The sequence below is a fragment of the Streptomyces sp. NPDC044704 genome, from assembly GCF_056433525.1.
Genome location: NZ_JBWKGY010000016.1, coordinates 115,344 through 171,177, shown reverse-complemented (window position 1 = coordinate 171,177; position 55,834 = coordinate 115,344). Strand labels below are relative to the sequence as shown.

Below are 55,834 nucleotides of genomic sequence, written 5' to 3'. Positions count from 1 at the left end.
ACGACCGGCCGGAGAATCTGCTGGCGCTGGAGGCCATCCTCTCCGCGCTCGATCAGACACTGGTCAGGGCGTCGTCGGGGGAGGAAGCGCTCAAGGCGCTGCTGACGGACGATTTCGCGGTCATCCTGCTGGATGTCCAGATGCCGGGCATGGACGGATTCGAAACCGCCGCGCACATCAAGCGGCGGGAGCGGACCCGGGACATCCCGATCATCTTCCTCACCGCGATCAACCACGGTCCGCACCACACCTTCCGCGGTTACGCGGCGGGCGCGGTGGACTACATCTCGAAGCCGTTCGACCCGTGGGTGCTGCGCGCCAAGGTCTCGGTGTTCGTGGAGCTCTACACGAAGAACTGCCAACTGCGGGAACAGGCGGCGCTGCTGCGGCTCCAGCTGGAAGGCGGCGGCTCCAACGGCGCGGACGGCAGCAAGGAGACCGCGGGCCTGCTGGCCGAGCTCTCCGCGCGGCTCGCGGCGGTCGAGGAGCAGGCGGAGGCGCTGACCAAGCAGCTCGGCGAGGACTCGGCCGATGCCGCGGTCGTGGCCACCGCCGCCCATCTGGAACGCAAGCTCACCGGACTGCGGCGCGCGCTCGACGCGCTGGAGCCGGGCACCGGCGGGCCGACCGCCGTCCTTCCCGCGCAGGGCTGAGCCGCCGCCGCGGGTGAGCCGCCCCGTCCCGTACGGGGCGGCCGCCTGCCGTGCCTCGTGCGCGGCTCGGCGCACCGTTGCGCGGAACCTGCGCCTCCGGCGGGCGGAGTGGGGACCTGTCAGGTCTGCCGGGGCGTCAAAGCACGTACAGAACGGGCGACACGAACGGGTGAAGGGGTGGGCACGCGTGTCCACCGGCGCGCGCACCGGTAACCTCGCCCCCATGGCCTCACGTACGTCCGGCAAGGGTTCCCAGAGCAGCGCGGGCACCGCGAAGGGCCGCACCGGCCGGACGACGGCGCCGGCGAAGAAGTCGGCTCCCGCGGGCAAGCCCCCCGCGAAGAAGGCCGCGGCGGCCCGGCGCGCCCCGGTGAAGAAGGTCGCCGCCAAGCCCGCTCCGTCCCCGACCGGGGGCGTGGTGCGGCTGGTGCGCGCCTGCTGGCTCGGTCTCGCGCACGCGGTCGGAGCCGTCTTCCGCGGGGTCGGCCGGGGTGCCAAGAACCTCGATCCGGCCCACCGCAAGGACGGGGTGGCGCTGCTGCTGCTCGCCCTGGCGCTGATCGTGGCCGCCGGGACCTGGTCGAACCTGAGCGGGCCCGTCGGGGACCTCGTCACGATGCTGGTCACCGGCGCCTTCGGACGCCTGGACCTGCTCGTCCCGATCCTGCTCGGCGTCATGGCGGTACGTTTCATCCGCCATCCGGAACAGACCGATGCCAACGGGCGCATCGGCGTCGGCCTGTCCGCCCTCGTCGTCGGCGTGCTCGGGCTCGTGCACATCGCCTGCGGGGCGCCCGGCCGGGACGAGGGCACCACCGCCATGCAGAACGCGGGCGGGCTCGTCGGCTGGGCCGCCTCGAAGCCGCTCATCTTCACCATGGGCGCGCCGCTGGCCGTCCCCATGCTGGTGCTGCTCACCGTCTTCGGGCTGCTGGTGGTCACCGCGACCCCGGTCAACGCGATCCCGCAGCGGCTGCGCCGCCTCGGCATCCGGCTGGGCGTCATCGCGCCGAACGAGTACGACGAGGGGTACGGGGAGCCGGAGGGCGCGGGCCGCCAGGACCGGCACGATCCCGAGCAGTGGCAGGCCCGCGCCGGGGAGCCGGCGGATCCGGCGGGGTCCGCCGAGGAGGCAGCGCTGGCCCGGCGGCGCCGGCCGCGGCGGAGCACCGCCCGGCCGGGGGAGCGGGAGATGGACGCCGTCGACGTGGCCGCGGCGGCCGCCGCCGCGCTGGACGGGGTCGTCTACGGGGGACTGCCGCCCTCGCCGGTCGTCGCCGACCTCACCCACGGCATCACCACCGAGCGCGCGGGCGTCGAGGTCACCGCACCGGTGCCGCCCGCCCGGGAGCAGGCTCCCGCCGCCCCGGCGGCGCCGGCAGCCGGGGACCCGCCGCACGAGCGCACCGCCGCGGCCTCCGGGACGCTGTCGGTGCCGGACCTGACGAAGGCCCCGCCCGAGGCCCAGCCGCTGCCGCCGCGCGCCGAGCAGCTCCAGCTGCGCGGGGACATCACGTACGCCCTGCCCTCCCTGGACCTGCTGGAACGCGGCGGGCCCGGCAAGACCCGCAGCGCCGCGAACGACGCGGTGGTGGCCTCGCTGACGAACGTCTTCACCGAGTTCAAGGTCGACGCGCAGGTCACGGGCTTCACCCGGGGGCCGACGGTCACCCGCTACGAGGTGACGCTCGGCGCCGCCGTGAAGGTCGAGCGGATCACGGCGCTCGCGAAGAACATCGCCTACGCCGTGGCCTCCCCGGACGTACGGATCATCAGCCCGATCCCGGGCAAGTCGGCGGTCGGCATCGAGATCCCGAACACCGACCGGGAGATGGTCAACCTGGGCGACGTCCTGCGCCTCGCGGACGCCGCCGAGGACGACCACCCGATGCTGGTGGCGCTCGGCAAGGACGTCGAGGGCGGCTACGTCATGGCCAACCTCGCCAAGATGCCGCACGTGCTCGTCGCGGGCGCGACGGGCTCCGGCAAGTCCTCCTGCATCAACTGCCTGATCACCTCGGTCATGGTCCGGGCCACCCCGGAGGACGTCCGGATGGTGCTCGTCGACCCCAAGCGGGTGGAGCTGACCGCGTACGAGGGCATCCCGCACCTGATCACGCCGATCATCACCAACCCCAAGCGGGCCGCCGAGGCCCTCCAGTGGGTCGTGCGCGAGATGGACCTGCGCTACGACGACCTGGCCGCCTTCGGCTTCCGGCACATCGACGACTTCAACCAGGCGATCCGGGACGGCAAGATCCAGCTGCCGCCTGGCAGCGAGCGGGAGCTCAGCCCGTACCCGTACCTGCTGGTGATCGTCGACGAGCTCGCCGACCTGATGATGGTGGCCCCGCGCGACGTCGAGGACTCCATCGTCCGCATCACCCAGTTGGCCCGCGCGGCCGGCATCCACCTCGTGCTCGCCACCCAGCGGCCCTCCGTGGACGTGGTGACCGGCCTGATCAAGGCCAACGTGCCCTCGCGGCTCGCCTTCGCCACCTCCTCCCTCGCCGACAGCCGGGTCATCCTGGACCAGCCGGGCGCGGAGAAGCTGATCGGCAAGGGTGACGGACTGTTCCTGCCGATGGGCGCGAACAAGCCGGTCCGCCTCCAGGGCGCCTTCGTCACCGAGGACGAGATCCACGGGATCGTGCAGCACTGCAAGGACCAGATGGCGCCCGTCTTCCGGGACGACGTCACGGTCGGGCAGAAGCAGAAGAAGGAGATCGACGAGGAGATCGGCGACGACCTGGACCTGCTGTGCCAGGCCGCGGAGCTGGTGGTCTCCACCCAGTTCGGCTCCACCTCGATGCTCCAGCGCAAGCTGCGGGTCGGCTTCGCCAAGGCCGGCCGGCTCATGGACCTGATGGAGTCGCGGGGGATCGTCGGCCCGAGCGAGGGCTCGAAGGCCAGGGACGTGCTCCTCAAACCCGACGAACTGGACGGGGTCCTCGCCGTGATCCGGGGCGAAGACCCCGCCTAGTCCCGTGACCGGGAGCGCCCGGAACGCCGCCCGTCCGGCTCACTCGACCGTATGGGATCGGCGGGCAACCGTTTCCCTTGGGCGTGCGTCAAGTTGAGGAGACAGCGGTGGGTCCTCCCGAAGCCATTCGGATGGCGTAGGAAGAGGACCCTCCGGTTGCCCCACCCTTTCGTCACCCCCCTAGACTGGTAATCCAGCAGGTGGCTACACGCTCGAAAGGCGCCCTCGTGTCCATCGGCAACGCCAACTCCCCCGAAGAAGAGCGGCCTTCGACCGACGACCGGTCCGAGGACCGCATCGTCGAACGTTCCGTCGAAGGACCGTCCATCGGGACGGCCCTCAAGAAGGCCCGGATCGCCGCCGGGCTCACCGTCGACGAGGTCAGTTCCACCACCCGTGTGCGCATCCCGATCGTGCACGCGATCGAAGAGGACGACTTCACGCGGTGCGGCGGCGACGTCTACGCCCGCGGTCACATCCGTACCCTGGCCCGCGCCGTGCACATCGATCCGGCACCCCTGGTCGAGAGCTACGACGCGGCCCACGGCGGCCGGCCGGCACCCACCCCCGCCGCGCCGATGTTCGAAGCCGAGCGCATCCGCCCCGAACGGCAGCGGCCCAACTGGACCGCCGCCATGGTCGCCGCCATCGTCGCCGTGATCGGCTTCGTCGGCTTCACCGCCTTCAGCGGCGGTGACGCCCAGAGCAAGCGTCCGGTGGCGGAAGGTTCCGCCTCCCCCAAGCCCGCACCCAAGCAGCCGGCGGGCAAGCCCGCCGCACAGCCCCAGCAGACCCCGCAGGCACCCAAGCCGGAGCCGTCCGACAGCGCCATCGCCGCGGCCCCCAAGGACCTCGTCACCGTGGTCCTCACGGCCAGCGACGGTCAGAGCTGGATCTCCGCGAAGGACCACAGCGGGCGACTGCTGTTCGACGGAACCCTCGCGCAGGGCGAGTCGAAGACCTTCACGGACAAGGAGTCCATCGACCTCGTGCTCGGGGACGCCGGAGCCGTGAACCTGTTCGTGAACGGCAAGGAGATCAAGGAGAGCTTCCAGCCGGGGCAGGTCGCACGTCTCACCTACACCAAGAACGACCCGCCCCAGGACGAGGCCCAGGCGGGCTGACCAGCACGGAATAGGAAATTCCAGATCCCCGGGACGTCGCGCGGCATCCGCCGCCGGCCCCGGGGATCTTCTCGTGCCGGGACGTGAGGCGGGGGCCGGCGCCGGGACGAAGTAGTCTTGAGTCCATGCCCGAACGCCGTACCGTCGCCCTTGTCACTCTTGGCTGCGCCCGTAACGAGGTGGACTCGGAGGAGCTCGCAGGCCGCTTGGCGGCGGATGGCTGGGAGCTCGTCGAGGACGCCGCCGACGCGGACGTAGCCGTCGTCAACACCTGCGGCTTCGTCGAAGCCGCCAAGAAGGACTCCGTAGACGCCCTGCTGGAAGCCAACGATCTCAAGGATCACGGCAAGACCCAGGCCGTCGTCGCCGTCGGCTGTATGGCCGAGCGCTACGGCAAGGAACTCGCCGAAGCGCTCCCCGAGGCCGACGGAGTCCTCGGTTTCGACGACTACGCCGACATCTCCGACCGCCTCCAGACCATTCTGAACGGCGGCATCCACGCCTCCCACACCCCGCGCGACCGGCGCAAGCTGCTGCCGATCAGCCCGGCCGCCCGTCAGGAAGCCGAGGTGGCCCTGCCCGGCCACGCGCAGGAGCCGGTCGCCGAGGCGCCCGCCGACCTGCCCGAGGGGCTCGCCCCCGCCTCCGGACCGCGCGCACCCCTGCGCCGCCGGCTCGACAAGAGCCCCGTCGCCTCGGTCAAGCTGGCCTCCGGCTGCGACCGCCGCTGCTCCTTCTGCGCCATCCCGTCCTTCCGCGGCTCCTTCATCTCCCGCCGCCCCAGCGACGTGCTGGGCGAGACGCGCTGGCTCGCCGAGCAGGGCGTCAAGGAGATCATGCTGGTCTCCGAGAACAACACGTCCTACGGCAAGGACCTCGGCGACATCCGGCTGCTGGAGACCCTGCTGCCGGAGCTCGCCGCCGTCGACGGCATCGAGCGCGTCCGCGTCAGCTACCTCCAGCCCGCCGAGATGCGGCCCGGCCTGATCGAGGTACTGACCTCGACCCCCAAGGTCGTCCCGTACTTCGACCTGTCCTTCCAGCACTCGGCCCCCGACGTGCTGCGCGCCATGCGCCGCTTCGGGGACACCGACCGCTTCCTGGAGCTGCTGGACACCATCCGCTCCAAGGCCCCGCAGGCCGGCGTCCGGTCCAACTTCATCGTCGGCTTCCCCGGCGAGAAGGAGTCGGACTTCGCCGAGCTGGAGCGTTTCCTCACCCACGCCCGCCTCGACGCCATCGGCGTCTTCGGCTACTCCGACGAGGACGGCACCGAGGCCGTCACGTACGACGGCAAGCTGGACGAGGAGACCATCGCCGAGCGGCTCGCGCACATGCAGCGGCTCGCCGAGGAGCTCACCTCGCAGCGCGCGGAGGAGCGGATCGGGGAGACCCTGGAGGTGCTCGTCGAGACGGTCGTGCCGCTGGACGAGGCCGAGGAGGGCGAGGGCGCCTACGGGCGCGCCGCCCACCAGGCTCCCGAGACCGACGGCCAGGTCGTCTTCACCGACGGCACGGGCCTGGTCCCCGGGCGTATCGTCACGGCAAAGGTGGTCGGCACCCTCGGCGTCGACCTGGTGGCCGAGCCCCTGGGCATGGAATTTGAGGAGGCGGCCGGATGACCGGAGTCCCGGCATCGGCGGCGGGCGGGACCGGCCGCCGGCCCGCGCCCGGCACCAAGCTCGGGACTGCGGCCGTCAACCAGGCCAGCCTGTGGAACATCGCCAACATCCTGACGATGATCCGGCTCGTCCTCGTGCCGGGATTCGTCATGCTGCTGCTCGCCGACGGGGGATACGACCCCGTCTGGCGGGCCTGGGCGTGGGCGGCCTTCGCGGTCGCCATGATCACGGACATCTTCGACGGCCACCTCGCACGGACCTACAACCTGGTCACGGACTTCGGGAAGATCGCCGACCCCATCGCCGACAAGGCGATCATGGGCTCGGCGCTCATCTGTCTCTCCTGGCTCGGTGACCTGCCCTGGTGGGTGACCGGGGTGATCCTCGGACGGGAACTCGGGATCACGCTCATGCGTTTCTGGGTCATCCGCTACGGAGTGATCCCGGCGAGCCGCGGCGGCAAGCTGAAGACCCTCGCCCAGGGCACGGCCGTGGGGATGTACGTCCTCGCGCTCACCGGGCCGCTGGCGACCCTGCGGTTCTGGGTGATGGCGGTCGCCGTCGTGCTGACCGTCGTCACCGGTTTGGATTACATCCGGCAGGCCGTCGTCCTGCGCCGCGCTGGACTGGCCGCGGAGCGGGCCTCGAAGTGACGAACGGGGCGGGGGACGTGCCGGAGGCCGCGCGCGCGGCGGAAGGCACCGCCGGTGTGGCCGAGGACGTACTGCGGCTGCTCGCGGAGAGTGACCAGACGGTCGCCGTCGCCGAGTCCCTGACCGGAGGGATGGTGGCCGCCGAGCTCACGGCGGTGCCCGGCGCCTCCCGCTCCTTCCGCGGCTCGGTCACGGCCTACGCCACGGAACTCAAACATCTGCTCCTCGGAGTGGACGCGGGGCTGCTCGCGGCCGAAGGCGCGGTTAACGCGCAGGTCGCGCAGGAGATGGCCGACGGGGTACGGCGCGTCCTGGGCGCTTCGTGGGGGATCGCGACCACCGGAGTGGCCGGTCCGGACCCTCAGGACGGGCAGCCCGTGGGCACCGTCTTCATCGCCGTGGCGGGTCCGGGGGGCAGGAAAACGGCCCGGCTGCGGTTGAACGGCTCCCGTGAGGAAATTCGTAGGGAGAGTGCACGGACAGTGCTCGAACTCCTCTCGAGCGAACTCCGCGAGAATCTGCGGGGGCAGGATACGGAACAGAACGGGGGGATTTGATGTTTGCAGCCCTGAGTGAACACGACATCGCTCCCCGCACGGCCGCGGCGCGAGGCGGTACGGTGGGGCGTGAAGGTTACGGCTACACGGTCAGAGGAGGGAGCCACCGATGATTCTGCTCCGTCGCCTGCTGGGTGACGTGCTGCGTCGGCAGCGCCAGCGCCAGGGCCGTACTCTGCGCGAAGTCTCCTCGTCCGCCCGAGTTTCGCTCGGCTATCTCTCCGAGGTGGAGCGGGGGCAGAAGGAGGCATCCTCCGAGCTGCTCTCCGCGATCTGCGACGCGCTGGACGTACGGATGTCCGAGCTGATGCGCGAAGTCAGCGACGAGCTGTCGCTGGCCGAGCTTGCGCAGTCGGCAGCTGCAAGCGAACCGGTGCCGGCACCGGTGCGCCCGATGCTCAATTCCGTCTCCGTGGCCTCGGTCACGGGCCCGGAGCGGGTGACCATCAAGGCACCCGTGGAAGCGGTGAACGTCGTAGCCGCTTGAGCCTGTACAGCATGTGAGCGTGGCGGGAGCCCCGGGTGGTGCGTGAAGCACCGGCCGGGGCTCCTTGCCGTTCGGGGGGCGTGGCGGTGGGGTCCGTGACGGGGTGTTCTGGGTGCGGGCGGCGGGGCGGTGCGGGAGGATGGGCCCGTCCGGGACCCGGCCCGCTGGGAGGTGGCCGTGCGGCGGTTGCTCATACCCCTCGCCCTGGCGATGGGCGTGCTGTGGTGGTGGGCCGTCCTGCGGCTGGCGCTGGCGCCGTCCGAGTCCGGGCCCGTGGAGGGCGCGGTGGCGGTGGGCGGCTGGGGGCTGGGGCTGCTGCCGGTGCACTGCGCGCGCGGTCCGGTACCGAGGCGGGACCGGACGGCGGGGGCCGCCGCCGGGGCTACCAGGGCATCGACACTCCACCGTTCGGGCGAAGGATCTGGCCCGTCATGAAGGACGAGGCGTCGCAGGCCAGGTAGAGCACGGCCTGGGCGATGTCCTCGGGCTCGCCGACCCGGCCGAGCGGGGACATCCGCACCATCGCCGCCTCGGTCCGCTCCAGGACCTCGGCGCTGTGCCGGCCGGTCATGGGGGTGCGGATCCAGCCGGGGGCGACGGCGTTGACGCGGATGCCGTGCGGGCCGCTCTCGGTGGCGAGGGTCTTCGTCAGCTGGACCACGGCCGCCTTGGCCGCGCTGTAGCAGAGGAGCCCGGGCTGGGCCGCGTCCACGGCCCCGGAGGCCATGGTGATCACCGACCCGGGCCGGCCGGCGGCGATCATGGCCCGGACGCCCTCCTGGCAGGTGCGCAGGACGCCCTTGAAATTGACGTCCAGGACCCGGTCGAGGTCCTCGTCGGTGGTCTCCAGGACGCTGCTGGTGTGCATGACCCCGGCGATCGCGGCGACGACGTCGAGCGGCCCGGCCGCGGTGACGGCGGCCCGCAGGGCGGCGCGGTCGGTGACGTCGAGGGGGTGCGCACGGGCGCATCCGCCGGCCGCGGCTATCAGGGCCGTCGTCGCGGCGAGGCCGTGCGCGTCGCGGTCCGCGCAGTGCACGGCCGCGCCCGCCCGGGCGAGGAGCACGGCGGTGGCGCGGCCGATGCCGCTGGCGGCCCCCGTGACGAAGGCGGTGCGGCCGGTGAGGTCGTGCGCGATGGCGGGTGTGGGCATGCAGGGACCGTACGAGTGGATCTGACGGGGCGTCAACCAGTGGGGGCGTGCGGCCGTGGACGGGCCCCGGCGGACGGGGCGGGTCCGGGCTGGCAGCGGGGGCACCAGTACGTGGGGCGGTCGTCCTGCGGGGCCTCGCGGACGGGCGTGCCGCAGCGCAGGCAGGGGCGGCGGGCGCGGCCGTAGACGAACAGCTCCCGGCCCCGGAGGCGGCTGCCGGTGGTGCTGCGGCGTCCGTGCTCCCCGGTGTTGGCGGCCAGCAGGCGGTGCGCGGCGGCCGCGAGGCGGGGGAGGGTGGTCTCGGGGTCGGGGAGCGCGCCGACCGGGGTCCAGGGACTGACCTGGGCCAGGAAGCAGAGCTCGGCCTTGTAGATGTTGCCGATGCCCGCCAGGTTGCGCTGGTCGAGCAGGGCCTCGCCCAGGGGGCGGGCGGGGTCCGCCAGGAGGTTGGCGGCGGCGACGGCGGCGTCCCAGCCGGGACCGAGGAGGTCCGGGCCGAGGTGGCCCACGACGCGGTCCTCGTCGGCGGTGCGGAGCAGTTCCAGGACGGGCAGGCGGTAGCCCACGGCGGTGGCGTCGGCGGTGCCGAGGACCGCGCGGATCTCGTACGCGGGGCCGCCGCGCCACTTCTCGCCGGGGGCGAAGACGTGCCAGGCGCCGTCCATGCGGAGGTGGCTGTGCAGGGTGAGGCCGCCTTCGAGGCGGGTGAGGAGGTGCTTGCCGCGCGGGGTGACGTCCAGGGTGGTGCGGCCGGTGAGGTCGGCGGTGGCGAAGCGGGGCACGCGCAGGTCGCTGACGGTCAGCGGCTTCCCGGCGAGGGCGGCGTGGAGGCGGCTCGCCGCGCGGTGGACGCTGTCTCCTTCGGGCATGGGGCCATTGTCGCGCGGGTCGGCTGCCGCGGGGTCGGCTGCCGGGGCGGGTGGGGTGCGTGGTGCAGGCCGGCGGGCGCATGCCGATTCGCGTGGGTGGGCCGGCCGGACTGAGGTGTTCTTCGGGGCCGTGGGTTCCGCCGGGCGGGGGCCGGGGACCGGGCGCGGTGCGGGTGGGTGGCGGGGAGGTGGGCGGACGCGGGAACCCCCTGGGGCGCAGGGCCGCGCAGGGGGTTTCCGTGAGGCGTGGTGCCTACTTCCAGACGAGTTCCTTGTTCTTGCTCAGGATGTTGTAGGGCTCGCCCCAGTACTGGGCGGCGGTGACCTTCGTCTGGGCCGACGGGGCGAGGGCCAGGGCGCAGCTGGTCTGCGTCTGGCCGTTGGTGAAGCCCTTCGGCAGGGACTCGTTCGGGCACTTCTCGAACTTGCCGATGATCGACACGCCCTGCGCCTCGCTGCCGTCCGCGAGCAGGCCCTTGATGTGGCCCACGGAGGTGTGCGACAGGTCGACCGTGCCGGTGTTCTTGACCGAGTAGCGGACGTAGTAGGGGATCATCCCCTTCACCTTGTCGCCGAGCTTCAGCGGTTCCAGGTCGGCCGGGTTGCCCTGCTCGATCGCGGTGACGGTGATGGCGATCTGGCCGCCCTTGGTGCTGCCGTAGTTGAACGGGACCTGCGCGGCCTCGCCGATCTTGAAGACCTGGCCCGACTTGGCCGTGCCGTTCGCTCCCGGGGCGGGGGCGTCGCCGGCGGCGGCCGAGGAGCTCGGGGCGCTCGGGGTGCTGGGCTGGGCCGAGGGCTCGGACGGCTGCGAGGACTGGGCGGCCGGAGCGCTCGGCTGCGCCGCGGGAAGCTCCTCGTTGCCGTTCTTGCAGCCGGTCAGGGCCAGGGTGCCGGCGACCGCCAGACCGACCGCGCCCAGGGTGGTTCCGCGCATGCTGATGGTGCTCACTGTTCATGTCCCCCATGACGGTGCACCGCCCGTGCGGTGCTGTGATCATCTTGATAAAGCACGGATAAGTGCCCGTGCCAGCTCAGCGGCGGTCGGCAGCAGTTTCGTGACATGGCCAGAACATGGGCGGCACAGTCGAGACCGGACCGAGTCCTCAGGTGCGCAGGCGCAGCCCCCTCGGGGTGGCGTGGAAGCCGGCCGTTTCCAGGTCCCGGCCCAGGAGGGAGGTCAGGGCGGGTGCGGCATTGACGCGCTCCACCGTGAGCGCCGGAAGGGTGCCCGCGCGGGACGCCGCCACCAGCGCCGCCGTGGCCGCCGCGAGCCGCGGGTCACCGGCCTCGGGCCACGCCAGCAGGGTCTTGCCGCCGCGCTCCAGGTACAGGACGAGCTCCCCGTCGACCAGGACCACCAGGGAACCCGCCTTGCGGCCCGGCTTGTGCGTGGCGCCGGCCGGCGGCTCGGGCCAGGGCAGGGCCGCCCCGTACGCGTTCGCCGGATCGGCGGCGGCCAGGACCACCGCCGCCAGCGGGGGCGGGGTGCGCTCGGCGGCCCGGAGCCGGTCCACGGCTCCGTCCATCGCGAACTGGGCCGCGCCCAGCCCCTCCACCACGTACCCCCGGCGGGCCTGGCCGCTGTCCTCGAACGCGGACAGGACACGGTAGACCGCGCTGAAGCCGCCCTCGACGCCCTCCGCCGCCACCGCGCCCCGGGTGACGACCCCGTGCCGGTCCAGCAGGGTGCGGGCCAGGGCGTGGGCCCGGTGGGTCGGGTCGGGGGCGGCCGCGGGCAGCAGCGACCAGCGGCCCGAGACCGTCGGCGGGCCCGTACGGGAGACGGTGGCGCCGAGCGTGCCGTAGCGGCCGCGCGGGACGGTGCGGCGGGCCCGGTGCGCGGTCGCGCCGGCCGTCCGGCCGGAGCCGAGCAGGGCGCGCAGCGGGGCCAGGGTGTCGTTCGTGAGCCGGCCCGACCAGGCCAGGTCCCAGACGGCCGCGGCGAGCTCCGGGTCGGAGGCCTCGGGGTGGCGGGCCCGGACGGACTGGCCGAGCTGGCGGAAGAAGAGGCCGTAGCCCCCCGAGAGGGCGTCGAGGACGGCCTGGTGGAGCTCGCCGAGTTCCAGCGGGTGCGGTGCGGGGAGCAGGAGCGGAGCCGCGTCCGCCAGGTAGAGGGAAACCCAGCCGTCCTTGCCGGGCAGGGCTCCCGCGCCGGCCCAGACCACCTCCCCGGTCGTGGTGAGCTCGTCGAGCAGGGTGGGGGAGTACCCGGTGACGCGGGAGGGCAGGATCAGCCGCTCCAGCGCCGAGGCCGGGACCGAGGCCCCCTGCAGCTGCTCGACGGCGCGGGCGAGGCCGTCGATGCCGCGCAGGGCCCCGCCCAGGTGCTGCCACTGGGGGAGGAAGGTGGCCAGCGAGGTGGGCGGGACCGGTTCCAGTTCCTGGCGGAGCGCCGCGAGGGAGCGGCGGCGCAGCCGGCGCAGCACGGTCGCGTCGCACCACTCCTGGCCGATGCCCGCCGGATGGAACTCGCCCTGGACCAGCCGGCCCGCCGCCGCGAGCCGGTGCAGGGCGCCGTCGGTCACCGCCGTGCCCAGACCCAGCCGGGCCGCGACGGTGGCGGTGGTGAAGGGGCCGTGGGTGCGGGCGTACCGGGCGAGGAGGTCGCCGAGGGGGTCCTTGACCGGTTCCGTGAAGGCCTCGGGGACCCCGACGGGGAGGGCGGTGCCCAGGGCGTCCCGCAGCCGGCCCGCGTCCTCGATCGCCGCCCAGTGGTCCGCGCCCGCGATGCGTACGCACACCGCGCGGCGGGCGGCGCCGAGTTCGCGGGCCCAGGCCGGTTCCGCGCCGCGTTCGGCCAGTTCGGCGTCGGTCAGGGGGCCCAGCAGGCGCAGCAGGTCGGCCACCGACTCGGCGTCCTTGGCCCGCCGGTCCGGCGTCAGCCACTGGAGCTCCGCCTCCAGTTCCTCCAGTACCCGCGCGTCCAGCAGCTCGCGCAGCTCCGCCTGGCCGAGCAGCTCGGCCAGCAGCCGGGAGTCCAGCGACAGCGCCGCCGCCCTGCGTTCGGCCAGCGGCGAGTCGCCCTCGTAGAGGAACTGGGCGACGTACCCGAACAGGAGGGAACGGGCGAAGGGGGAGGGCTCGGGGGTGGTCACCTCCACCATGCGCACGCGGCGGGCCTCGATGTCACCCATCAGCTCGGTCAGGCCCGGTACGTCGAACACGTCCTGGAGGCATTCGCGCACGGCTTCCAGCACGATCGGGAAGGAGCCGAACTCCGAGGCGACCTGGAGCAGTTGCGAGGCGCGCTGACGCTGCTGCCACAGGGGGGTGCGCTTGCCCGGACTGCGGCGCGGCAGCAGCAGCGCGCGGGCCGCGCACTCGCGGAAGCGGGAGGCGAACAGGGCGGATCCGCCGACCTGGTCGGTGACGATCCCGTTGATCTCGCCCTGGTCGAAGGCGACGTCGGCGGCGCCCAGCGGGGGCTGGTCGTCGTCGAACCCGAAGGAGCCGGTGTGCGCCGGGTCGTGGTCGAGGAGGTCCATGGACAGCAGGTCGGCGTCCGGCAGGCGCAGCACGATGCCGTCGTCGGCGTGCATCACCTGGGCGTCCATGCCGTACTTCTCGGCGAGGCGGGCGCCGAGGGCCAGCGCCCACGGGGCGTGCACCTGGGCGCCGAAGGGGGAGTGGACCACGACCCGCCAGTCGCCCAGTTCGTCGCGGAAGCGTTCGACGACGATGGTCCGGTCGTCCGGTACGTGGCCGCAGGCCTCGCGCTGTTCGGCGAGGTACGCGAGGACGTTCTCCGCGGCCCAGGCGTCCAGGCCGGCCGCCAGCAGCCGCAGCCGGGCGTCCTCGTCGCTCAGGGCGCCGAGCTCGCGCAGGAACGCGCCGACCGCACGGCCCAGTTCGAGGGGGCGGCCCAGCTGGTCGCCTTTCCAGAACGGCAGCCGGCCCGGCACGCCCGGCGCGGGGGTGACCAGGACCTGGTCGCGGGTGATGTCCTCGATGCGCCAGGAGGTGGTGCCCAGGGTGAACACGTCGCCCACGCGGGACTCGTAGACCATCTCCTCGTCGAGCTCCCCGACCCGGCCGCCGCCCTTCCGGCCCTTCCCCTCGGACGCGGCGCTGCCCGCGAGGAAGACCCCGAACAGGCCCCGGTCGGGGATGGTGCCGCCGGAGGTGACCGCCAGGCGCTGGGCCCCGGGCCGGCCCGTGATCGTCCCCGCCACCCGGTCCCACACCACGCGGGGTCTCAGCTCGGCGAACGCGTCCGACGGGTAGCGGCCCGCCAGCATGTCCAGCACCGCCGTGAACGCGGACTCGGGCAGCGCGGCGAACGGCGCCGCCCGCCGCACCAGGGCCAGCAGGTCGTCCAGCTGCCAGGTGTCCATCGCGGTCATCGCGACGAGCTGCTGCGCGAGGACGTCGAGCGGGTTGGAGGGGATCCGCAGGGCCTCGATGGAGCCGGTGCGCATCCGCTCCGTCACCACGGCGGCCTGCACCAGGTCGCCCCGGTACTTGGGGAAGACCACGCCCGTGGAGACCGCGCCCACCTGGTGGCCGGCGCGGCCGACGCGCTGGAGCCCGGAGGCCACCGAGGGCGGTGACTCCACCTGGACCACCAGGTCCACCGCGCCCATGTCGATGCCCAGTTCGAGGCTGGAGGTGGCGACCACGGCGGGCAGCCGGCCCGCCTTCAGGTCCTCCTCGACCAGCGCCCGCTGCTCCTTGGACACCGAGCCGTGGTGCGCGCGGGCCAGCAGCGGCGGGGCACCGCGGGCCGCCCCCGACTGGGCCATGACCTCGGCCGGGGGAGCGCCTTCCGGCAGGGGCTCGCCGGTCGCCCGCTCGTGGGCGATCTCGTTGAGCCGGTTGCAGAGCCGCTCCGCGAGGCGGCGGGAGTTGGCGAACACGATCGTCGAGCGGTGGGCCTGCACGAGGTCCGCGATCCGCTCCTCCACATGCGGCCAGATCGACGGTTTGTCGCCGCCCTCCTTGCCGTCCGTGGCGGGGGAGCCGCCCAGCTCGCCCATGTCCTGCACCGGTACGACCACCGACAGGTCGAACTCCTTGTCGGACGGCGGCTGCACGATCTCCACCCGGCCGCGCGGCGCGAGGTACCGGGCCACCTCCTCCACCGGCCGGACCGTCGCCGACAGCCCGATGCGGCGCGCGGGGCGCGGCAGCAGCTCGTCCAGCCGCTCCAGGGACAGGGCCAGGTGGGCGCCCCGCTTGGTCCCGGCGACGGCGTGCACCTCGTCCAGGATCACCGTCTCGATGCCGGCCAGGGCCTCGCGGGCCGCCGAGGTCAGCATCAGGAACAGGGACTCGGGCGTGGTGATCAGGATGTCCGGTGGCCGGGTGGCCAGCGCCCGCCGTTCGGCCGGCGGGGTGTCCCCCGACCGGATCCCCACGCGGATCTCCGGCTCGGGCAGGCCGAGGCGGGCCGACTCCTGCCGGATCCCGGTCAGCGGGCTGCGCAGGTTCCGCTCGACGTCGACGGCGAGGGCCTTCAGCGGGGACACGTACAGGACGCGGCAGCGCTTCTTCGGCTCGGCGGGCGGCGGTGTCGAGGCCAGCTGGTCGAGGGCGGCGAGGAAGGCGGCCAGGGTCTTGCCGGAGCCGGTGGGCGCCACCACCAGCACGTCCGACCCCTCCCCGATCGCCCGCCAGGCACCTTCCTGCGCGGCGGTGGGCGTACGGAAGGCACCCGTGAACCAGGAGCGGGTCGCGGGCGAGAACGAGGCGAGCGCGGAGCCGGACATGCCCCCATCGTGCACCCCGGCACTGACATACGGCCGGACCTGCGAGAACGCCCCGGCCCGCCCGGGCGCAAAATGGGGAGATGGGGTCGGACGAGGGACGCGGGGAGTGGGCGCGGCACTGGCAGTACGCGGAACTGCCCGGGCTGGACCTGCTGCGCGCCCACTACGTGCGCCACACCTTCCCCCGCCACGCCCACGACGGCTACGTGATCGCCGCCGTCACCGGGGGCATCGAGGAGATCGGCCTGCCCGGCGGCACCCTGCGGGCCGGCCCGGGCAGCGTCGTACTGATCAACCCCGAGGTCGCGCACACCGCGCGGGCCGGGGTCCCCGAAGGCTGGGCGTACGCCACCCTCTACCCCTCCCGCGGCCTGATCACCGACGTCGCCGCCGAGATCGGCGCCCTGCGCGGAACCCCCGGCTTCACCGCCGACCTGGTCGCCGACCTCCCGGGCTCGCGGGCGATCACCGAGGTCCACCGGGCCGCCGAGGAGGGCAACGCCCTGGCCGCCGACACCCTCCTGCGCGGCGTCGTGGCCCGCATGCTCACCCGGCACGCGGGCCCGCTGCCCGCCCGTACGCCGCGCCGGGCGGGCGCCGCCGACGCCGAGCGGGCCCGGGCCGTCCTGGAGGAGCGGATGGCGGGGCCCCCGTCGCTGGAGCAGCTCGCGGCAGAGCTGGGCACCAGCCCCTTCGCCCTGCTGCGGGCCTTCCGCGCCCGCTTCGGCATGCCGCCCCACACCTGGCTGACCGACGCCCGCGTCCGGCGGGCGCGCCTGCTCCTGGACGCGGGGACGGCGCCGGCGGAGGCGGCCGTCGCCGTGGGCTTCACCGACCAGCCGCACCTGAACCGGCACTTCACCCGCATCGTGGGGGTCACGCCGGGCGCGTACCGGCGGGAGCGGGCCCCCGGATAGCGGGCGGCCGGACCGGGCCGGACGTGCAAGAACGTACAAGACCGGCCCGCTCCGGCCTGCGTACCTTCGGGGCGTGGGAGAACATCGGATGGTGATGCAGGAGACCCCCGAGGGGGTCGACGACGGACGCCCGCGCGCGGCCGTCGTACGGGACGCGCTCGGGGTCGGAGTGGCCGTCGGCCTGTCCGGGTTCGCGTTCGGGGTGACCGCCGCCGGAGCCGGGATCAGCCTGCTCCAGGCCTGCGTGCTGAGCCTGCTCGTCTTCACCGGCGCCTCGCAGTTCGCACTGGTCGGAGCCCTGGCCGCGGGCGGCAACCCCTTCACCGCGGCCGCCGGGGCCTTCTTCCTCGGGACCCGCAACGCCTTCTACGGGCTGCGGCTGTCGCAGCTCCTCGCGCTGCCCCGCGCCGTGCGCCCGTTCGCCGCGCACTGGGTGATCGACGAGACCACCGCCGTCGCGCTGGCCCAGCCCGACCGGAAGTCGGCGCGGCTCGGCTTCACCGTCACCGGGCTCACCCTGTACCTCCTGTGGAACCTCACCACCTTCCTCGGGGCGCTGGGCGCCGAGGCCATCGGGGACACCGCCGCGTGGGGGCTGGACGCCGCCGGGCCCGCCGTGTTCCTCGCCCTCCTCGCGCCGATGCTGAAGACGGGCACCGAGCGGGCCGTCGCCGCGCTCGCCGTCGTGCTCGGACTGGGCTTCCTGCCCATCCTGCCCTCCGGGGTGCCGGTACTGATCGCGGCGCTGGCCGCCCCCGCCGTACTGTGGCTGAAGGGACGCCGCTCGTGAACGTCTGGATCGCCATCGGGATCACCGTCGTCGGCTGCTACGCCGTCAAGCTCGCCGGACTGCTCGTCCCCGCCGGGGCGCTGGAGAAGCCCCTGGTGCGCCGGCTCGCCGCACTGCTGCCGGTCGCGCTGCTGGCCGCGCTCACCGCCCAGCAGACCTTCAGCACCGGGCACGAGCTCGTCCTCGACGCCCGGGCCGCCGGGCTGGCCGCCGCCGGAGCCGCGCTGCTGCTGCGCGCCCCCTTCCTCGTCGTGGTCGGCGCCGCCGTCGCGGTCACCGCGGGCGTGCGGGCCCTGGGAGGCTGACCCCGGCGACCGGCCGGCCGTACGCCCGCAGCGTCAGCAGGGCCTCCAGGGTGGCGATCGGCCGCCGCTCCAGTGAGCTGCCCGGCGCCCAGGCCCGGCGCAGCACCGGCCAGCCACCGTCCGGCCGCTGCAGCGCGGCGAGGAAGTCCAGCGAGCGCCGCATCTCCTCGTCCGTGAACCAGCTCCGGGCCAGCGACTCCGGGCGCCGCGCGTAGTCGTACGGGAACAGCCGCTCGTCCGGCGCGTACCCGGCCGCGAGCGGGTACTCCGCGCGCCGGGCCGGGTCCAGCACCACCAGCCGCTGCTCGCGCACCAGCCGGCCCAGCCGGTCCGCGGCGGCCGCCGCCCGGGCCCGGTCGGGCGCGCCGTCCAGGAAGGCCACCGCGCTCTGGACCTCGTACGGGTGCGAGTGGCGCAGGGTCTCGACCCGGTCCCAGCAGAAGTCCGTGGCCCGGAACAGCCAGGCGTGCCAGATCCGGTTGCGGTGCAGCAGCCCGACGACCGGCCCCGTGGTCAGCAGCTCGCCCGGCGGATCGTCGCGCACCGGATGGTAGGGCGCGGCGGGGTAGTCGCGCGGCGCCGGGAAGACCAGCGGGAGCGCCCCGTCCGGGGTGGAGACCCGGGTCAGGTGGCGGCAGAGCCGCTCGATGCGCTGTCCCGCGCAGCGGCCGAGGCCGTCGAGGATCCGCAGGGCGTGCGCGGTGTGCAGCGGCTGGCTCAGGGGGCCGCGCAGATCGGGGTCGAGGCCGTGCCCGTAGCCGCCGTCACCGCCCAGGTACGCGCCGAGGGCGGCGTCCACCGGGTCGGCCTCCCCGCCGAGGAAGTGGAAGGCGAACCGCCGCTGCTCCAGGACCCGGGCCGTGAGCCAGATGAACTGCTCGGCGCGGGCCAGCGGCGTCTGCGGGGAGGGCTGGATCCGCTCCGTCCCCCCGGTCCCCCCGGTCAGCTGTGTCTGCGGGGCTTGTGGGGCCTGAGCCGCGGACGGGCTCTGCGGGGCTCGTGCGGCCTGTGGGGCCGATGGGCCCGACGGGGCCGGCGTGGAAGCTTCGTCTCCAGGCATGCGTGACACCGTAGGGCGCGGGGGCGCGGCCGCAGGGCACGAACGGGGCGGGTGCACTCTCCGGAGCGGGATACTGGAGGCATGCGGTTGACGATTTTCTGGGAGCGGATGGCCGAGCACTTCGGTGCCGGCTACGCGGACTCCTTCGCACGGGACCACGTCATGACGGAACTGGGCGGGCGCACCGTCCACCAGGCGCTCGACGCGGGCTGGGAGGCCAAGGACGTGTGGCGCGCGGTGTGTTCGGCCATGGACGTGCCCGCCGCGCTGCGCTGACGGGGCGCCGCCGGGCCGCCGCTTCGTCGTACGGGTGGCCGGTGGGCCAGACTTGGCGGCGTGGCAGCCACAGACGAGACGACCGACCAGCCCGCAGACGCCCCCGAGGCGGCGCCCGTGACGGGCGCGCCGGCCGGCGGGACGCCCGGTGACCCCGGCGCGCGGCCCTGGCCGGCCGACCCGGGCGGCCCGGGCGGTCCGCCCGCCGCACCGGCGGGTGCGGACGCGCGGATGCCGCGCTGGCTGCCGCGCGCGGTGGTCCTCGTCCTGGCGCTCGTGGCTTGTTTCCAGCTGGGCAGCTGGGCCTTCCACCAGCTGATCGGGCTGCTGGTCAACGTCCTGATCGCGTTCTTCCTCGCGCTCGCGGTCGAACCGGCCGTGGCCAGGATGGCGGCGCGCGGCATGCGCCGCGGGCTCGCCACCTTCCTGGTGTTCCTCGGGGTGTTCGTCTTCTCCGCGGGCTTCCTCGCCCTGCTCGGCTCGATGCTCGCGGGGCAGATCGTCGCCATGGTGGAGGGCTTCCCGCGCTACCTCGACTCGGTGATCAAGTCGATCAACGACACCTTCCACACCGAGCTGTCCCGGCTGGAGATCCAGGACAGCCTGCTGCACTCCGACTGGCTCCAGAAGTACGTGCAGAACAGCGCGAGCGGAGTGCTCGACGTGTCCACGACGGTGATCGGCGGGCTCTTCCGTCTCCTGACGGTCGGGCTGTTCTCCTTCTACTTCGCCGCCGACGGCCCGCGGCTGCGGCGCGCGCTGTGCTCCGTACTGCCGCCCGCCAAGCAGGGGGAGGTGCTGCGCGCCTGGGAGATCGCCGTCGCCAAGACGGGCGGCTACCTGTACTCGCGCGGGCTGATGGCGCTGATCTCCGGGGTCGCGCACTACGTGCTGTTCGTGTTCCTCGACATCCCGTACGCGCCCGCCCTGGCGGTGTGGGTGGGGCTGGTCTCCCAGTTCATCCCCACCATCGGCACCTACCTGGCGGGCGCGCTGCCGATGCTGATCGCCTTCACGGTCAACCCCTGGTACGCGCTGTACGTACTCGGGTTCGTGGTGGTCTACCAGCAGTTCGAGAACTACGTCCTCCAGCCCAAGCTGACCTCGAAGACCGTCGACATCCATCCGGCGGTGGCCTTCGGGTCGGTCGTCGCGGGGACCGCCCTGCTGGGCGCGGTCGGTGCGCTCATCGCGATCCCGGCCGTCGCCACGCTGCAGGCGTTCCTCGGCGCGTACGTGAAGCGGTACGCGCTGACGGAGCACGCGGACGCGTCTACCGCCCGTTCTCGTCCGGGGCGGCGAGTACGGCTGCCAAGGCGTCGGTGACCCAGGACTCGACGGCGTCCTTGCTCACGCCGAGGCCGCTGAGCGGACCGGTGCCGTGCTCCAGTTCCAGGAGCGCGAGCAGGACGTGCTCGGTGCCGACGTAGTTGTGGCCGAGGCGCAGGGCCTCGCGGAAGGTGAGCTCCAGGGCCTTCTTCGAGGAGGCGTCGAAGGGGACGAGGTCGGGGACGGAGTCCGCGGCCGGGGGCAGGGTGGCGGTCGCCGCGGTGCGCACGTCGTCCGCCGCGATCCCCTGGGCGGTGAGCGCGTGGACCGCGAGGCCGTCGGGCTCGGACAGCAGGCCGAGGAGCAGGTGCTCGGTGCGGATCTCGGTGTTGCCGGCGGCGCGGGCCTCGTTCTGGGCGGTCACGACGACGTTGCGGGCGCGGGGGGTGAAGCGGCCGAAGCCCTCGTTGGGGTCGAGGCCGGGCTCGCCCTCCTTGTCCGCCTTGGGGACGAAACGCTTCTGGGCGGCCTGGCGGGTGACGCCCATGCTGCGGCCGATGTCGGTCCAGGAGGCGCCGGAGCGGCGGGCCTGGTCCACGAAGTGGCCGATCAGGTGGTCGGCCACGTCACCGAGGGACTCGGCGACGACGACGGCGCCGCTGAGCTGCTCCAGGGTGTCGGTGTGGACCTTCTTGATGGCCTCGATGAGGTCGTCGAGGCGTACCGGGTTGGTCATGCGAACGGGTTCCACGGGAGGGTTCGTCATGGAGGCAACCCTAGGTTGACACCCCGAAGGGTGTCAACCCGTGGTTGTCAGTCGGTGGCCCGCGTTACTGGGCGGCGGGCTGGCTCTGACCCGTCAGGAGGCCGAGCAGCTGGTCCATCTCGTTGCGCCACGTGCGGTGCACGTTCATGCGCGTCGGGGTGGCCTGGCCGGGGAGCTGGAGGCGGAAGGAGCTCCAGATGGCGTTGCGCTTGACGTCGCTGACGGCGCCGACGGCCTCGTTCGGCGGTATCGCGAAGACGATCTCCTGCGGCCGGTTGCTCATCCGGCTGGCCCGGTGGAGCACCACGGCCTGCTCCGTCACGGTGACGAAGTAGTAGGTGAGGAACGCCTGGCCGATGAGGCCGAGCATGCTCATCAGCCACACGCTCGGGCCGGCGACGGCCTGGATCGTGACGATGGGCCGGTCGGCGGGGTTGGCCTCTGCGAGGGCTTCTGCCACCTGCTGCTGGATCGTGGCCTTCTTGATGGCCATGGGTCCTCCTGAGCGGAAATTCACGTCCCCCGTCGTCGGGGGCACCGCAGGGTACCGGCCGGGCGGGGTTGCTCTCGGGGCAGGTTGGGGCGGTGGTCCAAGTGCACCGCTATGGGCACCGCCGTCCGGCTCGTGGGGGGTTGGGCAGGTAGGGGTGCGAGGGGCGCCGGCGCCTTGCGGACCGTCAGATTCCGCAACGCGCCACGCCCTCTTGTGGGTTGGCTCCCGAGGCAATGACAATGCACATGACAAGCACCACCGAAGGATCTTCGGTCGCATCGTCATCAGAGGGGAACCCCCACATGAACAAGCCTCTCGCCGCCGCCCTGCTCTCCGTCCTCCTGGCCGGAGCGGCGGCGACACCCGCCGCGGCCTCGGCGCAGGACACGGAACGGGCCGCGCCCGGGCGGGCCGTCGCGGTCACCTACGCGGGCACGGTCGCGCTCAGCAACTGCTCCGGCTCCGTCGTGCGCACCCCCGCCTCCCTGCCCGACGACCCCGCACTCGTCCTCTCCAACGGGCACTGCCTGGAGACCGGTTTCCCCGCCGCCGGCGAGGTCCTCGTGAACCGCTCCTCCTCCCGCTCGTTCTCCCTGCTCAACGCGTCCGGCTCCAAGGTCGCGACGCTCCGCGCCGGGAAGATCGCGTACGGGACGATGACCGACACGGACGTCTCCCTGTACCAACTGACCACCACGTACGCGCAGATCCAGAGCCGGTACGGCATCTCCGCGCTCACCCTCGACGACGCCCGCCCGGCGCAGGGCTCGGCGATCAAGGTGGTGTCCGGGTACTGGAAGCGGACCTACAGCTGCAACGTCGACGGGTTCGCGTACCGCCTCAAGGAGGGGGCCTGGACCTGGAAGGACTCGGTCCGCTACACCTCGTCCTGCAACACCATCGGCGGCACCTCCGGCTCGCCCGTGATCGACACCGCCACGGGCAAGGTCGTCGCCGTCAACAACACCGGCAACGAGGACGGCGGGCGCTGCACGGACAACAACCCCTGCGAAGTGGACCAGAGCGGGAACGTGACGGTCCGCCGGGGCATCAACTACGCCCAGCAGACCTACACCCTGGTGCCCTGCATCGGCGCGGGCAACCAGATCGACCTGAACCGGCCGGGCTGCGCCCTGCCGAAGCCGTGACCCTCCCTCAGGGAGTGCGGCTGAAGGAACGCCGGTAGGAGCGCGGCGGAACTCCCCGGCGGCGCACGAACTGTTCGCGCAGGACGGCCGCGCTCCCGTACCCGACCCGGCGGGCGACCTCCTCGACGGGCAGGTCCGTGGTCTCCAGCAGTTCCTCGGCGGCGCTCAGCCGCAGGCTCCGCAGCCAGGCGTGCGGGGTGGTGCCGGTCGCGGCGGCGAAGCGGCGGGCGAAGGAGCGCTTGCTCATCACGGCGCGCCGGGCCAGTTCCGCGACGGGGAGCGGCTCGTGGAGGTTCTCCCGCGCCCACGCGAGGACCTCGGCGAGCCGCTCGTCGTGGCCGTCCCCGGGGACAGGGGCGGCCAGGTACTGGGCCTGGCCGCCGTCACGGTGCGAGGGCAGCACCATGTCCCGGGCGACGGCGTTGGCGGTCGCGGCGCCGTGCTCCCGCCGCAGCAGGTGCAGGCACAGGTCGAAGCCGGCCGCGGCGCCCGCGCCCGTGACGATCCGCCCCTCGTCGACGTACAGGGCGTCGGGGTCGACGGTCACCTCCGGATGCCGGCCCGCCAGCAGTCCGGCGAACCGCCAGTGGGTGGTGGCCCGCAGGCCGTCGAGGAGCCCGGCGGCGGCGAGCGCGAACGTGCCCACGCAGTGGGCCGCGACCAGGGCGCCCCGCTCGTGGGCCGCCGCCAGCGCGTCGAGCACGGCCGGCCCGGGCGGCGTACGGAATCCGGCCCCCGGCAGGGCGATCACCAGATCGGCGGCGGCCAGCCGGTCCAGGCCGTGCGCCACCGAGAGCGGTACGCCGAGATCGGTGGGTACGGGCCCCGGGCGGTCGGCGCACAGGGCGAAGTCGAAGCCGGGGAACCCCTCCCCGTGCGGGCCGAACACCTCGGCCACGATGCCGACGGCGAGCATGCCGACTCCGGGTGGTACGTACGCGGCGACGGTCTCGAAGGGCGGCACGCGGGCAGTATCGCAGGCCCGCCGCGGGTGTGGCACGATTCCCGCGATCACTGGCAACGCTGCCACTCGTGGAGGCCCGGGCCCACCGGGATCATGGTGTGCATGACAGACGCACCGCTGGCCCGTAGCGCCACGTACACCATCCTGACCACCGGCTACACCCTCTCCACGGGGCCCGGGGTCGCCGCCACCGTCTCCTACGTCCACGACGGGGACCGCCACGTCATCGTCGACCCGGGCATGGTGGCCGGCCGCGACCGGATCCTCGGCCCCCTCGCGGACCTGGGGCTCGGTCCCGACGACATCACCGACGTCGTGCTCAGCCACCACCACCCGGACAACACCATGAACGTCGGCCTCTTCGGCGAGGCCCGCGTCCACGACCACAAGGCGGTCTACCGGCACGACCAGTGGACCGACCGCGACGCGGAGGGCCACGAGCTCACCCCGTCGCTGCGGCTGATCCGCACCCCGGGCCACAGCCGCGAGGACATCACGCTGCTGGCGGGCACGGGCGAGGGCGTCGTCGCCTTCGTGGGCGACCTGTGGTGGCGCCCCAACGGCCCCGTCGAGGACCCGGTGGCCCCGGACCACGGGCTCCTGCGCTCGTCCCGGCTCCGCGTCCTGGCCGCGGCCGACCTCATCGTCCCCGGTCACGGCGGCCCGTTCGCGGCGGACGCCACCGCGCCGCTGTAGGGGGACCGGGGGCGGGCGTGCGCCCCCGGATCCCCGCCGATGCGAAACGTGGTGGATGTCATGCTGTGTCCCCCGGAACGGGGCGGGACGCGTGCGCCGCGAGCGCGGCGTGGTGCGCTTGACACGGAATTCGAACATCCATTCTGATGGATGGGTTATCCACAGCCCCGCCGGGTGTGGGAGCGCATTGTCAGTGGCAGGCGTTAGCGTCAATGGCGTGAAGCGATCGACTCAAGCAAACCGGGTGGAACCCATGGCAGGCACCGACCGCGAGAAGGCTCTCGACGCCGCGCTCGCACAGATTGAACGGCAATTCGGCAAGGGTGCGGTCATGCGCCTCGGCGACAAGCCGAACGACCCCATCGAGGTCATCCCCACCGGGTCGACCGCGCTGGACATCGCCCTCGGCGTCGGCGGGCTGCCCCGCGGCCGCGTGATCGAGGTGTACGGACCGGAGTCCTCCGGTAAGACCACCCTGACCCTGCACGCCGTGGCCAACGCGCAGAAGGCCGGCGGCACCGTCGCCTTCGTGGACGCCGAGCACGCGCTCGACCCCGAGTACGCGAAGGCCCTCGGCGTCGACACCGACAACCTCATCCTCTCCCAGCCGGACACCGGCGAGCAGGCGCTCGAAATCGTGGACATGCTGGTCCGCTCCGGCGCCCTCGACCTGATCGTCATCGACTCCGTGGCGGCGCTCGTGCCGCGCGCGGAGATCGAGGGCGAGATGGGCGACTCTCACGTGGGTCTCCAGGCCCGTCTGATGAGCCAGGCCCTGCGCAAGATCACCGGTGCGCTCAACCAGTCCAAGACCACCGCGATCTTCATCAACCAGCTCCGCGAGAAGATCGGCGTGATGTTCGGCTCGCCCGAGACCACCACCGGTGGCCGCGCGCTGAAGTTCTACGCCTCCGTGCGTCTGGACATCCGCCGGATCGAGACCCTCAAGGACGGCACGGACGCGGTCGGCAACCGCACCCGCGTCAAGGTCGTCAAGAACAAGGTCGCGCCGCCCTTCAAGCAGGCCGAGTTCGACATCCTCTACGGCCAGGGCATCAGCCGCGAGGGCGGCCTGATCGACATGGGCGTCGAGCACGGCTTCGTGCGCAAGGCCGGCGCCTGGTACACGTACGAGGGCGACCAGCTCGGCCAGGGCAAGGAGAACGCCCGCAACTTCCTGAAGGACAACCCCGACCTCGCCAACGAGATCGAGCGGAAGATCAAGGAGAAGCTGGGCGTGGGCGTGCGCAAGGACGCCGCGGCCGCCGACGAGACGGCCGCCGCACCGGCGGACGGCGCCGCGGCCGTGCCCGCCCCGGCATCGAAGGCGAAGACGACGGCCAAGGCCGCCGTCGCCAAGAGCTGACCCGTGCGGGAGCAGGAACGGGGTGGTACGGGCGGCCGTGAAGGCCGCCAGGAACTGCCGCCCCAGACTCCCGAGGAGCAGGCGCGGGCGATCTGCCTGCGCCTGCTCACCGGGATGCCGCGTACCCGGAAGCAGCTCGCGGACGCCCTGGAGAAGCGGGGCATCCCCGAGGAGGTGGCTCAGGAGGTCCTCTCCCGGTACGAGGAGGTCGGCCTGATCGACGACGCGGCCTTCGCCGGGGCCTGGGTCGAGTCCCGGCACCGCGGCCGCGGCCTGGCCCGCCGGGCGCTCGCGCAGGAACTGCGGACCAAGGGGGTGCACACCACCCTCGTGCAGGAGGCGCTGGAACAGCTGGACTCCGACCAGGAGGAACACACGGCCCGGGAACTCGTGGAGCGCAAGCTCCGCGCGACCCGGGGCCTGGACCGGGACAAGCGGATCCGCCGCCTCGCGGGGATGCTCGCCCGCAAGGGATACCCCGAGGGCATGGCCCTGCGGGTGGTCCGCCGCGCCCTGGAGGCGGAGGGCGACGACGCCGACGACCTGGGGTACCCGGCGGGCTGAGGCGCGGGCCCGGGGCCCGGGCCGGGCGTCCGAGCCGGGGGACCGGGGTGGGGTAGCCCCCGGTCGGGGACGCCGGAGTGCTCCCATGCCAGGTACCGGGCCCGGCGGCAGAGTTGCCCGCATGATGCTGCGTTACGCCCTCCGGACCGTCCGGTACCGCAAAGCGGGTTTCCTCGGCGCCTTCGTCGCCCTCATGTGCGCCGCGGCCCTGATCACCGCCTGCGGCACGTTCCTGGAGACCGGACTGCGAGGCAGGATCGCCACCGAGTGGTACGCGGCCGCGCCGGTCGTCGTCTCCGCGGACCAGAACGTCCACCGGACCACGGTCACGGAGAAGAAGGGCAAGACCAGGCGCCAGGTGCTGCGGATGATCCGTACGGAGGCCCTCGCCGTCCTGCTGACCGGGGTGGTGCTCGGCTCCGGGATCGCGCTGGCGGTCCTCACCGCTTCAGCGTGGGCATGACCGGGTCGTTCGGCCCGGTGCTGCGGGGCCCGGCGTACGGGGTCGTCGTCGGGGTGGCCGGTCTGATCGCCCTGGCCGCCACCGGCGTGCCGGGACGGGTCGCCCTGCGGGTGCCGCCGATGGACGCGACCAGGGCGAAGTCGTAGCCCTCCGGGAGGGTACGGGGAACCGGCCGCGGGGCGGGGTCCACGGTGTGGACCCGGCCCCGGCGGCGCGGGGGCGCGTCAGGCGGGCGAGACCGGCAGCCCGGCCGACTTCCAGGCCTGGAAGCCGCCCGTCAGGTCGGTCGCCCGGTGCAGGCCCAGCGCGTGCAGGGAGACCGCGGCGAGGGAGGAGGCGTAGCCCTCGTTGCAGATCACGATCACCCGGAGGTCGTGGTCCGTGGCCTGCGGGATGCGGTGGGAGCCCCGCGGGTCGAGGCGCCACTCCAGCTCGTTGCGCTCGATGACCACCGCCCCCGGGATCAGTCCGTCCCGTTCGCGCAGCGCCTGGTAGCGGATGTCCACCAGCAGGCCCCCGGCCCCGGCGGCCTCGTGGGCGGCCCGCGCGTCGACACGGGTGTAGCCCTCGCGGATCCGCTCCAGGAGCTCGTCGATGCCGACGGGGGCGCTCACTGCCAGTCCGCCGGACGCTCGACCTGCTCCAGGGTGAGGACCGGGCCGCTGCGGCTGTACCGGCGGATCAGCGGCAGCGGCGGGTAGTACGCGTGGACGGAGACGGCGTGCTCCGCGGCGGACTCGTTGAGCACCTCGTGCACGTGGTGCTCGCCGAAGGCGCGGCCGGTCCCGGCTTCCAGGGTGCGGGTGCGGTCCACGCCGTCGGCCAGCACCAGGCTCTGCCAGCCCTCGGAGGGGAGGCGTACGGCCAGGGAGTGTTCGGTGAGCGCGCCCCGCGCGGTGGCGAACGCGCCGCGCGACTCGGCGTGGTCGTGCCAGCCGGTGCCGGTGCCCGGCGGCCACCCGATCAGCCAGGCCTCACTGCCGCCCGGTCCCTCCAGGCGGATCCAGGTGCGGCCCTGCGGATCGAGGGGCAGGGAGTCGACGACCGCGGGGTCGGCGGCGGTGCGCCGGGCGAAGGCGAGGAGTTCCGCCGCGGTCGGCGCGGCGGAGGGCGCGGGGGCGTGCGTGGGCGCAGGCGCGTGCGTCGGGGCAGACATGGGGTGATGACCGTCCTGGGAGTTCGCGAAGGTGCGCGCGGGCCCGGAAGGGCACGGGGCGCGCGGAGGGAAGGCGAATCAGCAGGAAGGGCGACACACGCAGCCCGCGTAGCGGAGCAGGTCCATGTGAACCCTCCGCCACAGGCGTACGTCGTTGCCGGTCATGTCCGCGAGTGAACCACGAGGTGCCGAGAACGGTCAATCGATCACGGCTGTAGGCGTGGTGGAGGCGGCTTCCCCGTGCGCCGGGGCGCCCCCGCGCACGGCGTCGGCGGCCTCGTACAGCTCCGCCGGGCGGACCCCCGCGAAGGTGGCCGCCAGGTGCCCGTCGGGCCGTACGAGGAGCACGGTGTGGGCGGGGGCTCCCGGGTAGGCGTCCGCGACCAGCAGCTCGGCCCGTACCGGCAGCGCGCTCACCGCCGCCGCCAGCCGGGGCATCAGCCCGGCGCCCACCCAGTGCCGCCGGTCCCAGACCCCGGTGCCCGGGGCGACGAGGAGCACCAGCAGCCGGCCCCGGCCGAGCAGGTCGCGCAGCGGCACGGTGGCGCCGTCGGGGGCGGTGACGGGGACGTTCGCCACGGGCCCGCCCGGCTCGGTCGCCGTCGGGACCTCGCGCACGGCCACCGGCGGGGCGTACACCGGCTCCCCGCCCAGCGGCCCCCGGCCGAGGTGGCCGTCGGTCAGCAGGGTCTGCGCGGAACGCGCCGACCCCGGGACCAGGGTGCGCAGGCCGCCCCCGCCGCGCAGGGCGGGCATGGCCTGGTCGGCGGCGCGCAGCCGGGCCGCGACGGCGGTGCGCCGTTCCTCCTCGTAGCTGTCGAGCAGGGCCTCGGAGGCACCCTGGTGCCAGGCCAGCGCCAGCTTCCAGGCCAGGTTCTCGGCGTCGCGCAGCCCCTCCTCGACCCCTTGGGTGCCGAGCGCGCCCAGCAGGTGCGCGGCGTCCCCGGCGAGGAAGGCCCGGCCGTCGCGCCAGCGCCGGGCGAGGCGGTGGTGCAGGGTGTGCACCCCGGTGTCGATCAGGTCGTACGGGGGAGTACTGCCGCCGCACCAGCCCGCCAGGGTGTCCCGGATCAGGGTGACGAGCGCGTCCGGCGTGACGAGGTCCCCGCGGGCCGGCAGCAGCCAGTCGAGGCGCCAGACGCCGTCGGGCAGCGGCCGGGCGGTGACCTCCTCGGGGCCGGCCGGCGGGCTGCGGTGCAGCAACGCCTCGCCGGGCCACGGCAGTTCGGCGCGCAGCGCGGCCACGGCGTACCGCTCGACGGCGGTCCGGCCGGGGAAGCGGATGCCGAGGAGCTTGCGCACGGTGGAGCGGGCGCCGTCGCAGCCGACGAGGTGGCTGCCGCGCCACCAGGTGGTCTCGGAGCCCCGGGTGTGCGCGGTGACCCCGCGGCCGTCCTGCTCCAGGGAGTCCAGCTTGCAGTCGGTGACCAGCTGGACGAGCGGGTGCGCGGTGGCGGCGTCGCGCAGCCCGCGGGCGAGGGCGTGCTGCGGCAGGTGCAGGGGGGCGGGCCGGTCCTCGAAGGTGATCCGCTGCGCTTCCTGACGGCGCCTCAGGGTGCGCCAGGCCGCGAAGTGCGCCCCCTCGTCGCGCAGCGTCGTACAGCCCAGCCGGTGCGCCATGGCCGCCGTGTCGGCGTGCAGTACGACGGAACGGGCGGGCCGGGGTTCGTCCTTGCCGGGCCCTTCGTCGAGGAGGACGCTGGGCACGCCGTGGCCGGCCAGGGCGAGGGACAGGGACAGCCCGACGGGTCCCGCGCCGACGACGATCACCGGGTCCATGGCGCGGCTCCCGATGTCCGGTATGTGATCACAGAACGTATGCAACCCACTGGAGGTGCCTGCGTCAAGTGACACCTGTCCGGAACGCCGTGTGGTGCGGCGGAAGAGTTCCGCCGCACCACACGGGCTACGCACTATGACTGACCCTACGTCAGACCCCGGGTGGGGTCGGGGTCACATGGCCCTGCCCGTGGCCATGTCGCCGACGTCGGCGACACCGACCACCGCGCCGGTGCCCTTCGTGGACTTGCGCTGGCGGCTCTCCAGCCAGGAGGCGAAGCTGGTGAGGGCGAAGTTCACGGCGATGTAGATCAGCGCGATCACCACGAAGGTCGCGATGGTGTTGCTGTAGTTCGCGGAGATCTGCCGGGCCGTCGACAGGAGCTCGGTCAGGCCGAGCAGGGTGCCGCCGAGGGCCGTGTCCTTGAGGATCACCACGAGCTGGCTGACCAGGGCCGGCAGCATCGCGGTGACGGCCTGGGGGATCAGCACGTGGACCATGGTCTGGCCCTTGCGCATGCCGATCGCCTTGGCAGCGTCGGTCTGGCCCCGGGGCAGGGACTGCACGCCCGCCCGGACGATCTCGGCGATGACCGAGGCGTTGTACAGCACCAGGCCGGCGACGACCGCGTACAGCGGGCGGATGTCGGAGGAGACCGGCGTGAACTGGACGAAGAAGGCCGAGCCGAAGATCATCAGCATCAGCACCGGGATGGCGCGGAAGAATTCGACGAACGCGCCGACGGGGACGCGCACCCAGGCGTGGTCGGACAGCCGGCCGATGCCGAGCAGGGCGCCCAGGGGCAGTGCGATCACCACGGCGATCGCGCCGGCCTTGAGGGTCTCCAGCAGGCCCGGGATCAGGAACGTGGTCCAGACCTGGCTGTCGGTGACGAAGGGGGACCACTTCTCGGCGTCGAGCTGGCCCTTCTCCGACATGAGGCCCAGCGCCCACCACACGGCGAGGCCGAGCAGGACGACGAAGACGACGGTGTAGATCCAGTTCCGGGACTTCGCCTTCGGGCCCGGGGCGTCGTACAGCACGGAGGTCATCGCTTCACCGCCACTCGCTTGGCCACCCAGCCCAGCAGCAGGCCGGTGGGCAGGGTCAGCAGGACGAAACCGAGGGCGAAGATGCCGAACACGGCGAACAGCGCCTGGGCCTCGTTCTCGACCATGGTCTTCATCAGCAGGGCCGCTTCGGCCACGCCGATGGCCGCAGCCACCGTGGTGTTCTTGGTGAGTGCGATCAGTACGTTGGTGAGCGGCGCGATGACCGCCCGGAAGGCCTGGGGGAGCACGATCAGCGTGAGCACCTGGAAGAAGCTCAGGCCCAGTGCACGTGCGGCCTCCGCCTGGCCCACGGGCACGGTGTTGATGCCCGATCGCAGCGCCTCGCAGACGAAGGTGCCGGTGTAGGCCGAGAGTCCGAGGACCGCGAGCCGGAAGCCGGTCTCCTTGAACGTCTCGCCGCCCAGTGAGATACCCAGGGTCTCGCTGAGGCCCAGCGAGCAGGCGATGATCAGCAGGGTCAGCGGGGTGTTGCGGACCACGTTGACGTACGTGGTGCCGAAGCCGCGCATCAGCGGGACCGGGCTGACCCGCATCCCGGCCAGGACGGTTCCCCATATGAGGGAGCCGACCGCCGAATAGAGGGTGAGCTGAACCGTCACCCAGAAGGCTCCGAGCACGTCGTACTGCCCGGAATCAAGAAAGTCGAACACGTTGCCCTGCGCTCTCCCCAGAGTGGCCGGTGAGGGGCGCCGCCGCCCGCGGCAGGCGGGCGGCGACGCCCCTCACCGGGGAATCAGCTGCCTTCGGTGATCTGCGGGGCAGGCTCGTTCTTGTAGTTGGCGGGGCCGAAGTTCTTCTTTACGGCCGCTTCCCAGGAACCGTCCGAGACCATCTTCTTCAGCGCGGCGTTGATCTTGGTCTGGAGGTCCTTGTCGCCCTTCTTCAGACCGATGCCGTAGTTCTCGTTGCTCATGCTCAGCCCGACGAGCTTGAACTTGCCCTTGTTCTTCTCCTGCGCGGCGTAGCCGGCCAGGATCGAGTTGTCCGTGGTCAGCGCGTCGATCGACTTGCTCTCCAGGCCGGTGAGGCACTCGGAGTAGCCCGCGGACTCCTTGAGGTCGGCCTCGGGGGCCAGCTTGGTCTTGACGTTCTGCGCGGAGGTGGAGCCGGTGACCGAGCAGAGCTTCTTCTTGTTCAGGTCCTCGGGCTTGGTGATGCTGGTGTCGTCGGCGCGGACCAGCAGGTCCTGGTGGGCGAGGAGGTACGGACCCGCGAAGTCCACCCGCTCCTTGCGCTTGTCGTTGATCGAGTAGCTGGCGACGATGAACTTCACGTCGCCGTTCGAGATGAGGTTCTCGCGCTCGGCGCTGATGGCCTGCTTGAACTCGATCTGGTCGGGCTGGTAGCCGAGTTCCTTGGCCACGTAGGTCGCCACGTCGACGTCGAAGCCCGTGTACTTGCCGTCCGGGGTCTTCAGGCCCACGCCCGGCTGGTCGAACTTGATGCCGATGACGACCTTGTCCTTGCCGCCGCCACCGGACGGACCGGCGTCACTGGAGCCCTTGTCGCTGCCGCCGCCACAGGCGGTCGCAGTCATGGCGAGCGCGACGGCGACGGCCGCGGCCGCACCGACCTTGGAGATCTTCATGGTGAACTTCCCTCGGGTGAGACGTGGTTGAGCGACGAGCGAGATGTGTGCTCCGTCGAACGGATCACTACCAGACGAGAACCGTCAGTGGTGCAGGATCTTCGACAGGAAGTCCTTGGCGCGGTCGCTGCGCGGGTTGCTGAAGAACTGCTCGGGCGTGGCCTCTTCGACGATCTTTCCGTCGGCCATGAAGACGACCCGGTTCGCGGCCGAGCGGGCGAAGCCCATCTCGTGCGTGACGACGACCATCGTCATTCCCTCCCGGGCGAGCTGCTGCATGACTTCCAGCACCTCGTTGATCATTTCCGGGTCGAGGGCCGAGGTCGGCTCGTCGAACAGCATGACCTTCGGTTCCATCGCCAGCGCCCTGGCGATCGCCACGCGCTGCTGCTGGCCTCCGGACAGCTGCGCCGGGTACTTGTCGGCCTGCGAGCCGACACCCACCCGGTCCAGCAGCGACTGCGCCTTCTCGCGGGCGGCCGCCTGGTCCGTCTTGCGGACCTTGATCTGACCCAGCATGACGTTCTGCAGCACGGTCTTGTGCGCGAACAGGTTGAACGACTGGAACACCATGCCCACGTCGGCGCGCAGCCGGGCGAGTTCCTTGCCCTCGGCCGGCAGCGGCTTCCCGTCGAGCGTGATGGTGCCCGAGTCGATCGTCTCCAGCCGGTTGATGGTCCGGCACAGCGTGGACTTGCCCGATCCCGAGGGACCGATCACCACGACGACTTCACCGCGGGCAATGCTCAGATCAACGTCCTGAAGCACGTGCAGCGCGCCGAAGTGCTTGTTGACGTTGCTCAGTACGACCAGGCCGTCCGCGGCACCGGCCGCGTCCTGCACGTCCTTGGTCACTGATACTCCGCTCATCGGCTTCTTGCTCCGTCCTCCGTCGGTTGGGAGGACAGTAGTGACGAGGCGCGCACAGCGTCATCACATCTGAGGGAGAATTGAGCATAACGATACGGCCTCGCCCGGATACGCTCCGTGCGTGAGCCCCACCCTGGGCGATCCGTACGCGTACCGGGTGCATAACGGAAGACTCGCCGGACCGGAACCCCCTTGACGTGGGACTCTTCATGGGCGTGGATGCATGGTGGCCCGTGTTGGGCCATTCTTCGTCCGGACGTCGTGAACAGGAAAGGGGGACGCCACATGAGGCTGCTGCTCGTAGAGGACGACGACCACGTCGCCGCCGCCCTGTCCGCGATCCTCGCCCGGCACGGCTTCCGGGTGACGCACGCCCGCAACGGCGAGGAGGCCCTCCAGGCGCTGCTGCCGGCCGGTGCGCCCGCCGGCGCCTCTCCCTACGGGGTGATCCTGCTCGACCTCGGCCTCCCCGACCAGGACGGCTACGAGGTCTGCGGGAAGATCCGCAAGCGCACCGCCACCCCGGTGATCATGGTGACGGCGCGGGCCGACGTCCGCTCCCGCATCCACGGCCTGAACATGGGCGCCGACGACTACGTCACCAAGCCCTACGACACCGGCGAGCTCCTCGCCCGGATCCACGCCGTCGCCCGGCGCACCGGCGCCTCCGAAGAGGCCGCCGCCACCGGGACCGGGGCCCCGGCCGTGGTCCGGCTCGGCCCCGTCGCCATCGAGCTGCCCACCCGCCGGGTCAGCGTGAACGGCGTCGACGTACCGCTCACCCGCAAGGAGTTCGACCTGCTGGCCCTGCTCGCGCAGCGGCCCGGCGTCGTCTTCCGCCGCGAGCAGATCATCAGCGAGGTCTGGCGCACCAGCTGGGAGGGCACGGGCCGCACCCTCGAAGTCCACGTCGCCTCGCTGCGCTCCAAGCTGGGCCTGCCCGCCCTCGTCGAGACCGTCCGCGGGGTGGGCTACCGGCTCGTCACCCCGGCCGCGCCCTAGCGGGGGTCCCGCCGTGCGCACCCGCCTGCTCCCGCTCCTCGTCGTCCTCATGGCGGGCGTACTGCTCGCGCTCGGTTTCCCCCTCGCCGTGAGCCTGGCCGCCGGGCAGCAGCAGAACGTGATCGTCGACCGCATCGACGACAGCGCCCGCTTCGCCGCCCTCGCCCAGTTCGTCATCGACGCCGAGGGCTCCGGCTCCACCGGCGCGGACGAACGCCGCGAGACCCTCCAGCAGGAACTCGCCCGCTACCAGGAGCTCTACGGCATCCGCGTGGGCATCTTCAGCCGCGACGACAACGCCATGGCCCGCGCCCCCGGCTGGTGGGAGCTCCCCGACACCCGCGAGGGCCGCCAGGCCTTCGAAGAGGCGCTCGCCGGCCGGCGCAGCCACGATCCGCCGCAGGTGTGGCCCTGGCAGACCAAGGGCAAACTGCTCGTCGCCTCCCCGGTCGTCCTCGACGGGGACGTGGTCGCCGTCGTCGTCACCGAATCGCCCACCGAACAGATGCGCGGCCGGATCCTGCGGGGCTGGCTGTACATCGCGGCCGGTCTCGCCGCCGCCATGCTGCTCGCCTTCGGCGCGGCCCTGCGGCTCACCAGCTGGGTCCTCAAGCCCGTGCGGACCCTGGACGCCGCCGCGCACGGCATCGCCACCGGCCGGATGAACTCCCGCGTCGCGGCCGCCGGCGGCCCCCCGGAACTCCAGCGCCTCGCCCGCTCGTTCAACGAGATGGCCGACAACGTGGAAGAGGTACTGGAGCAGCAGCGGGCGTTCGTCGCCGACGCCTCCCACCAGCTGCGCAACCCCCTCGCCGCGCTGCTCCTGCGCATCGAGCTCCTCGCCCTCGAACTGCCCGAGGGCAACGAGGAGATCGCCTCCGTGCGCACCGAGGGCAAACGCCTGACCCAGGTCCTCGACGACCTGCTGGACCTGGCGCTGGCCGAACACGCCTCCGCCGAGATCAGCCTCACCGACATCGGGGCGCTCACCGCCGAGCGGGTCGCCGCCTGGCGGCCCTACGCCGAGGAGAAGGGCGTACGGCTCACCGAGACGGGCCGGTCCGCCGTCACCGGCTGGGCCGACCCCATCGCCCTGTCCAGCGCGCTCGACGCCGTCATCGACAACGCCCTGAAGTTCACCCCGGACGGGGAAGAGGTCGAGGTCTCCGTCTCCGCCGCCGGGCGCAGCGCGCTCGTCGTCGTCGCCGACCGGGGGCCCGGCCTGACCGACGAGGAGCTGCTGCGCGTCGGCGACCGCTTCTGGCGCAGCGGCCGCCACCAGAACGTCAAGGGCTCCGGGCTCGGCCTGTCCATCTCCCGCGCCCTGCTCGCCGGGGGCGGCGGGACCCTCTCCTACGAGACGAACCCGCCGCACGGGCTGCGCGTCACGGTCGCCGTGCCGCGCACCGACCCGCACAACCCCTGACCCCTCCCGCGGCGCCCTACCAGGCGAGCTCCGTGCGGGCGGGCGCCGAGGCCGTGTACGTCTCCCCGACCGACCGCAGCTCGAAGACCGCCGCCCGCTCCCGCCCGGCGCGGGTGACCCGGGGGACGTGGAGGGCGGCGGCGCAGGTGCCGCCGAGGAAGCGGCGGGTGCCGTCGGGGAGGAGGCGGTGGAGCTCGTAGTGGCGGACCGGCCCGGCTGCCCGGTCCCACGCCAGGCGCAGCTCGGCCTCGTCACCCCGGCGGACCGAGGCCGTCACCTTCAGGTGGGCGGGCGGGGCCGGGCGCCGGGTGCGGGCGGTGTCGCGTACCGACATGGCCCCGAGCCGCCAGGACACCGGCTCCTTCCCGCCCGGGGTGATCCGTACGGCCAGGGCGTACGCGGTACTCCCGGCCAGCGCCGCGAGGGGGACGCGGGTGGTCCGCCAGCCCCGGCCGGCGGCCGGCGCCGCCGCGCGCAGCCACGTGTACGGGACGGGGGCGCCGGGAGCGGCCGGCTCGCGCGTGGCGACCCCGACCTCGACGGAGACCGGGCCGGCCCCGGTGCGGTGGACCAGCTCGGCGACGGTGGTGCGGGTCAGCGGGAGCCGGGTCACGTGCAGCCCTACGGCGGCGGGGGCGGTGAGCCGGCCCGACACGAGGAGGCTGGAGCCGCCGCGCCAGGCGTCCGCGAAGTCCAGCGCGACGGTGGGGCGTTCGCCGGCGGTGTCCACCACCCAGCGGCGGCCCGGCAGCCGGTCCTGGAGGGCGAGGTGGCTCCACGGGGTCTCGCCGGACACCTCGCCGTCCTCGTACCAGCGCAGCCCGTGCCCGGTGTTGAAGGAGCAGGCGAAGGGCAGCCCGGTGACGGTGGACCGGTCGGCGACGGCCGTGGCGGGGGCCCGCCAGCCGGATCCGGGGGCGGGTCTGGCCGGGTCGAGGGACTCGCCGGTCCAGAACAGGTCGTCGGAGAGGTGGAAGGCGCCGGGGGAGCGGTCGGTGAGGTGGTTGCGGGTCCACTCGGGCCGGTAGAAGCCGTAACTGACGACGTGGTCGCGGTCGCGCGGGATGATCGCGTCCCAACGGACCTGTGAGTGGCGGCCGTTGGACTCCACGTCCACGGCCGCCCACAGTTCGTGGCGGGAGCGGCCCAGCCGGTCGGCGAGGGCCCCGGAGGCGGCGAGGGTCTCCTGCGTCCAGCGGAAGTCCACGAACAGGGTGTCCGCGACCTTCCCCGCCCGGTCCTCGAAGAACTCCTGGTTGAGCGCGTTGAGGGCGCCCTGCCAGCCGACGCTCCCGGTGATGTTCATGGCGTCGTACCAGGTGATGCGCAGTCCGTGCGGTGCGCCCGCCGCCCGCAGGGCGCGCAGGAACTCCCGCGTCCGGGACGCCAGCGCGCTGTCGCCGCCGTCGGTCTCGGCGTTGACGAACCAGCCGTCGAACCCGTGGGTCAGGGCGACTTGGACGAGTTTCTCCGCCAGCGGGAAACGGCCGAGGGGGTCGCGCTGGACCAGGTCGCGCGTCCACCGCAGGTCGCCGCCGTAGGCGACGGGCGGCAGGAACACGTTGCCGAGGACCCGGACGCCGTTGCGGTGGGCGGCGTCGGTCACCGGCGCGTTCGGCGCGAGGACGATGCCCTCGCCGGCGGAGCCGCCCCAGAAGACCAGCTCGTCGATGTACGCCCAGTGCGTGAGGGCGTACGAGTCGGCGGTCGCCGACCCCTGGGAGGGGTTCCCCGCCGTGGGCCCGAACGAGACCAGCGAGGCGATGCGGGCCTGGCCCGCGCGGGCGTCACGGTGCGGGGGCACGGGGGTGAAGCGCGGGGCCAGCGGGACGGTCGCCGCGTTGTGGGCCAGGTCGGGGTCGGACTCCGGGGTCCACGCCTTCAGCGAGCGCCACACGATCCCGGCGCCGGGCTCGCCCGGGGGCAGGGAGTCGGGGAACCAGTAGGAGGCGTACGGGGCCAGGCCCCCGGGCGGGGGCGCGGGAATGGGGGTCGGGGCCTGCGTCGGGGCCGGAGGGGCCGCCCGCGCCGGGCCGGGCGCGGTTAGCAGCACGGCGGCGCCGGCCCCGGCGGCCAGCACCGTACGCCGGGCCGGCCGCCCGGCGGTGCCCGGTGCGGGGGTGCCCGGAGCGGTGCCGCCGGGCGGGCCCCCGCCGGATGCCGGGGACGTACGGGACGCTGCGTCCGGGGCGGTCTCGGACATGCGGGTCTCCTCACGTGGGGCGGTCAGGTGACGTCGGGCACGCGCAGCACCTCGGTGATGCCGCGCGCGGACAGGTGGGCCGGATCCCCGGCGCGTTCCGCCAGGACGGCCGTGGGGCGCACCCCCTGGGCCGTCAGCGCGGCCCAGGCCTCGAAGAACGCGCCGCCCGGGGCGCACACCGAACGCCGCGGGGCGTCCGGCACCCCGCCGGCGTCCAGGACGAGGGCCGTGGACCGGGGCGCCGGGCGGTGCTCACGGCCCCGCCACCGCTCGGCGATCCGGGCGACGGCGGCGCCGGCGGGCTTGGTCCGGCGGTCGTTGGTGAGCAGGCCGAGCCCGTACTCCAGTTCCGGGAAGTCCGCGAGGTCCCGGGACACGTCGTGCGAGCACCACCAGGTCACCCCCCACAGGTCCGGGCAGTCCAGGGCGTTCGCCACGGTGGCCTCGGCGAAGCGGGCGGCGTCCTCGGGCCGGATCAGCGGGGCGGGCGCACCGACCTCCTGGAGCCACACCGGGCGGTGCGGGTCCAGCGCCCACGCCTTGGACAGCTCGATCAGGTAGGCGGCGTGGTGCTCGGTCGCCGTCCCGGTGGGGCCGTGGCGCTGCGCGGTGCCGTTGAACACCCACGAGTGCACGGCGGTGGCCCGGCCGAGGCGGGCCGCCTGGGCGGGGGTGAAGGGGTGCCCGTCCTGGTACCAGGCGGCGTCGTACTCGGCGTGCAGGTGGAACCCGCCCGGGGCGCCCTCCTCGCAGGCGGCCAGCATCCGCTCCAGCCAGCGCTGCGCCCCGGCGGCGGTGATGCGGTCGGGGTCGGGGTGCGGCTCCCCGGCGAACTGGTTGACCTCGTTGCCGACCGTCATGCCGAGGAAGTTCGGCCGGCCGGCGAGGGCGGCGGCCAGTGTGCGCAGGTACTCCGCCTGCCCGGCCATCACGTCCGGATCCCCGAAGAGGTTGCGCCGGTGCCAGGTCCCCGTCCAGGCGGGCAGGAAGTCGAAGCTCGACAGGTGCCCCTGGAGCCCGTCCACGGCGACGTCGAGCCCGCGCTCGGCCGCGGCGTCGGCGAGCGCGACCAGCTGCTCGACGGCGCGCGGCCGGATCAGGGTGCGGTTCGGCTGGAACAGCGGCCACAGCGGGAACACCCGGACGTGGTCCAGGCCGAGCCCGGCGACCGAGTCGAGATCGGCTCTGACCTCGTCGAGGTCGAAGTCCAGCCAGTGGTGGAACCACCCCCGGGTCGGGGTGTAATTCGCGCCGAAGCGGAGCGTGCGCGGGGCGTGCGGCATGAAACGTCCTGGAGTTCAGGGGAATTCACCGGATGCCACAAGCTGCCGCCCGGACGGGGGAAAGTCAACAGGGCCTCCATATTCATCCACACGGATTCTCCGGCTGCGGCACTTATGCGCTTCAGTCCCGTTGACAGGCGGGCTGCACGCCTCGACGGTGATCGCGCTAATGCGGTTTAGTTGGCCGTGTCGATCAGGCCGGAGGCCGGATGTCATCCCGGAAAGCAGGGCGAAATGGACAGCGGAATTTCGGTCACCCCGGTCGCAGGGCCGCGCCGAACCGCGCGCCCTCGTCGGCGGCACCTGGAGGGCGGCCCGCCGGGGCGGGATCGCGTACGGTCCGCCCATCGCAGTCCACGTCACCGAGGGATGAGGCAGGCATGGCCCGCAGACCCACCATCAAGGACATCGCCCGCCGCGCCGGGGTGTCGGAGAGCGCCGTCTCCTTCGCGCTCAACGACCGGCCCGGGGTGTCCGACAGCACGCGCGCCCGGGTCCGGCAGGTCGCCGAGGAACTCGGCTGGCAGCCCAACAGCGCCGCCCGCGCCCTGTCCGGGGAACGCTCCGGAGCCGTCGGACTGGTCCTGGCCCGCCCCGCGCACACCCTCGGCGTCGAGTCGTTCTTCCTTCAACTCGTCTCCGGCATCCAGGAGGTGCTCGCGGCCGACCGCACCGCCCTGCTCTTCCAGGTGGTGGAGGACATCGACGCCGAATGCGCCGTCTACCGCCGCTGGTGGGCGGAGCGGCGCGTCGACGGGGTCCTCGTCGTCGACCCCCGTACGCGCGACCCGCGCCCGGAACTCCTCGCCTCGCTCGGCCTGCCCGCCGTCATGATCGGCGGCAGTGGGGAGCCCGGCCCCTCCTCCGTCTGGGCCGACGACGCCCGGGCCATGGCCGAGGTCCTGGACCACCTGCACGCCCTGGGCCACCGCCGGATCACCCACGTCGCCGGCCTGCCCGGACTCGCCCACACCGCCCGCCGCATCGCCTCCCTGGACGCCGAGGCCCAGCGCCTCGGCTTCGAGGAGGGCCGGGTGAGCTCGGTGACCACCGACTACTCCGACACCGAGGGCGCGGCCGCCACCCGCCGGGTCCTCGCCCAGCCGGAGCCGCCGACGGCGCTCGTCTACGACAACGACGTGATGGCGGTGGCCGGCAGCGCCGTCGCCGCCGAGCTCGGCATCGCCGTGCCCGGCCGGCTCTCCATCGTCGCCTGGGACGACTCCGCCCTGTGCCGGGTCACCCACCCCCGGCTCACCGCGCTCGTCCGCGACACCGCCGGATTCGGCCGGCTGGCCGCCGAGGAACTCCTCGCCGTCCTCGCCGGAGCCGCCCCCCGGGCCCGGGAGAGCGAGCTGCCCCGGCTCGAACCCCGCGAGAGTACGGCCCCGCCCACGGCCGCATACTGAGAACCGACCCCTTCCAGGAGCGCCGCCGTGACCACTCCCACCTCTGCCTTCCCCGCGCCCCGCGCGGCCGCCGCGGCCACCGGTCCGAGCGTGGCGATCGACATCGGCGGCACCAAGATCGCCGGCGCGCTGGTCCAGCCCGACGGCACCATGACGGCGGCCACCCGACGCCCGACCCCGCGCGGCGGGGAAGCCGAGGCGGTGATGGCGGCGGTCGCGGAGGTCATCGCCGAACTGTCCGCAGCCCCCCTGTGGCCGCAGGCCGTCCGCTGCGGCATCGGCAGCGCGGGGCCCGTGGACACCTCCCGGGGCACCGTGAGCCCGGTCAACATCGGCGCCTGGCGGGACTTCCCCGTGCAGGCCCGCGTCGCCGCCGAGCTGGAGGCGCGCGGGGCCCGCGTCCCGACCGTCCTGGCCGGCGACGGCGTGGCCATGACGGCGGCGGAGCACTGGCTGGGCGCGGCCCGGGGGCACGCGAACGCCCTGTGCATGGTCGTCTCGACCGGCGTGGGCGGCGGCCTGGTCCTGAACAACCAGCTCCACCCCGGCCCCACCGGCAACGCGGGCCACATCGGCCACATCAGCGTCGCCTTCGACGGAGAGCGCTGCGTCTGCGGCGGTCACGGCTGCGTCGAATCCCTCGCCTCGGGCACCGCCATCGCCCGCTGGGCCCTCGCCCAGGGCTGGACCGGCCCCGACCCGACCGCCGCCGGGGTCGCGGCCTCCGCCGCGGCGGGCGACCCCGTCGCGCTGGCCGCCTTCGACCGCGCCGGCCGGGCCCTCGCCGCCGCCATCGCGGCCACCGCCACGCTCGTCGAGACCGACATCGCCGTCATCGGGGGCGGGGTCGCCGCCGCCGGGGACACCCTCTTCGCGCCGGTCCGCCGCCACCTGGCCTCGTACGCGACCCTGGGCTTCGTGGCGGGCCTCCAGGTCGTCCCGGCCACCCTCGGCACCCACGCGGGCCTGATCGGCGCGGCCGCGGCGGCGATGATGCTGCCCGCCGCCTGACGGTCACCCGACGGGCTACGGCTTCACCGACCGGTAGTACCGGCGGGCCCCCTCGTGCAGGTCCAGCGGGTCCGTGTAGATCGCCGTCCGCAGGTCCACCAGCTGGGCGGCGTGCACCTGGTGCCCGATCCGGTCTCGGCTGAGGATCACCGTCCGCGTGAACTGCTCCGTCAGCTGCGCGCTGGTGTCCTCCCGGGTCACCAGCAGGTTCGGCACGGCCACCGTCGCCACCGCCGACGTGTTGCGGGCCCGCGCGTACGCGTCCTGCGGCATCACCGCCGCCCGGTAGTACCGCGCCGGGCTCCCGCCGGCCTGGAGCTGCTCCACCAGGTCGCCGAGCTGCACCAGCCGGATCTCGAACCGCTCCGACAGCTCCCGCACCGCGGTCGTCGGCAGCCCGCCCGACCAGAAGAAGGCGTCGATCCGGCCCGCCTCCAGCTCCGCCGGCATGGTGTCGATCCCTATGGCGACCGGGGTGATGTCCCGCGCCGGGTTCAGCTTGGCCGCGGTCAGCAGCCGCTCCGAGATCAACCGCACCCCGGAGCCGTCCTGGCCGATCGCCACCCGCTTGCCCCGCAGGTCACGGGCCGACTGCACCGAGGACCCGGCGGGCACCACCAGCTGCACGTAGTCGTCGTAGAGCCGTGCGCAGCCGCGCAGCCGCTCCGCGCCCGGCTTCCCGTCGAGGCGGTACTTGGACACCGCGTCCGCCGTCGCCACCGTGAAGTCGGCCTGGCCCGAAGCCACCCGGCTCAGGTTCTGCTGCGAGCCCTCACTGGTCTCCAGCCGGACCCGCACCCCGGGCATGTTCTGCGCGAGGGCCTGCTCCAGCAGCTGGCCGTAGCGGTGGTAGACGCCGCTACGGACGCCCGAGCTGAAGGTGAGGTCCCCCTTCAGTTCCGAATCGCCGAAGGGCCGCAGCCACCACAGCAGCGCCCCGAGCACGGCCAGTACCGCCACCAGGCCCTGTAGGGCGCGGCGCCGGCCGGGACGGGTCGGGAGGAGGGGCATGCCGGCGATCCTGCCACCCGGCCGCCGTCCTGTCACGGCGGAGCCGCCCGCCCCCGGTGCCCCGCGGGGACGGCGACCGAGACCGCGCCCGGGGCCCGGGACCAACCCTTACCCTTGTGGGGTGAGTGTCGAGGGCGAGGCTGCTGTTTTGAAGACGTACGAGGTACGCACCTACGGGTGCCAGATGAACGTGCACGACTCCGAGCGGCTTTCCGGTCTGCTGGAGGGCGCCGGCTACACGCGGGCGCCCGAGGGCTGCGACGGCGACGCCGACGTGGTCGTCTTCAACACCTGCGCGGTCCGGGAGAACGCCGACAACAAGCTGTACGGCAACCTCGGCCGGCTCGCCCCGATGAAGACGAAGCGCCCCGGCATGCAGATCGCCGTCGGCGGCTGCCTCGCGCAGAAGGACCGCGACACGATCGTCAAGAGGGCCCCCTGGGTCGACGTCGTCTTCGGTACGCACAACATCGGCAAGCTGCCCGTCCTCCTGGAGCGCGCCCGCGTCCAGGAGGAGGCGCAGATCGAGATCGCCGAGTCGCTGGAGGCCTTCCCCTCCACGCTCCCGACCCGCCGCGAGTCCGCGTACGCCGCCTGGGTGTCGATCTCCGTCGGCTGCAACAACACCTGCACCTTCTGCATCGTCCCGGCGCTGCGCGGCAAGGAGGAGGACCGCCGTCCCGGCGACATCCTCGCCGAGGTCGAGGCGCTCGTCGCCGAGGGCGTCTCCGAGATCACCCTGCTCGGCCAGAACGTCAACGCCTACGGCTCCGACCTGGGCGACCGCGAGGCCTTCAGCAAGCTGCTGCGCGCCTGCGGGCAGATCGAGGGCCTGGAGCGGGTCCGCTTCACCTCCCCGCACCCGCGCGACTTCACCGACGACGTGATCGCGGCCATGGCCGAGACCCCGAACGTGATGCCGCAGCTGCACATGCCCCTGCAGTCCGGTTCCGACCCGATCCTCAAGGCGATGCGCCGGTCGTACCGGCAGGAGCGTTTCCTCGGCATCATCGAGAAGGTCCGCGCCGCGATCCCGCACGCCGCGATCTCCACCGACATCATCGTGGGCTTCCCCGGTGAGACGGAGGAGGACTTCCAGCAGACGATGCACACCGTCCGCGAGGCCCGCTTCGCGAACGCCTTCACCTTCCAGTACTCAAAGCGCCCCGGCACCCCCGCGGCCGACATGGACGGGCAGATCCCCAAGGAGGTCGTCCAGGAGCGCTACATGCGTCTGGTCGCCCTCCAGGAGGAGATCTCCTGGGAGGAGAACAAGAAGCAGGTCGGCCGCACCCTGGAGGTCATGGTCGCCGAGGGCGAGGGCCGCAAGGACGGTGCCACGCACCGCCTGTCCGGCCGCGCCCCCGACAACCGCCTCGTGCACTTCACGAAGCCGGACGAGGACGTCCGTCCCGGCGACGTGGTGACCGTGGACGTCACCTACGCCGCCCCGCACCACCTCCTGGCCGAGGGCCCGACCCGCGCCGTGCGCCGCACCCGCGCCGGCGACGCCTGGGAGAAGCGCAACGCGGCCCCGGACCGGCCGGCCGGCGTGATGCTGGGCATCCCGACCCTCGGAGTCCCGGCCCCGCTGCCCGTCGCCACCTCGGGCTGCGCGATCGACTGACCGTCAGACGACCCAGTGCCGGCGGTCGGGGCTTCACCGGCGGGATCCGGAGGGGATGGCCTAGGCTGCGGATCATGCTCGTAGCCGCCGCCGTCTGCCCCGCCCCGCCGCTCCTCGTGCCGGAGGTCGCCGCGGGGGCCGCCGCCGAACTGGGCGGGGCCCGTACCGCCTGCTCGGACGCGCTGGCCGTGCTCGCCGCCTCCCGGCCCGACCTCCTGGTCGTCGTCGGGGCCGCCGACCAGGACCACCTCGGGCCCTACCCCCAGGGCTCCCGGGGCACCTTCCGCGGCTTCGGCGTCGCGGCCGACGTCACGCTCGGAGAAGGCGACGAGGGTCCCCGCCTGCTGCCGCCCTCCCTCACCGTGGGCGCCTGGCTGCTCGGGCACGCCCGCTGGGGCGCCGCCCCCGTGGAGGGGCTGGGCGTCGCCGGACTGCTGGAACCGGAGCACTGCCTGGAAGCCGGGCGGGAACTCGCCGCACGGGACGGACGCGTCGCGCTGCTCGTCATGGGGGACGGCAGCGCCTGCCGGACCCTGAAGGCCCCCGGCTACCTCGACGAGCGCGCCGCCGCCTTCGACGCGGCCGCCGCCCGGGCCCTCGGCGCCGCCGACACCGCCGCCCTCTCCGCCCTCGACGCCGGGCTCGCCCACGAGCTCCAGGCCGCCGGCCGGGCCCCCTGGCAGGTCCTCGCGGGCGCCGCCGAAACCGCGGGCCTCGACGGCCGCCTGCTCTACGAGGACGCCCCGTACGGGGTCGGCTACTTCGTCGCCGCCTGGTCCTGACCCGGAGCGCCGACCGGCACGCGGAAGGGGCGCGGGACCGTCCCGGTCCCGCGCCCCTTCCGCGACCGCGTCAGGAAGCCGCCGGCGGCGTCGGCCCGCCGGGAGCGTCCTTGTGCGCGATCTTGCCCAGCGCGTCCTTCGCCTTGCCCGTGCCGCTCGTGATCTGGCCGCTGTACTTGCCCTTGGTCTTGGAGTCGACGGCCTTCGCCACCTTGTCCAGACCCTCGCCGATCCTGCCCTCGTGCTGCTGCGCGAGGTCGCCGACCTTGTCCTTCGCCGGAGCGAGCTTGGCCTTGAGGTTGTCGAGCAGGCCCATGGGCCACCTTCCAGTGGTGAGCGGTTACGTACGGGCGCCCTCGCCGGCCTCGCTGTCCGCGGCCGCCTCCACCGACTGCTGCTTCGGGATCTCCACGGCTTCCGCCGCCGGAGCCCCGGCCGCCGGCTCGGCCTCCGCGGCCCGTCCGGCCGGCTCGGTCTCAGCCGCCGGCGTCTCCGCCGTCTCGGCCTCGGCCGCGACCGTCTCGGTCGCTACCTCGTCCTTACGGCCAAAAAACCGGCTGAAAACGCCCATGTCTGCTCCTATAACGTTACTCGTGGGAGTGAAGTTCCGCCCCGGCCGAACCGGCCTCCACCCGGCGCACACAAGGCGTGCGCCGGGCCGGAACCTCTTGGGGGGCAACGACCCCGCCGGCGGCCCGTCACGTAACTCGATCGGGTACATGGCCGTGCCTTGACCGGGGGCTGCGAGACTGTGTCGGTGAGGAAAGCAGCCCCCGCCCCGCGGGTCATCGCCGTCGTCGGTCCCACCGCGGCCGGAAAGTCCGACCTGGGCGTCGCCCTGGCCCGCCATTTCGACGGCGAAGTCGTCAACGCCGACTCCATGCAGCTGTACCGGGGGATGGACATCGGCACCGCCAAGCTGACGACCGAGGAACGCGGCGGCGTCCCGCACCACCTCCTCGACATCTGGGACGTCACGGAGACCGCCAGCGTCGCCGAGTACCAGCGCCTCGCCCGCGCCGCGATCGACGCCCTGCTCGCCGAGGGCCGCACCCCCGTCCTCGTCGGCGGCTCCGGGCTGTACGTGCGCGGCGCCCTCGACGCCATGGAGTTCCCGGGCACCGACCCCGAGGTCCGGGCCCGGCTGGAGGAGGAGGCGACCCTCCGCGGCCCCGGAGCCCTCCACGCCCGCCTCGCCGCGCTGGACCCGGCCGCCGCCCACGCGATCCTGCCCAGCAACGGCCGCCGGATCGTCCGGGCCCTGGAGGTCATCGAGATCACCGGCCGGCCCTTCACCGCGAACCTGCCCGGCCACGACTCGGTCTACGACACCGTGCAGATCGGCGTGGACGTCGCCCGCCCGGAACTCGACGAGCGCATCGCGCTGCGCGTCGACCGGATGTGGGAGGCGGGCCTGGTCGACGAGGTCCGCACCCTGGAGGCCCGCGGCCTGCGTGACGGAATCACCGCTTCCCGCGCGCTGGGCTACCAACAGGTCCTCACCGCCCTCGCGGGAGGGTGCACCGAGGACGAGGCCCGCGCCGAGACCGTACGGGCCACCAAGCGCTTCGCCCGCCGCCAGGACTCGTGGTTCCGCCGCGACCCCCGCGTGCACTGGCTCAGCGGCGCCGCCGCGGACCGCCGGGAACTCCCCGGACTCGCGCAGTCGTTGGTCGAACGAGCGGTCACAGCCTGATCACGTGATGGCATCGGGACGCCCCGCGAGCCCGTCCGGGGCCCGGGACCGTGCCATCATCAAACTTCTGAACAGCGACGTACGAAGTCCGAGTGGGGAGGGCGCGTGGCTATGGAGGCCGGCCCTCGTGACACCGGGCGGGACGACATCAGGCGGGAAGCGGACCCGATGCTTCACAGCGGGCCCGGGCGGACCGGCGACAGCCCCGGTCCGGACGCGCCGGGCGGACCGGACACCCCCGACGGGCTCGGCCTGCCCGCCGACCCCGCACGGCTGACCACCGACGGCCCCGACGCCCCGGAGCCCGGTGCGGAGGCCGCCTCCGCCCCCGAGTTCGAGGTCGAGCTGCGCCCGCAGCGGCGCCTGCGGATCTGGCAGATCGCCCCCATCGTGATCCTGGCCGCCTCCGGGTCCCTGATGTTCGCCTTCCCCCTCGCCTTCGAGTTCGGCGACGGCGGAGCCGTGGTCGCCATGCTCGGCTTCCTCATCTGCTGCTGCGCCGGCGGCTGGGGCATGATGGCCGCCCGCCGCGTGGGCTACTCCTGGCCCGGGCTCCCGCCGCGCGGGAGCGGCCGCCGCCCCGACTGGCGGATGGCCGCGCTGTACGCGCTGGTCGCGCTGGCCGTCGTGGCACTCGCCGTGTACCGGGTGGCCCGGCTCCGCTAGTGCCGTGCCGGGCGTCGCGACCCGGTGGACCTTTCCGGTCACGGCACCAGCTCGTGTCGTACGGGCTGACGCCGCGCTGATCCCGCCCGACGCCTGCGCCGCCGCCTCGGTACGATGGCCCGGTGACGCACACCACCCTCTCCTTCCTCAAGGGTCACGGCACCGAGAACGACTTCGTGATCGTCCCGGACCCGGACAACGCCATCGAGCTGCCCGCATCCGCCGTCGTCGCCCTGTGCGACCGCCGGGCCGGCATCGGGGCCGACGGTGTGCTCCACGTGGTGCGGTCCGCCGCCCACCCCGACGCCGCGCACCTGGCCGACGAGGCCGAGTGGTTCATGGACTACCGCAACAGCGACGGCTCGGTCGCCGAGATGTGCGGCAACGGCGTACGCGTCTTCGCCCGCTACCTGCACCACGCCGGCCACGTCGAGCCCGGCGACCTCGCCGTCGCCACCCGTGGCGGCGTCAAGCAGGTCCACCTCGACAAGACCGGCGACGTCACCGTCTCCATGGGCCGCGCGACCCTCCCCGAGGGCGAGGTCACCGTCTCGGTCGGCGACCGCTCCTGGCCCGCGCGGAACGTGAACATGGGCAACCCGCACGCCGTGGCCTTCGTCGACAGTCTCGACGACGCCGGGACCCTGTACACGGCCCCGCCCTTCAGCCCCGCCGACGCGTACCCCACCGGGGTCAACGTCGAGTTCGTCGTCGACCGCGGCCCCCGCCACGTGGCCATGCGCGTCCACGAGCGCGGCTCCGGCGAGACCCGCTCCTGCGGCACCGGTGCCTGCGCCGTCGCCGTGGCCGCCATCCGGCGCGACGGCGCCGACCCCGCCCTCACCGGCGAACCGGTCGGCTACACCGTCGACCTGCCCGGCGGCACCCTCGTCATCACCGAGCACCCCGACGGGCGGATCGACATGACCGGACCCGCCGTCATCGTCGCCTCCGGCGAGTTCGAACCCACCTGGCTCAGCGAAACGGCTTTCGCCTGAAGATTCCCTCGCATGGGTGATCCGTTTCACGCTGAGCGAGAGGTGGACTGCGCCACGTGGTGGGGTCGGTAACATCAGGCACCGGCCCTGAGGGCTCACCCCATGCCCGCCACCGCCGGTCGAAGCCGCCGGAGGTGCCCATGAGTGCAGAGGCCACGAACCCCGAAGCACATGCCGAAGTGCGTCCTGAGCTGCGCAGACGGGGCCGGACGCGGCTCGATCTGCGGCGGCTCGGCCGGGCGGCCCTGCTCGGTCCCACGTCCCGCGACCGGCTCCCGGACGCGATCGGACACGTAGCAGAAGCCCACCGCGCCCACCATCCGGACGCCGATCTGTCCGTTCTGCGGCGGGCCTACCTGCTCGCGGAGACCTCCCACCGCGGTCAGATGCGCAAGAGCGGTGAGCCGTACATCACACATCCGCTCGCCGTCACCCTCATCCTCGCCGAACTCGGCGCCGAGACGACGACCTTGACGGCCTCCCTCCTCCACGACACCGTCGAGGACACGGACGTGACCCTCGATCAGGTCCGCGAGGAGTTCGGCGACGAGGTCTGCTTCATCGTCGACGGCGTCACCAAGGTCGAGAAGATCGACTACGGCGCCGCCGCCGAACCCGAGACCTTCCGCAAGATGCTCGTCGCCACCGGCAACGACGTCCGCGTCATGTCCATCAAACTCGCCGACCGGCTGCACAACATGCGCACCCTCGGCGTGATGCGCCCCGAGAAACAGGAACGCATCGCGAAGGTGACCCGCGACGTCCTGATCCCCCTCGCCGAACGGCTCGGCGTCCAGGCCCTGAAGACCGAACTGGAAGACCTCGTCTTCGCGATCCTGCACCCCGAGGAGTACGAGCACACGCGCTCCCTCATCGCCGCCCACGCCGGCGAGGCCGACCCGCTCCCCGCCATCGCGGACTCCGTACGCGCCGTCCTGCGCGAGGCCGGCATCACCGCCGAGGTGCTCGTCCGGCCGCGGCACTTCGTCTCCGTCCACCGGATCGCGCGGGGACGCGGCGAACTGCGCGGCTCCGACTTCGGCCGCATCCTCGTCCTCGTCGCCGAGAACGCCGACTGCTACGCCGTGCTGGGGGAACTCCACACCTGCTTCACGCCCGTCGTCTCGGAGTTCAAGGACTTCGTGGCCGTACCGAAGTTCAACCTCTACCAGTCCCTGCACACCGCCGTCGCCGTCCCCGAGGGCTACGTCGCCGAAGTCATCGTCCGCACCCGGCAGATGCACCGCGTCGCCGAAGCCGGCGTGGTCGCCCTCGGCAATCCCTACGCCACCGGAGAGCCCGCCGACTGCGACGAGGAACGCGTCGACCCCACCCGGCCCGGCTGGCTGTCCCGGCTGCTCGACTGGCAGCAGTCCGCGCCCGACCCCGACACGTTCTGGACCGTCCTGCGCGCCGAACTCGCCCAGGACCGCGAGATCACCGTCTTCCGCGAGGACGGCAGCGCCTCCGGCACCATCAGCCTGCCCGCAGGGGCCAGCTGTATCGACGCCGCCTACGCCCAGCACGGCGAGGCGGCCCACGGCTGTATCGGCGCCCGCGTCAACGGGCGCCTCACCTCCCTGTCCTCCCCCCTCTCCGACGGGGACACCGTCCAGCTGCTGCTCGCCCAGGACGCCTCCTCCGGGCCCGCCGCCGACTGGCTGGACCACGCCAAGACCCCCGCCGCCCGGATCGCCATCAGCAGCTGGCTCCAGTCCCACCCGGACGGGGCCGGCCCCGCCACCGCCGCCCCCCGCGCACCGCTCTCCGTGATCGGGGCGCGCGGCGGCGGGGGCAACGCCGTCGCCGACCTGCCCGACGCCACCGTGCGCCTCGCCGGCTGCTGCACCCCGGTACCGCCGGACGCCGTCGCCGGGTTCCTCGTACGCGGCGGGGCCGTCACCGTGCACCGCGTCCAGTGCCCGGCCGTGGACCAGATGCGGTCCGTGGGCCGAACGTCCGTCGCCGTGCACTGGCGGGCCACGGCGGACTGCCGCGTCACGCTCCGCGCCGAATCGTTCGGCCGCCCGCACCTGCTGGCCGACCTCACCGAGGCGATCGCCCGCGAGGGCGTCGAGGTGGTCTCCGCGACCGTGGAACCGCCCGTCGAACAGCGGGTCCGCCACACGTACACGCTGCAACTGCCCGACGCGGCGGGACTGCCCGCCCTGATGCGCGCCATGCGCGACGTACCGGGCGTCTACGACGTGCGCCGCGCGTAGGGGGCCTTGCCGGTCGGGCGGCCGGACGGGCCGGGGTCGGGGCCGGGGCCGTGGGGGAGCGGGGGCGCAGGGGGAGCGCGGTGGGGGCGCGCATAGGCCGGTCCGTGGCCGGAGAGCCTCGTTCGGGTGGTCGCGTCGCGCGTCGCGCGCGGGCCCGCGCCAGCCGCTGGTAAGCGGTGGTGGATGCAGCTCACCTCCCCGCGCCTGCGCGCCGCCCTGCTCGCCGCGGCCTCCCTCACCCTCGTCGCCGCCGTGCTGCCCCCGCCGAAGCCGCTGGGCATCGGCGACCGGCTGTTCCCGGAGCTCGGCAACCCCGGGTACGACGTCCTCTCCTACGACCTGTCCTTCACGTACAAGGACAATCGCAGCCCCCTGGACGCGGTCACCGTCATCGAAGCCCGCAGCCTGGAGCCGCTGGAGCGGATCAACCTCGACTTCACCCACGGCACGGTGGCGTCCGCCGAGGTCAACGGGGAACCGGCGCGGTTCGAGAGCGTCGGGGAGGACCTCGTACTGACGCCCGCGCACGCGGTCGCGGCGAGCGTTCCGCTGCGCATCACCGTCCGGCACACCAGCGACCCGCGCGGGCGCGCCGACGGCGGCTGGGTCCCCACCGAGGACGGCCTGGCCATGGCCAACCAGGCCGACGCCGCCCACCGCGTCTTCCCCTGCAACGACCACCCCGCCGACAAGGCCTGGTTCACGTTCCGGATCACCGCCCCGGCCGGCCTCACGGCCGTCGCCAACGGGGTTCCGGGAGCCCTCCCCACTGCCCGGGCCGGAGGTGCCACGCAGTGGACGTACCGGACCCTGCACCCGATGGCCACCGAACTGGCCCAGGTGTCCGTCGGCCGGTCCGCCGTCGTCCACCGCACCGGTCCGCACGGGCTGCCGCTGCGCGACGTGGTGCCCGCCGTCGACCGGGAGAAGCTGGAGCCCTGGCTGAAGAAGACCCCCGGGCACGTCGCGTGGATGGAGGAGCGGGTCGGCCGCTACCCCTTCGAGAACTACGGGGTGCTGATCGCCCGGGCCACCACCGGCTTCGAGCTGGAGACGCAGACCCTCTCCCTCTTCGAGCACGGGCTCTTCACGGGGGCGGGCTACCCCGAGTGGTACGTCGAGGCCGTCATGGTCCACGAGCTCGCCCACCAGTGGTTCGGCGACAGCGTGAGCCCGCGCACCTGGTCCGACCTGTGGCTCAACGAGGGCCACGCGACCTGGTACGAGGCCCTGTACGCGGACGGGCTGGGCAAGTACTCCCTGGAGCGGCGCATGCGCGAGGCGTACCAGCGCTCCGACCAGTGGCGGGCGGCGGGCGGCCCCCCGGCCGCACCGAAGGCCTCCGGGCCCGGCGAGAAGATCGGACTGTTCCGCCCGGTGGTCTACGACGGCGCCGCGCTGATCCTCTACGCGCTGCGGCAGGAGATCGGCACGGCGGCCTTCGACCGCGTCGAGCGCCGCTGGGTCGCCGAGCACAAGGACGGGGTGGCGGGCACGGCGGACTTCGTACGCCTGGCCTCGCAGGAAGCCGGACGGGACCTCGGGGCCTTCCTGGAGCCGTGGCTCTACGGGGCGAAGACCCCGCCCATGCCGGGGCACCCGGAATGGAGCGGCCCGGCATCGGCCGGCGGGAAAACGGTATGACGGGCGAGGAACGGGCATGTCACCATCGACGAGGCCGTCAGGGAACCCCCTCCCGGGGAATCACCGGACGGGGTGACGCGTTGCACGTGACAGTGTGATGTCACGCGCGGCGGTACCTTTGGCCATAACCGGGCCGGGCTTCGCCGGACAGGCCCCGGCAACCGGCTCCGGCCGCAGCCGGCGCGACGCATTCGAATCGACGTAAGGATCCAATGACCTCCTCTTCTTCCCCTTCCCAGGACCCGCGGGACGCGCAGAACGTGCGGGACCCGCAGAGCTTCACCGAGAGCCTTCGGGCCGATGCCCTGATGGAAGAGGACGTCGCCTGGAGCCACGAGATCGACGGAGAGCGGGACGGCGACCAGCTCGACCGCTCCGAGCGCGCGGCCCTGCGCCGCGTGGCCGGACTCTCCACCGAACTCGAGGACGTCACCGAGGTCGAGTACCGCCAGCTCCGCCTGGAGCGCGTGGTCCTCGTCGGTGTCTGGACCTCCGGCACGGTGCAGGACGCGGAGAACTCCCTCGCGGAGCTCGCCGCCCTCGCCGAGACGGCGGGCGCCCTCGTGCTCGACGGCGTGATGCAGCGCCGCGACAAGCCCGACCCGGCCACCTTCATCGGTTCCGGCAAGGCCCGCGAACTGCGCGACATCGTGCTGGAGAGCGGGGCCGACACCGTCGTCTGCGACGGCGAGCTCAGCCCCGGCCAGCTCATCGCCCTCGAAGACGTCGTCAAGGTCAAGGTCGTCGACCGTACCGCTCTGATCCTCGACATCTTCGCCCAGCACGCCAAGTCCCGAGAGGGCAAGGCGCAGGTCGCACTCGCGCAGATGCAGTACATGCTGCCGCGACTGCGCGGCTGGGGTCAGTCGCTGTCCCGCCAGATGGGTGGCGGCGGCGGTGGCGGCATGGCCACCCGAGGCCCCGGTGAAACCAAGATCGAAACGGACCGGCGCCGCATCCGCGAGAAGATGGCGAAGATGCGCCGGGAACTCGCCGAGATGAAGACCGGCCGCGACATCCAGCGGCAGGAACGACGCCGCAACAAGGTGCCCTCGGTCGCCATCGCCGGCTACACCAACGCCGGCAAGTCCTCGCTCCTCAACCGCCTCACCGGCGCGGGCGTACTGGTGGAGAACGCACTGTTCGCCACCCTCGACCCGACCGTCCGCCGCGCCGAAACCCCGTCCGGCCGGGTCTACACCCTGGCCGACACGGTCGGCTTCGTCCGGCACCTGCCCCACCACCTCGTCGAGGCGTTCCGCTCCACGATGGAGGAGGTCGGCGACTCCGACCTCATCCTGCACATCGTGGACGGCTCGCACCCGGCGCCGGAGGAGCAGCTGGCGGCGGTCCGCGAGGTCATCCGCGAGGTCGGCGCCGTCAACGTGCCCGAGATCGTCGTGATCAACAAGGCGGACGCGGCCGACCCGCTCGTCCTGCAGCGCCTGCTGCGCATCGAGCGGCACTCCATCGCCGTCTCGGCCCGCACCGGGATGGGCATCGAGGAACTCCTCGCGCTCATCGACGCCGAGCTGCCCCGGCCCGAGGTCGAGATCGAGGCCCTGGTGCCGTACACCCGCGGCTCGCTCATCGCCAAGGCGCACGCCGAGGGCGAGGTCATCTCCGAGGAGCACACCCCGGAGGGCACCCTGCTCAAGGCCCGCGTCCACCAGGAACTGGCCGCCGACCTGGCGCCGTACGTTCCCGCCAAGCGGTAACGGAGCGCACGCACGACGGAGGGCCCCCGCTCCCGCGGGGGCCCTCCGTCGTGTCCGCCGTCCGTACGGCGGCTCCGTCCGGCCGGGCCGCGCGCTCCGGCGCCCGGCCCGGCCGTCCTGCTTTGCCGCACGTCCTGCTTGAGGCCGTCCTGCTTTGAAGCCGGCCTACCTGCAGCCGCCCTGCTTGAGGCCGTCCTGCTTGAGGCCGTCCTACTTGAACTTGCCGCTCACCGCGTCGAAGATCCCCTTGGCCTCAGGTCCCAGCCGCGGACCCGCCAGCCAGCCGGCCTTGGCCGGACCGATCGACGTGTTCGACACCAGCGCAGGCTTGCCGTCGCTGCCCGCGGCGATCCAGCCACCGCCCGAGGAACCACCCGTCATCGTGCAGCCGATCCGGTACATCACCGGGTCCGCCGCCTTCAGCGACAGACGCCCCGGCTTGTCCGCGCACTGGAACGCCTTCTGCCCGTCGAACGGAGCCGCCGCCGGGTAACCCGTCGCCGTGATGCTCGCGACCTTCGGCACCGCGGGAGCCGCGAACTCCACCGGCAGCGCCGTACCGACCGTCTCCTCCAGCGACTTGCCGCCGCCCTTCTCCGGCGTCACGTGCAGCACCGCGAAGTCGTACGGGGCACCCGCACCGCCCGTCGGACCGCCCGTCGCGATCCACTGGTCCGAGGTCTGCGCCCAGTCGCTCCACCACACGCCGTACGGAGCCACCTGCTCGCGCGGCGCGCCCTTGAGCTCGGCCGCCGGCTTGCCCGCGTTGTTGTACGACGGCACGAAGGCGATGTTGCGGTACCAGCCGCCGGCCTTACCCGCGTGCACACAGTGGCCCGCGGTCCAGACCATGTTGGACTTGCCCGGGTGGGCGGGGTCCTTCACCACGGTCGCCGAGCACACCATCGAACCCTCGGGTCCGTCGAAGAAGACCTTCCCCGACGCCGGAACGGTCGAGTGGTACGGCACCGCCGCCGGCTTGGCCGTCACCGGCGCCGGGGTCGGGTCCGTGACGCCCTGGTCCTTGCCGGCGTCCGGATCCACGGCGGGACGCTGCGGCTGCTCCGCGTCACGCATCCGGTCCGGGTCCCACAGCCCCTCGATGATCGGGTTGATGTAGTCGCCCGCCTCGCGGAGCCAGTCCTCCTTCTTCCAGTTCTTCCACTCACCCCCCTTCCACTTCTCCAGGTCGAAGCCGTGCTCCTTGAGCTTGTCCTTGAGCTCGTCCGGGATCTTGATCCCGTCCGTGGCGCCGGACGGAAGGTTCCCGGCGACGGTCGGCTTGGCGTCGCCGCCGGCCTCACCGTCACCGGGTCCGCAGGCCGCGGCGGTCAGCGCGAGCGCGGCCGCGCACAGGATCGCGGTGACCGGTCGGTTCGGTCGCATGTCGTCAGTCCCCCTGGAGTTTCGAGGTGTTGAAGCGGAGTCGAACGGGTGCCGTGCAGCCCCCCACTATGCCGCCGCCCCTAGGGACGGCCGTTGCCGGGTCCGCGGTTCCTCCCTGCCGCCGGGCGCCCGCCCGCCTCACGCCCGCGCTTCCGCCGTCTCCCGTCCGGGTTTCGCCCGGGTTCTCCCTCCCTCCCCTCTTTTGCTGGCCCCTTTCCTCCTTCCTCCTTCCTTCCTCACTCCCGCCCGTCCACCGTCCCGGACTTGTCCGATCGCGGCCAAGGATCTTCCGTCCACCCGTGATCCGTCGCCCCCACCGTCGTTGGTACGTACGGGGGATGGTGCGACAGCGTTCATGTTCGAGACGCAATCCGGAAGGGAAACCGTGCGGGAG

The 55,834-nt window shown here is 73.2% G+C and carries 51 protein-coding genes and 1 pseudogene (1 of these 52 running past the window's edge); 30 read left to right on the top strand and 22 right to left on the bottom strand.

Annotation, left to right across the window (positions count from 1 at the left end):
* From AC07B0_RS30855 to AC07B0_RS30825, 7 genes are all read left to right on the top strand, one after another.
* Window positions 1-653 carry the 3' portion of a response regulator gene (locus AC07B0_RS30855; RefSeq protein WP_356874176.1) on the top strand. Its footprint begins 31 nt before the window's first position, so only the last 653 of its 684 coding nucleotides appear in the window; its start codon lies beyond the left edge, outside the window; the stop codon is at window positions 651-653.
* A 223-nt stretch (window positions 654-876) separates the two neighbouring features.
* Window positions 877-3,636, top strand: a complete 2,760-nt coding sequence (locus AC07B0_RS30850; protein ID WP_469381049.1) for a DNA translocase FtsK — start codon at window positions 877-879, stop codon at window positions 3,634-3,636.
* Between the two features lie 227 nt (window positions 3,637-3,863).
* Window positions 3,864-4,760, top strand: a complete 897-nt coding sequence (locus AC07B0_RS30845) for a helix-turn-helix domain-containing protein (RefSeq protein WP_469381048.1) — start codon at window positions 3,864-3,866, stop codon at window positions 4,758-4,760.
* A 125-nt stretch (window positions 4,761-4,885) separates the two neighbouring features.
* Entirely contained in the window at window positions 4,886-6,382 is a 1,497-nt protein-coding gene (gene rimO / locus AC07B0_RS30840) for a 30S ribosomal protein S12 methylthiotransferase RimO (protein WP_356874180.1), read from the top strand.
* Window positions 6,379-7,035 carry a CDP-diacylglycerol--glycerol-3-phosphate 3-phosphatidyltransferase gene (gene pgsA / locus AC07B0_RS30835; protein ID WP_356874182.1) on the top strand — a complete coding sequence of 219 codons (657 nt, stop codon included), beginning with the start codon at window positions 6,379-6,381 and terminating at the stop codon, window positions 7,033-7,035. The genes rimO and pgsA overlap by 4 nt, the downstream gene beginning before the upstream one ends.
* 56 nt (window positions 7,036-7,091) lie before the next feature.
* Complete coding sequence (locus AC07B0_RS30830) at window positions 7,092-7,592, top strand: CinA family protein (RefSeq protein ID WP_467296865.1); 501 nt, start codon at window positions 7,092-7,094, stop codon at window positions 7,590-7,592.
* Window positions 7,593-7,701: 109 nt separating this feature from the next.
* Complete coding sequence (locus AC07B0_RS30825; protein WP_281208997.1) at window positions 7,702-8,079, top strand: helix-turn-helix domain-containing protein; 378 nt, start codon at window positions 7,702-7,704, stop codon at window positions 8,077-8,079.
* Between the two features lie 382 nt (window positions 8,080-8,461).
* On the opposite strand, the gene AC07B0_RS30820 is transcribed toward AC07B0_RS30825, so the two are convergent.
* From AC07B0_RS30820 to AC07B0_RS30805, 4 genes are all read right to left on the bottom strand, one after another.
* Window positions 8,462-9,232, bottom strand: coding sequence for an SDR family NAD(P)-dependent oxidoreductase (locus AC07B0_RS30820; RefSeq protein WP_478865711.1), 771 nt, complete (start codon window positions 9,230-9,232; stop codon window positions 8,462-8,464).
* Window positions 9,233-9,264: 32 nt separating this feature from the next.
* Complete coding sequence (locus AC07B0_RS30815; RefSeq protein WP_469381046.1) at window positions 9,265-10,101, bottom strand: Fpg/Nei family DNA glycosylase; 837 nt, start codon at window positions 10,099-10,101, stop codon at window positions 9,265-9,267.
* Between the two features lie 253 nt (window positions 10,102-10,354).
* Complete coding sequence (locus tag AC07B0_RS30810) at window positions 10,355-11,053, bottom strand: hypothetical protein (protein ID WP_356874188.1); 699 nt, start codon at window positions 11,051-11,053, stop codon at window positions 10,355-10,357.
* A gap of 154 nt (window positions 11,054-11,207) precedes the next feature.
* Window positions 11,208-15,812 carry an ATP-dependent helicase gene (locus tag AC07B0_RS30805; RefSeq protein ID WP_478899395.1) on the bottom strand — a complete coding sequence of 1,535 codons (4,605 nt, stop codon included), beginning with the start codon at window positions 15,810-15,812 and terminating at the stop codon, window positions 11,208-11,210.
* An 80-nt stretch (window positions 15,813-15,892) separates the two neighbouring features.
* On the opposite strand from AC07B0_RS30805, the gene AC07B0_RS30800 reads away from it, so the two are divergent.
* The 3 genes from AC07B0_RS30800 (at window position 15,893) to AC07B0_RS30790 (ending at window position 17,824) form a co-directional block, all read left to right on the top strand.
* Window positions 15,893-16,729, top strand: a complete 837-nt coding sequence (locus AC07B0_RS30800) for an AraC family transcriptional regulator (protein WP_356874192.1) — start codon at window positions 15,893-15,895, stop codon at window positions 16,727-16,729.
* An 88-nt stretch (window positions 16,730-16,817) separates the two neighbouring features.
* Window positions 16,818-17,519, top strand: coding sequence for an AzlC family ABC transporter permease (locus AC07B0_RS30795; protein ID WP_478899406.1), 702 nt, complete (start codon window positions 16,818-16,820; stop codon window positions 17,517-17,519).
* Window positions 17,516-17,824: an AzlD domain-containing protein gene (locus AC07B0_RS30790; RefSeq protein ID WP_356874194.1), complete on the top strand. Its 309-nt coding sequence runs from the start codon at window positions 17,516-17,518 to the stop codon at window positions 17,822-17,824. Before AC07B0_RS30795 ends, AC07B0_RS30790 begins: the two co-directional genes overlap by 4 nt.
* Here AC07B0_RS30790 and AC07B0_RS30785 read toward each other — a convergent pair.
* On the bottom strand, window positions 17,793-18,716 hold the full coding sequence (locus tag AC07B0_RS30785; protein WP_478899404.1) for a hypothetical protein: 924 nt from the start codon (window positions 18,714-18,716) through the stop codon (window positions 17,793-17,795). The genes AC07B0_RS30790 and AC07B0_RS30785 overlap by 32 nt on opposite strands.
* 249 nt (window positions 18,717-18,965) lie before the next feature.
* Between AC07B0_RS30785 and AC07B0_RS30780 the strand changes: the two genes are divergently transcribed.
* Window positions 18,966-19,160, top strand: a complete 195-nt coding sequence (locus tag AC07B0_RS30780; RefSeq protein ID WP_073777283.1) for a DUF3046 domain-containing protein — start codon at window positions 18,966-18,968, stop codon at window positions 19,158-19,160.
* 231 nt (window positions 19,161-19,391) lie between these two features.
* Window positions 19,392-20,486 (top strand): AI-2E family transporter, encoded by a 1,095-nt coding sequence (locus AC07B0_RS30775; RefSeq protein WP_356874392.1) that lies wholly within the window; start codon window positions 19,392-19,394, stop codon window positions 20,484-20,486.
* Here AC07B0_RS30775 and AC07B0_RS30770 read toward each other — a convergent pair.
* Both AC07B0_RS30770 and AC07B0_RS30765 read right to left on the bottom strand, forming a co-directional pair.
* Window positions 20,434-21,195 (bottom strand): Clp protease N-terminal domain-containing protein, encoded by a 762-nt coding sequence (locus AC07B0_RS30770; RefSeq protein WP_469381038.1) that lies wholly within the window; start codon window positions 21,193-21,195, stop codon window positions 20,434-20,436. The genes AC07B0_RS30775 and AC07B0_RS30770 overlap by 53 nt on opposite strands.
* A gap of 64 nt (window positions 21,196-21,259) precedes the next feature.
* Window positions 21,260-21,688 (bottom strand): hypothetical protein, encoded by a 429-nt coding sequence (locus AC07B0_RS30765; RefSeq protein WP_356874200.1) that lies wholly within the window; start codon window positions 21,686-21,688, stop codon window positions 21,260-21,262.
* 302 nt (window positions 21,689-21,990) lie between these two features.
* On the opposite strand from AC07B0_RS30765, the gene AC07B0_RS30760 reads away from it, so the two are divergent.
* The gene (locus tag AC07B0_RS30760; RefSeq protein ID WP_356874202.1) at window positions 21,991-22,836 is read left to right on the top strand and encodes a S1 family peptidase; all 846 of its coding nucleotides are present in this window, start codon (window positions 21,991-21,993) and stop codon (window positions 22,834-22,836) included.
* Window positions 22,837-22,843: 7 nt separating this feature from the next.
* Here the strand turns inward: AC07B0_RS30760 and AC07B0_RS30755 are convergent, their stop codons facing one another.
* Window positions 22,844-23,752 (bottom strand): GlxA family transcriptional regulator, encoded by a 909-nt coding sequence (locus AC07B0_RS30755; RefSeq protein WP_467296871.1) that lies wholly within the window; start codon window positions 23,750-23,752, stop codon window positions 22,844-22,846.
* A 150-nt stretch (window positions 23,753-23,902) separates the two neighbouring features.
* On the opposite strand from AC07B0_RS30755, the gene AC07B0_RS30750 reads away from it, so the two are divergent.
* The 5 genes and pseudogenes from AC07B0_RS30750 (at window position 23,903) to AC07B0_RS30730 (ending at window position 27,035) form a co-directional block, all read left to right on the top strand.
* Window positions 23,903-24,496 (top strand): MBL fold metallo-hydrolase, encoded by a 594-nt coding sequence (locus AC07B0_RS30750; RefSeq protein ID WP_467296674.1) that lies wholly within the window; start codon window positions 23,903-23,905, stop codon window positions 24,494-24,496.
* A 253-nt stretch (window positions 24,497-24,749) separates the two neighbouring features.
* Window positions 24,750-25,862: a recombinase RecA gene (gene recA / locus AC07B0_RS30745; RefSeq protein ID WP_356874205.1), complete on the top strand. Its 1,113-nt coding sequence runs from the start codon at window positions 24,750-24,752 to the stop codon at window positions 25,860-25,862.
* Window positions 25,863-25,865: 3 nt separating this feature from the next.
* The gene (gene recX / locus AC07B0_RS30740) at window positions 25,866-26,426 is read left to right on the top strand and encodes a recombination regulator RecX (RefSeq protein ID WP_356874206.1); all 561 of its coding nucleotides are present in this window, start codon (window positions 25,866-25,868) and stop codon (window positions 26,424-26,426) included.
* 121 nt (window positions 26,427-26,547) lie between these two features.
* A pseudogene (locus tag AC07B0_RS30735) lies at window positions 26,548-26,778 on the top strand (hypothetical protein); the annotation flags it as partial.
* Window positions 26,779-26,885: 107 nt separating this feature from the next.
* Window positions 26,886-27,035 (top strand): hypothetical protein, encoded by a 150-nt coding sequence (locus AC07B0_RS30730; RefSeq protein WP_478899394.1) that lies wholly within the window; start codon window positions 26,886-26,888, stop codon window positions 27,033-27,035.
* Window positions 27,036-27,113: 78 nt separating this feature from the next.
* Here the strand turns inward: AC07B0_RS30730 and AC07B0_RS30725 are convergent, their stop codons facing one another.
* The 8 genes from AC07B0_RS30725 to AC07B0_RS30690 form a co-directional block, all read right to left on the bottom strand.
* Window positions 27,114-27,509, bottom strand: coding sequence for a rhodanese-like domain-containing protein (locus tag AC07B0_RS30725; RefSeq protein ID WP_478899403.1), 396 nt, complete (start codon window positions 27,507-27,509; stop codon window positions 27,114-27,116).
* A complete protein-coding gene (locus tag AC07B0_RS30720; RefSeq protein WP_356874210.1) occupies window positions 27,500-28,045 on the bottom strand; it encodes a cupin domain-containing protein in 546 nt (181 codons plus the stop codon). The genes AC07B0_RS30725 and AC07B0_RS30720 overlap by 10 nt, the downstream gene beginning before the upstream one ends.
* 78 nt (window positions 28,046-28,123) lie before the next feature.
* On the bottom strand, window positions 28,124-28,210 hold the full coding sequence (locus AC07B0_RS30715; protein WP_311318651.1) for a putative leader peptide: 87 nt from the start codon (window positions 28,208-28,210) through the stop codon (window positions 28,124-28,126).
* 33 nt (window positions 28,211-28,243) lie between these two features.
* Complete coding sequence (locus tag AC07B0_RS30710) at window positions 28,244-29,824, bottom strand: FAD-dependent monooxygenase (protein ID WP_356874211.1); 1,581 nt, start codon at window positions 29,822-29,824, stop codon at window positions 28,244-28,246.
* Between the two features lie 174 nt (window positions 29,825-29,998).
* Window positions 29,999-30,877, bottom strand: a complete 879-nt coding sequence (locus AC07B0_RS30705) for an amino acid ABC transporter permease (protein ID WP_467296685.1) — start codon at window positions 30,875-30,877, stop codon at window positions 29,999-30,001.
* Window positions 30,874-31,548 (bottom strand): amino acid ABC transporter permease, encoded by a 675-nt coding sequence (locus tag AC07B0_RS30700; protein WP_467296687.1) that lies wholly within the window; start codon window positions 31,546-31,548, stop codon window positions 30,874-30,876. The genes AC07B0_RS30705 and AC07B0_RS30700 overlap by 4 nt, the downstream gene beginning before the upstream one ends.
* An 83-nt stretch (window positions 31,549-31,631) precedes the next feature.
* Complete coding sequence (locus AC07B0_RS30695) at window positions 31,632-32,486, bottom strand: glutamate ABC transporter substrate-binding protein (protein ID WP_467296689.1); 855 nt, start codon at window positions 32,484-32,486, stop codon at window positions 31,632-31,634.
* Window positions 32,487-32,570: 84 nt separating this feature from the next.
* Window positions 32,571-33,356 carry an amino acid ABC transporter ATP-binding protein gene (locus AC07B0_RS30690; protein WP_356874219.1) on the bottom strand — a complete coding sequence of 262 codons (786 nt, stop codon included), beginning with the start codon at window positions 33,354-33,356 and terminating at the stop codon, window positions 32,571-32,573.
* A gap of 285 nt (window positions 33,357-33,641) precedes the next feature.
* Here AC07B0_RS30690 and AC07B0_RS30685 point away from each other — a divergent pair, with 285 nt between their 5' ends.
* Together AC07B0_RS30685 and AC07B0_RS30680 are read left to right on the top strand one after the other, a co-directional pair.
* Window positions 33,642-34,358, top strand: coding sequence for a response regulator transcription factor (locus AC07B0_RS30685; protein WP_356874221.1), 717 nt, complete (start codon window positions 33,642-33,644; stop codon window positions 34,356-34,358).
* 13 nt (window positions 34,359-34,371) lie between these two features.
* Window positions 34,372-35,784, top strand: a complete 1,413-nt coding sequence (locus AC07B0_RS30680) for a sensor histidine kinase (protein ID WP_478899393.1) — start codon at window positions 34,372-34,374, stop codon at window positions 35,782-35,784.
* A 16-nt stretch (window positions 35,785-35,800) separates the two neighbouring features.
* Here AC07B0_RS30680 and AC07B0_RS30675 read toward each other — a convergent pair whose 3' ends face one another.
* Both AC07B0_RS30675 and AC07B0_RS30670 read right to left on the bottom strand, forming a co-directional pair.
* On the bottom strand, window positions 35,801-37,987 hold the full coding sequence (locus AC07B0_RS30675) for an endo-beta-N-acetylglucosaminidase (RefSeq protein ID WP_478899391.1): 2,187 nt from the start codon (window positions 37,985-37,987) through the stop codon (window positions 35,801-35,803).
* A 23-nt stretch (window positions 37,988-38,010) separates the two neighbouring features.
* Window positions 38,011-39,270, bottom strand: coding sequence for a glycoside hydrolase 5 family protein (locus tag AC07B0_RS30670; RefSeq protein ID WP_478899390.1), 1,260 nt, complete (start codon window positions 39,268-39,270; stop codon window positions 38,011-38,013).
* Between the two features lie 380 nt (window positions 39,271-39,650).
* Between AC07B0_RS30670 and AC07B0_RS30665 the strand changes: the two genes are divergently transcribed.
* Window positions 39,651-40,679 carry a LacI family DNA-binding transcriptional regulator gene (locus tag AC07B0_RS30665; protein WP_478899388.1) on the top strand — a complete coding sequence of 343 codons (1,029 nt, stop codon included), beginning with the start codon at window positions 39,651-39,653 and terminating at the stop codon, window positions 40,677-40,679.
* 27 nt (window positions 40,680-40,706) lie between these two features.
* Window positions 40,707-41,690, top strand: a complete 984-nt coding sequence (locus tag AC07B0_RS30660; RefSeq protein WP_478899387.1) for an ROK family protein — start codon at window positions 40,707-40,709, stop codon at window positions 41,688-41,690.
* Between the two features lie 15 nt (window positions 41,691-41,705).
* Here the strand turns inward: AC07B0_RS30660 and AC07B0_RS30655 are convergent, their stop codons facing one another.
* Entirely contained in the window at window positions 41,706-42,701 is a 996-nt protein-coding gene (locus tag AC07B0_RS30655) for a TAXI family TRAP transporter solute-binding subunit (RefSeq protein WP_469381025.1), read from the bottom strand.
* A gap of 121 nt (window positions 42,702-42,822) precedes the next feature.
* Between AC07B0_RS30655 and miaB the strand changes: the two genes are divergently transcribed.
* Both miaB and AC07B0_RS30645 read left to right on the top strand, forming a co-directional pair.
* Window positions 42,823-44,328, top strand: a complete 1,506-nt coding sequence (gene miaB / locus AC07B0_RS30650) for a tRNA (N6-isopentenyl adenosine(37)-C2)-methylthiotransferase MiaB (protein ID WP_356874232.1) — start codon at window positions 42,823-42,825, stop codon at window positions 44,326-44,328.
* A gap of 74 nt (window positions 44,329-44,402) precedes the next feature.
* Window positions 44,403-45,110, top strand: a complete 708-nt coding sequence (locus tag AC07B0_RS30645; RefSeq protein ID WP_478899386.1) for a class III extradiol dioxygenase subunit B-like domain-containing protein — start codon at window positions 44,403-44,405, stop codon at window positions 45,108-45,110.
* Window positions 45,111-45,180: 70 nt separating this feature from the next.
* Here the strand turns inward: AC07B0_RS30645 and AC07B0_RS30640 are convergent, their stop codons facing one another.
* Together AC07B0_RS30640 and AC07B0_RS30635 are read right to left on the bottom strand one after the other, a co-directional pair.
* On the bottom strand, window positions 45,181-45,426 hold the full coding sequence (locus AC07B0_RS30640; RefSeq protein ID WP_356874236.1) for an antitoxin: 246 nt from the start codon (window positions 45,424-45,426) through the stop codon (window positions 45,181-45,183).
* A 24-nt stretch (window positions 45,427-45,450) separates the two neighbouring features.
* The gene (locus AC07B0_RS30635) at window positions 45,451-45,681 is read right to left on the bottom strand and encodes a hypothetical protein (RefSeq protein WP_478899385.1); all 231 of its coding nucleotides are present in this window, start codon (window positions 45,679-45,681) and stop codon (window positions 45,451-45,453) included.
* Between the two features lie 186 nt (window positions 45,682-45,867).
* Here AC07B0_RS30635 and miaA point away from each other — a divergent pair, with 186 nt between their 5' ends.
* The 6 genes from miaA (at window position 45,868) to hflX (ending at window position 54,054) form a co-directional block, all read left to right on the top strand.
* On the top strand, window positions 45,868-46,806 hold the full coding sequence (gene miaA, locus AC07B0_RS30630; RefSeq protein WP_356874240.1) for a tRNA (adenosine(37)-N6)-dimethylallyltransferase MiaA: 939 nt from the start codon (window positions 45,868-45,870) through the stop codon (window positions 46,804-46,806).
* Window positions 46,807-46,917: 111 nt separating this feature from the next.
* Complete coding sequence (locus tag AC07B0_RS30625) at window positions 46,918-47,472, top strand: hypothetical protein (protein ID WP_478899401.1); 555 nt, start codon at window positions 46,918-46,920, stop codon at window positions 47,470-47,472.
* A gap of 122 nt (window positions 47,473-47,594) precedes the next feature.
* Window positions 47,595-48,470: a diaminopimelate epimerase gene (gene dapF / locus AC07B0_RS30620; RefSeq protein WP_356874244.1), complete on the top strand. Its 876-nt coding sequence runs from the start codon at window positions 47,595-47,597 to the stop codon at window positions 48,468-48,470.
* 140 nt (window positions 48,471-48,610) lie between these two features.
* Window positions 48,611-50,692 carry a RelA/SpoT family protein gene (locus tag AC07B0_RS30615; protein WP_356874246.1) on the top strand — a complete coding sequence of 694 codons (2,082 nt, stop codon included), beginning with the start codon at window positions 48,611-48,613 and terminating at the stop codon, window positions 50,690-50,692.
* Window positions 50,693-50,875: 183 nt separating this feature from the next.
* A complete protein-coding gene (locus AC07B0_RS30610) occupies window positions 50,876-52,336 on the top strand; it encodes a M1 family metallopeptidase (RefSeq protein WP_478899384.1) in 1,461 nt (486 codons plus the stop codon).
* Between the two features lie 212 nt (window positions 52,337-52,548).
* Window positions 52,549-54,054, top strand: a complete 1,506-nt coding sequence (gene hflX, locus AC07B0_RS30605) for a GTPase HflX (RefSeq protein WP_356874250.1) — start codon at window positions 52,549-52,551, stop codon at window positions 54,052-54,054.
* A 210-nt stretch (window positions 54,055-54,264) separates the two neighbouring features.
* On the opposite strand, the gene AC07B0_RS30600 is transcribed toward hflX, so the two are convergent.
* Window positions 54,265-55,440, bottom strand: a complete 1,176-nt coding sequence (locus AC07B0_RS30600) for a trypsin-like serine peptidase (RefSeq protein WP_356874252.1) — start codon at window positions 55,438-55,440, stop codon at window positions 54,265-54,267.
* Window positions 55,441-55,834 lie beyond the last annotated feature (394 nt).

Bases quoted from the DNA above. Each gene is read 5' to 3' on its own strand.
- AC07B0_RS30850 (WP_469381049.1), top strand. From the start codon at position 877: ATGGCCTCACGTACGTCCGGCAAGGGTTCCCAGAGCAGCGCGGGCACC.
- rimO (WP_356874180.1), top strand. From the start codon at position 4,886: ATGCCCGAACGCCGTACCGTCGCCCTTGTCACTCTTGGCTGCGCCCGT.
- pgsA (WP_356874182.1), top strand. From the start codon at position 6,379: ATGACCGGAGTCCCGGCATCGGCGGCGGGCGGGACCGGCCGCCGGCCC.
- AC07B0_RS30825 (WP_281208997.1), top strand. From the start codon at position 7,702: ATGATTCTGCTCCGTCGCCTGCTGGGTGACGTGCTGCGTCGGCAGCGC.
- AC07B0_RS30820 (WP_478865711.1), bottom strand. From the start codon at position 9,232: ATGCCCACACCCGCCATCGCGCACGACCTCACCGGCCGCACCGCCTTC.
- AC07B0_RS30815 (WP_469381046.1), bottom strand. From the start codon at position 10,101: ATGCCCGAAGGAGACAGCGTCCACCGCGCGGCGAGCCGCCTCCACGCC.
- AC07B0_RS30805 (WP_478899395.1), bottom strand. From the start codon at position 15,812: ATGTCCGGCTCCGCGCTCGCCTCGTTCTCGCCCGCGACCCGCTCCTGG.
- AC07B0_RS30800 (WP_356874192.1), top strand. From the start codon at position 15,893: ATGGGGTCGGACGAGGGACGCGGGGAGTGGGCGCGGCACTGGCAGTAC.
- AC07B0_RS30795 (WP_478899406.1), top strand. From the start codon at position 16,818: ATGGTGATGCAGGAGACCCCCGAGGGGGTCGACGACGGACGCCCGCGC.
- AC07B0_RS30780 (WP_073777283.1), top strand. From the start codon at position 18,966: ATGCGGTTGACGATTTTCTGGGAGCGGATGGCCGAGCACTTCGGTGCC.
- AC07B0_RS30775 (WP_356874392.1), top strand. From the start codon at position 19,392: ATGCCGCGCTGGCTGCCGCGCGCGGTGGTCCTCGTCCTGGCGCTCGTG.
- AC07B0_RS30770 (WP_469381038.1), bottom strand. From the start codon at position 21,195: ATGACGAACCCTCCCGTGGAACCCGTTCGCATGACCAACCCGGTACGC.
- AC07B0_RS30765 (WP_356874200.1), bottom strand. From the start codon at position 21,688: ATGGCCATCAAGAAGGCCACGATCCAGCAGCAGGTGGCAGAAGCCCTC.
- AC07B0_RS30760 (WP_356874202.1), top strand. From the start codon at position 21,991: ATGAACAAGCCTCTCGCCGCCGCCCTGCTCTCCGTCCTCCTGGCCGGA.
- AC07B0_RS30755 (WP_467296871.1), bottom strand. From the start codon at position 23,752: ATGCTCGCCGTCGGCATCGTGGCCGAGGTGTTCGGCCCGCACGGGGAG.
- AC07B0_RS30750 (WP_467296674.1), top strand. From the start codon at position 23,903: ATGACAGACGCACCGCTGGCCCGTAGCGCCACGTACACCATCCTGACC.
- recA (WP_356874205.1), top strand. From the start codon at position 24,750: ATGGCAGGCACCGACCGCGAGAAGGCTCTCGACGCCGCGCTCGCACAG.
- AC07B0_RS30730 (WP_478899394.1), top strand. From the start codon at position 26,886: ATGACCGGGTCGTTCGGCCCGGTGCTGCGGGGCCCGGCGTACGGGGTC.
- AC07B0_RS30720 (WP_356874210.1), bottom strand. From the start codon at position 28,045: ATGTCTGCCCCGACGCACGCGCCTGCGCCCACGCACGCCCCCGCGCCC.
- AC07B0_RS30715 (WP_311318651.1), bottom strand. From the start codon at position 28,210: ATGACCGGCAACGACGTACGCCTGTGGCGGAGGGTTCACATGGACCTG.
- AC07B0_RS30710 (WP_356874211.1), bottom strand. From the start codon at position 29,824: ATGGACCCGGTGATCGTCGTCGGCGCGGGACCCGTCGGGCTGTCCCTG.
- AC07B0_RS30705 (WP_467296685.1), bottom strand. From the start codon at position 30,877: ATGACCTCCGTGCTGTACGACGCCCCGGGCCCGAAGGCGAAGTCCCGG.
- AC07B0_RS30695 (WP_467296689.1), bottom strand. From the start codon at position 32,486: ATGAAGATCTCCAAGGTCGGTGCGGCCGCGGCCGTCGCCGTCGCGCTC.
- AC07B0_RS30690 (WP_356874219.1), bottom strand. From the start codon at position 33,356: ATGAGCGGAGTATCAGTGACCAAGGACGTGCAGGACGCGGCCGGTGCC.
- AC07B0_RS30685 (WP_356874221.1), top strand. From the start codon at position 33,642: ATGAGGCTGCTGCTCGTAGAGGACGACGACCACGTCGCCGCCGCCCTG.
- AC07B0_RS30675 (WP_478899391.1), bottom strand. From the start codon at position 37,987: ATGTCCGAGACCGCCCCGGACGCAGCGTCCCGTACGTCCCCGGCATCC.
- AC07B0_RS30670 (WP_478899390.1), bottom strand. From the start codon at position 39,270: ATGCCGCACGCCCCGCGCACGCTCCGCTTCGGCGCGAATTACACCCCG.
- AC07B0_RS30665 (WP_478899388.1), top strand. From the start codon at position 39,651: ATGGCCCGCAGACCCACCATCAAGGACATCGCCCGCCGCGCCGGGGTG.
- AC07B0_RS30655 (WP_469381025.1), bottom strand. From the start codon at position 42,701: ATGCCCCTCCTCCCGACCCGTCCCGGCCGGCGCCGCGCCCTACAGGGC.
- AC07B0_RS30645 (WP_478899386.1), top strand. From the start codon at position 44,403: ATGCTCGTAGCCGCCGCCGTCTGCCCCGCCCCGCCGCTCCTCGTGCCG.
- AC07B0_RS30640 (WP_356874236.1), bottom strand. From the start codon at position 45,426: ATGGGCCTGCTCGACAACCTCAAGGCCAAGCTCGCTCCGGCGAAGGAC.
- AC07B0_RS30635 (WP_478899385.1), bottom strand. From the start codon at position 45,681: ATGGGCGTTTTCAGCCGGTTTTTTGGCCGTAAGGACGAGGTAGCGACC.
- AC07B0_RS30625 (WP_478899401.1), top strand. From the start codon at position 46,918: ATGGAGGCCGGCCCTCGTGACACCGGGCGGGACGACATCAGGCGGGAA.
- AC07B0_RS30615 (WP_356874246.1), top strand. From the start codon at position 48,611: ATGAGTGCAGAGGCCACGAACCCCGAAGCACATGCCGAAGTGCGTCCT.
- AC07B0_RS30610 (WP_478899384.1), top strand. From the start codon at position 50,876: ATGCAGCTCACCTCCCCGCGCCTGCGCGCCGCCCTGCTCGCCGCGGCC.
- hflX (WP_356874250.1), top strand. From the start codon at position 52,549: ATGACCTCCTCTTCTTCCCCTTCCCAGGACCCGCGGGACGCGCAGAAC.
- AC07B0_RS30600 (WP_356874252.1), bottom strand. From the start codon at position 55,440: ATGCGACCGAACCGACCGGTCACCGCGATCCTGTGCGCGGCCGCGCTC.